This window comes from Aeromonas sp. 600527, from assembly GCF_049175415.1.
GTDB lineage: Bacteria > Pseudomonadota > Gammaproteobacteria > Enterobacterales > Aeromonadaceae > Aeromonas > Aeromonas veronii_A.
The window spans coordinates 1-56,483 of the sequence record NZ_JAAKVA010000020.1 but is presented as its reverse complement, the minus strand read 5'-3'; the positions used below and the strand labels follow the sequence as shown (position 1 = coordinate 56,483).

The window sequence follows — 56,483 nt, the reverse complement described above, 5'->3', positions numbered from 1 at the left end:
TCCGGCAGGTCCAGCGTCAGCGCAGGTTCATCGATCTGTACCCACTCCACTCCCTGGGCGGCCAACTTGGCCAGGATCTCCTGATAGACAATCAGCAGACGATCGAGCAGTTCAAGGCGGGAGAAGCCGCTCTCTTTCTCCTTGCCGAGCCACAGATAAGAGACCGGCCCCAGCAGCACCGCCTTGACCGGCAGCCCCAGCGCCTTGGCCTCTTCGACCTCGTCAAACAGCTGGCTCCAGCCCAGCTTGAAGCGCTGATCACGGCTGAATTCCGGCACCAGATAGTGATAGTTGGTGTTGAACCATTTGGTCATCTCGGCGGCGGCCGCCGCCGGGCCGGTCGGCGCACGGCCGCGGGCCACCCGGAACAGGGTGTCGAGATCGGTCTCGCCATGACGGTGACGGGCAGGCACTGCATCCACCAGCAGGCTGGTGCCGAGCACCTGATCGTACCAGGCGAAGTCGCCCACCGGCAGCAGATTGACCCCGGCGCCGTGCTGGGCCTGCCAATGGCGCTCACGCAGCGTTTTGCCCACGGCAACAAGTTCGGCCTGAGTGGTCTCGCCACGCCAGTAGGATTCGAGGGCAAATTTCAGCTCGCGCTTGGCGCCGATACGGGGGAAGCCCAGGGTGTGTGCTCGTGTCATAGGTTCATTTCCTTATGCTCATTCATCTGATGGGAAACTGGATGATTTAGCCATCCAGATGTTTACACATCCAAAATGACAAGATAAGGTGACGCTGGCTATTGAATCCTCTTCAAGTGGCTCTCAAATAATCCTCAACTGACCGCCGAACAGGTTCACCGCGCGGATACAGAGGCCGATTTTGCATGTGTTAAGAAGTGCAGGAGCAAGCAAGAAGGCAGGATAAAGAAGCGCAGGAGGCTAAAGGCCAAGCCACCGCCGACAGCATTATCAGCGCCATACGCAATCTCACAAGGAGCCATCTTATGGCAGTGCCAAGCAATGCAGGGATAGAGATCAAACACTTGAAAACATTAACCGCGCTGGCCGAGCAGGGCTCGCTGGCCGGTGCGGCGCTGACCCTCAACCTCACCCAGTCCGCCCTCTCCCACCAGCTCAAAGAGCTGGAGACCCGCCTCAATCTGGAGCTTTACCTGCGCAAAAGCCGCCCGCTGGTGCTGACCGCAGCCGGCAGCCAGCTGCTCGCCCTCGCCCGTCAGGTACTGCCCGCCCTGGCCCAGACCGAGAAGCAGTTGCAGGCCCTGCAGAGCGGCGATGCGGGCAGGCTGCATCTGGCGCTTGATTGCCACAGTTGCATCCAGTGGCTGCTGCCGCTGTTGCCCGATTTTCGCCGCCAGTGGCCTGGGGTGGATCTGGAGGTGGAGTCAGTGCCGGGCTTTGATGCCATCAATGCCCTGCTAGGCGGCCAGCTCGACCTGCTGCTCACCTCGGACGTGCAGGCCCGCGGCGATCTCCACTTCGAGCCGCTGTTTGCCTTCGATCTGACTCTGGTGATGGCGCCGGATCATCCTCTCTGCCACCAGAGCCGCATCGAGCCGGGCGATCTGGGGGCGGAGGTGCTGCTGGTCTATCCGGTGGAGCGCAGCCGCATGGATATCTTCAGCCGCTTTTTGCAACCCGCCGGGGTGGAGCCCGCCCGTTGCAAGCCGGTGGACAATACCTCGGTGATGCTGCAGATGGCCGCTGCTGGCCTCGGCGTCGCCGCTCTGCCGCGCTGGGCCAGCGACGAGTTTGTCAGACAGGGGATGCTCTGCGCTCGCCCCCTCGGGAGTGGTATTCGTCGCCATATGTACGGCGCGGTGCGGGCCGCCGATCGGGATCAAGCCTGCCTGCAGAGCCTCTTTGCTCGCATCCGGGCTACCATGGCTTGATGATGGCTCAGAGCGTTCCGAAGTAGCTGCGCAGCGCCTCCACCACCCGTCGCACCTTCTCTGGGATCTCCCGCTGCGGCGTGATGGCGTGGATCTCCATCGGTGCCACCCGAAAACCGGGCAGCAGTTCGAGCAGACGCCCCTGCGCCAGATCCTCGCCAATCTCTCCCTCCGGTTGCAGCGAGATCCCCTGCCCCGCCAGCGCAAACTGGCGCAAGGGCAACACGTTATTGCAGAGCACCTTGGCCTTGAACCTCACCCTGTGTTCGCCACCCTTTTCATCCTGCAGCAGCAAACCGTTGCCCAGCATGTCGCCGCAGAGCCAGTCGTGGGTGGCCAGATCGGCGGGCATGCGCGGCGTCCCCTTGCGCGCCAGATAGGCGGGAGCGGCGCAGAGCAGCATCCGGGTCTGGCCCAACTTGCGGGCCACCAGAGTCGAGTCGGGCAAGGTGCCGACCCGCAGCGCCACGTCGATCCGCTCGGCAATCAGATCTCGCTTCTCGTCGTCGGCGATGATCTGGATGGTGAGACCGGGGTGGGCCTGCAGCAGCGGCGAGAGGGCCAGTGCCAACGGTTGGCCCGCCATCCCAACCGGGGCGGTGATCCGCACTTCCCCGAGCAGGGCGTCTCGCACCTCGGAGAGGCGCAGCTCGGTCTCGCTCAGGGTCTGCTGCAACGCCCGGCACCCTTGCCATACCACCTCTCCCGCCTCGGTCAGACTGAGGCGACGGGTGGAGCGATGGAGCAGGGGCAGTCCGAGCAGGCTCTCCAGCTGGCTGATATGCTGACTGACGGCTGAGGGGGTCATGCCGAGGGATTTGGCCGCCCCTGTCATGCTGCCCGCTTCCACCACGGCGGCGAAGATGGCGTAACGTCTGAGCTGTTCCATTATTAAACCCAGCTTATAAGTGAATGCATTTTTGAGGTGATTATTAAATCATAAGTGGCGGCGTAGGATAGCCCCATTCCAACAGTGAAGGAGAGTTCCCCATGAAGATTGCCCTGATCGGTGCCAGCGGTTTTGTCGGTTCAGCCATCCTGAACGAGGCCATCAGCCGCGGCCATCACGTCACCGCCATCGTCCGCGATGTCAGCAAGGTGGCCGCCCATCCGCAGGTCACCGCAGTGGCGGTGGATGCCCAAAACCCGCAGGCATTGGCCGAGGTGATCAAGGGGCACGATCGGGTGATCAGCGCCTACAACCCGGGCTGGACCACACCGGATATCTACGACCAGTACCTCAAGGGTGCCAACGCGATTGTCGCAGCAGCCAAAGCGGCCAACAGCTGGCTGCTGGTAGTAGGTGGCGCCGGCAGTCTGGAGGTCGCCCCCGGCGTACAACTGGTGGATACCCCGGAGTTTCCGGCCGAGTGGAAACAGGGGGCGCTGGCGGCCCGCGACGGTCTCACCGCCCTGCGTCGTGAAACCGCCCTCGACTGGCGCTTTGTCTCTCCCCCGGTGTTCCTGGAGCCGGGTGAGAAGCGCGGCGGCTATCGGATTGGTGGCGATCAGGTGCTCTTTAGTGGCGAACAGCCTGCTGGGATCACCGCCGGTGATCTGGCCGACGGCGTGCTGAACGAGGCGGAAAAACCGGCTCACCTGCGCCAGCGCTTTACCCTGGGTTACTGAGAGCCTGCAACCGGTTAAGGCCAGAATGCGCGGTCACTTGCCTGAGCACCCGGTCAGGTGAACACCCGCTCAAACAGAAGGGAGGCATCCGCCTCCCTTCTGTTTTGGCCATTTTCTGTTTTGTTCATTTTTACCGCGGGCAGCTTGCCTCTGGTTATCACTCTCCTTCCCATCATTTCCCATTCCGCCCTTAATGGCTGCGCAAAAAGCAGCCACCCCATTACACACCGAATTCCATTTCGAATTTTGTATATAACTAAGAATAATTTGTTGTTTCCGTCTTATAACACCGAACAGTAGCATCCCCTTCATTCCAGATGGCGCCACACCGCTGCGCATACCGCCACACTGTCGCGCCATCCCGTTTGCCGCTCATCAGACCTGCCCGCACCAGAGGCAGCAGAAGAGATGGCGCTAGAGATAACGAAAGAGTGAGGAGGTGCACATGGAACATTCACCACTGCCGATCATCGATCTGGCTGCCCTCAACGGGGCACCCGACCTGCGTCGCCCTATGCTGGCCCGGCTAGCCGCGGCCGCCCGCGACGTCGGCTTTTTCTATCTGACAGGGCATGGCCTGAGTGACGCCGAGCAACGAGAGACTCTGGCGCTGGCAGAGCGCTTCTTTGCCCTGCCGGAGCAGGAGAAGCTGGCGGTGCAGATAGTCAACAGCCCCCACTTTCGCGGCTACAACCGGGTCGGTGCCGAGCTGACCCGAGCGCGGCCGGATCTGCGGGAGCAGTTCGATATCATGAATGAGGCGCAAGCCCTGCCTGCGGCCCTGATCCGTGAACCATGGCAGCGGCTGATCGGCCCCAACCAGTGGCCGACCGCCCTGCCAGAGATGAAAGCCCATCTGCTGGCGTGGCAGGATCGGCTGAGCGACATCACCCTCACCCTGCTGGCCGCTTTTGCCGAGGTGCTGGAGCAACCGGCCAACGTGTTTGACGACAGCATCCGCGGCGCCCCCTACCAGCACATGAAACTGATTCATTACCCGGGGCAAGAGGCGGGCGGCAGCAGTCAGGGGGTTGGCGCCCACAAGGATCCCGGCTACCTGACGCTGGTGATGCAGGACAATCACTCGGGGCTTGAGGTCGAGACGGCCAACGGCTGGATCTCCGCGCCCCCCCTGCCGGGTGCGCTGGTGGTCAATATCGGCGAGCTGCTTGAGCTGGCCTCCAACGGCTATCTCAAGGCGACCCTGCATCGGGTGGTGAGCCCGCCGCCCGGCGTATCGCGCCTCTCCTGCGCCTTCTTTATGGCGGCGCGGCTCGATGCCACCGTGCCACTGCTCAGCCTCTCCCCCGCGCTGGCAGCACAGGCGCAAGGGCCGGAGAGTGACCCGACCAACCCGCTCTTTAATCAGGTGGGGGAGAACGTGCTCAAGGGGCGGCTGCGCTCCCACCCGGATGTGGCGGCGCGGCACTATGGGCCGGTGGAACCAACTCGCCTCCCGCGCACTGAAAGCGAAGCGATAACGGCCTAAGCAGCGTAAAGATCCCTAGGCGGGTATATGCATAAGCCATAAGCCGCATGCACATACCCGCGCTGACAAAAACAACAAGCAACGAACAACAAAACAAGTCATGGCCAGAGCCTGGTCATCACGGAGCAACACGATGAAATTCAAGACCATGAGCGTACACAGCGGCCAGCGGATCGACCCACAGACCGGCGCCCTCACCACCCCGCTCTACCAAAGCAGCACCTTCAGCTACTTCAACGCCCAGGCGGGCAAGGAGCGCTTTGCAGGTCAAGCCCCCGGCTTTATCTACAGTCGCTTTGGCAACCCCACCACCGCCGAGCTGGAGCAGAAACTGGCGGCGCTGGAAGGTGCCGATGAAGCGCTGGTGGTGGCGAGCGGCATGGCGGCGGTAAGCGCCATCATGTATGCGCTTGCCGACAGCGGCGATGAGGTGGCCTATATCGGCCCGCTCTACGGCGGCACCGATGCGTTCCTCAAGCAGACCTTCAGCCGCGCCGGTATCAAGGTCACCGCTTACGAGAGCGACCGGGATCTGCTGGCCAACATCCGCCCTGCTACCAAGGTGGTACTGTTCGAAACCCTGACCAACCCCACCCTCAAGGTGGTGGATCCGCGGCTGGTGGTGGAAGCGGCCCGCAAGGTGGGCGCCATTACGGTATGTGACAACACCTTCCTCACCCCCTACCTGCTGCGTCCGCTGGAGCTCGGGGTCGATGTGGTGATGCACAGCGGTACCAAATATCTGGGCGGCCACGGCGACATCATCGCCGGGGTGGTGGCGGGCTCCCACGCCCTGATGAAGTCGATCCGCACCGTGGCCCTCAAGCATATCGGCTCCCCAATCGGCCCGCAGGAGGCCTACCTGCTGCAGCGTGGAGTCAAGACCCTGCCGCTGCGGATGGATGCCCACCTGCACAATGCCCAGAAAGTTGCCGAGTTTCTGGCCGCCCACCCGGCAGTGAAGAAGGTGATCTACCCGGGCCTTGCCAACCATCCGGGCCACGATGCCCTCGGAGCCTTCGCCAGCGGCTTTGGCGGCATGGTGAGCATCGAGCTGGAGGGCGGGTTTGAGCGCTGCGCCACCCTGCTCGATAACCTGCAACTGTTTGTGCAGGCGGTGAGTCTGGGGGATCTCGAGAGTCTCGCTTGCCATCCGGCCAGCACCACCCACGCCGCCATGGACGAGGCGAGCCGCCTCGCCGCCGGGGTCAACGACGATCTCATCCGCTTCAGCATCGGGGTGGAAGACGCCGACGATCTGATCGCCGATCTGGCCGCCGCGCTGGCGCAGATCTAACCGGGCGCGCTTTTACTCGCCGGCAAAACAGCGGCGAGTGATATGCCTCAAACACAACAACGGCCCATCAAGGGCCGTTGTTGTTTGTTGCGCTATGGAAAGACGGGATTTACTCCTCCCACACCACCACCTGGGATGAGGGCCAGCGATCCCCGACCTGGGCGTACTTTTGCTCCAGCAGGTGACGCTTGATCTTCATGGTGGGAGTCAGCACACCGTTTTCGATATTCCAAGGGGTTTTCACCACCAGAATGCCGCGAATTTTGGCATGAGATTCCAGCTGATCGTTGACCCGAACCCGCGCCGCTTCCAGTCTGGCGTTGACCTCCTCCCGATTGCCCTTCATGGCGCTCTCGGCCAGCTGCACCAGCGCAATGGGCTGGGGCATGCCGTAACCAATCACGCAGAGCTGTTCGATAATGGGCTCCTGCCCAAGCAGCCCCTCGATGGGTACCGGCGCCACATACTTGCCCTTGGCGGTCTTGAACACATCCTTCATCCGGCCGGTGATGGTGAGATAACCCTCCTTGTCCAGCTTGCCCATGTCGCCGGTGTGGAGCCACCCCTCGGCATCAATGGCCTCGGCGCTGTGCTCGGGATCCTTGTAGTAACCCAGCATCATCCCTTCGCAGCGGCAGAGGATCTCCCCTTCGTCAGAGATCTTGATGGTCACCCCGATCCCCGCCTTGCCGACGGTGCCGATCTTGTCGGCGCGGAACGGGTAGTTGATGGTGGAATAGGCATGGTTCTCGGTCATGCCCCAAGCTTCAGTCACCTTGAGGCCGATGCTCAGATACCACTCAAGCAGCGCAGGAGAGACAGGCGCGGAGCCGCAGCCGAGTACCCGGGCCTGATCCAGTCCCAACCCCTTTTGCAGCTTGCGTTTGATCAGGCCGGAGATAAGCGGGATCTTGAGCAGCAGTTCGAGTTTCTTCTGGGGCAGCTTCTCGTGGATCTTGATGCGGAACATGGCCCACAACCGCGGCACCGAGATAAAGACGGTGGGACGGCAGCGTTTGACATCTTCGATAAAGGTGTCGAGGGATTCGGGGAACGCGATGGTAGCGCCGCCATAGAGACTGCCGCCGTAGATGTAGACCCGCTCGGTAATGTGGGCCAGCGGCAGGTAGGAGAAGCCCCGATCGGCCTGACTCAGGCTCACCGTCTCCACCAGCTTCTCGCACGACCAGGCGTAACGCTCAACGCTCAGCATGGCCCCTTTCGGCTTGCCGGTACTGCCGGAGGTGTAGACCAGACTCAGCAGGGAGTCAGGGGCCTGCACCGGGCTGTCAGGGATCGGCTCATGCGCTTCCAGCAGATCATCCCACTGGTGGCTGGCTGGCATGGTGTCGTAGGGGAAGGCGATGCGCAGCAGATCGGCGGGTACTCCAGCCTCCTGACTCTTCCAGTCATCCAGCTTGCCGACGAAGATCGCCTTGGCTTCGCTATGGCGCAGCACATATTCGATGGTGTCGACGTTGGCTGTCGGATAGATGGGCACGCTCACATACTGCCCCATCTGCATCGCCAGATCGGCGATAAACCACTGGGCGCAGTTCTTGGAGAGCAGCGCCACCTTGTCACCGGCCACCAGACCGAGGTGACGCAAGGCCGTCACCATCCGCCGCGCTTCATCGGCTACTTCACCCCAGGTGAAATCGACATATTCGCGGTTGATGGTTTGACGCAGGTAGGTTCGATCAGGACACTGCCGCTCCCAGTGATAGAGCATCTCGAGCGGCAGTTTATTGGCAATGCGTGAGGAGGAGGCCATAGTTTAATCCCTGAAACAAAAGGCGAAACTTATTATTAACCTTTCACTAACTTCAGGGGAAGGATAAACTCAAACTTCAGTTTGAATTGTGTATCCGATCAAGCTTCTGCGTCTTGTTGCAGACGAATCCACATCGCCTGCACCAGTTTTTCATCCTCTTCAGATAGCTCACCTTGCAAGATCGCCTCGTTGAGGCTGCGCAGCACATAGCTCTTGACGTCCCGCACCAGGGTCTTGCCTTCCAGCTCGGCCCGGGCAACGGCCAATGAGATATGACCTCGCAGGTAACCCCCCGCAAACAGCTCATCGTCGGTCGCGGTAGCAACCATGCTGTCGATCAGTCCCAACAACTTGTGCTCAAAATCGTGAATCGTCATGTAACGCAGCCTCATTTGCGGCAAAAAATTCGGGGGTATGGAACCGCAATCCGGTTGATTGCAGCTCTCTGGCGCCAGGCCAGCAGCGTCCTTGGCGTCCTATTCCGGGTTGGCCACCGGGTAGATGACCTGATCCTTGTATCCCGTGGTTATTCGCAGATAACCACGCAACGCCCGGTTTAATTCGGGATCATCGGTGTCCACCAGCAGCGGCCTGCCCGCAAGGGCGGCAAGCTTGGCTTTGGTTGCCAGCACCTGGATATTCTCCAGCCCGACACACCGAATCACCTCAGGACTCAATTGCTGATTTCCGCGCCCGAACAGATGTCCCTGTCCGCCTATCAGGGTAATGATCAGTCGGCAGCGACGGCCGCGGATCCGGGTCAGGATCTCGGCGGCGCTGAGATCCTGCCCGATAAGTCGGCTATTTTCCACCAGATCCACACCGAGCAAAGTATTTTCCAGACCGAGCTCAGCCATACAGGCTGCCACCGTGCTGCCGGAGCCCATCAGATAGAGGGTATCGGGCTCCATCTGCTCCACCACACCGGCTGCGAGATCCGCCAACACCAGCTCTTCGGACTCCTTGCCCCCCTGTTTTACCGCCTGTACGTAACGCAGATCGCCGGGCACCTTCAGCTGGCCGTAGTGGCGGGCCCGCACCTTGCCCACGCGAAACGCCTCCTCGTCGATGTCGCGCACCTCGGCATCGATCAGGCTGAGCAGTTCCCCTGCGATCATCCGCGCCACCACCCGCCCGCTGGCAGTGGGCGTCACCCCGTAGACGCCGGAGTGGATCTTGCACCCCGCCGGAATGCCGAGCACATGGCAAGACTCCCCCACCGCGGCGCAGATATCCCGCGCCGTGCCATCGCCACCGGCAAACAGCAGCAGATCGACCCCGGCTTCGCGCATCAACTCGGCGGCGTGGCGGGTATCATCGGCCGAGGTGCTCTCCCCGACCGGTTGATAGATGACCCGACAGGGCAACCCCAGCTCGCGGGCCACCGCCTCCCCCATCTCTCCCGCCACCGTCAGCAGTTCGAACGGGATGCTCAGCTCGCACAGTGGCAACAGAGCTTGCCGCGCTCGATCTTGTGCTCTGGGCACGGCACCACGAGCAAGCGCCTCATCCACCACGCCGTCACTCCCCTTGAGCCCCACTGCGCCGCCAATCCCGGCGACCGGATTGATGATGAGTCCTAAACGAAACATATGTCCCTCCCGTTGGATGGCCGCCATTTTTATCTTTTCGCCCCTCTGGGACAAGCAGTGGCACCCCTGCTAGAATTCGCATCTTCAATTTTCCAACCAATGTTCAATCAAGGTTCAATCATGCTGGAATGGGTTCTTGATCCCTCCGCCTGGGTCGCTCTCGCTACCCTTACCCTGCTCGAAATCGTGCTGGGCATCGACAACATCATCTTTATCTCCATCCTGGTCGGCCGCCTGCCGGAGGCTCAGCGCCAAAAAGCGCGCATTCTGGGGCTGGGGCTCGCCATGGGCACCCGCATCCTGCTGCTGCTCTCGCTGGCCTGGGTGATGCGTCTCACCGAGCCGCTCTTCACCGTGCTGAACGAGGCTATCTCGGGCCGAGACCTGATCCTGCTGCTGGGGGGGCTGTTCCTTATCGCCAAAAGTACCCACGAGATCCACGCCACCCTGGAAGGAGCCGCCGAGCCGGAGAGCGTCAGCAAAGCGGCCTCGGGATTTGTCAGCACCCTGATCCAGATTGCCATTCTGGACATAGTGTTCAGCCTCGACTCGGTGATCACTGCAGTCGGCATGGCCGATCACGTGCCGGTGATGGTGCTGGCCATCATGATCGCCGTCTTCATCATGATGTTCGCCGCCAAATCCATTGGCGATTTTGTCGATGACCATCCCACCATCAAGATGCTGGCCCTCTCCTTCCTCACCCTGGTGGGGTTTGCCCTGATGGCGGAGGGGATGGATCTGCACATACCGAAGGGCTACATCTACTTCGCCATGGCCTTCTCGCTGGTGGTGGAGATGATCAATATCCGCTTGCGCAAGCACAGCGAGCCCGACACAGGAAAGTAGTGTCGCCGGATCAAAAAGAGCGCCTCTCGGGGCGCTCTTTTGCTATGCACACGGCGTACTGCCGGGTAGAAATCACTGGTTGGCAATCACAATGGCAACCCGGCGGTTTTCTGCTCGTCCGGCGGCGCTCTTGTTGTCCGCCACCGGGGCCGTCTCACCACGGCCACGGATCTCAAGATTGGCGGGCTTCATCCCCACCGAGCTCAGCACATCGGCCACCGATTGAGCCCGTTTCAGAGAGAGCTGCTGGTTATAGCTGCTCTCGCCGGTATTGTCGGTATGGCCGTCAACCCTCGCCTTGTCGAGCCCGACCCCAAGCAGGGCCTTGCCCAGTTTTTCCACTATCTGCCGGGTCTGCGGATTGAGTTCACCCACATTGTTGGCAAACAGAACCCGGTTGGCCAGATCCAGTGTCCAGCCCTCATCGGTCAGATAGAAACCTTGCTCCTTCAATACTGCCAGCTGTTCCGGGGTCAACCCCCTGGGGGTGCTCTGACAACCCGCCAGCAGAGAGAACAACAGGCCCAGCACGACAGCCTTGATGGAGAGGGATAGTTTCATTGTTATGACTCCTTTACACCTTGACTCACGCCGATTTGGCGGCCTCAACCTCCTCACGGCGTGTACGTTTTGCCAAATACATGGCTTTGTCTGCCAGCTCGCACAGCTCGCTGGCGCGGGTCCCGGGTTGATGGATGGCAAAACCGATGCTGATCCCTGCCACCAGTTGCTGTCCATCCCGCAATACCACAGGATCACTCATCGCCTGCTGAATGCGGTCGATCAGCTCTTCCACATCCTGCCCCAGATGCACAGGTGTCAGCAGTATGGCGAACTCATCCCCCCCCAGCCGGCAGACCAGATCTCCGGGGCGCAGCTGATGCTCTACCCGCCGGGAGAGGGTCACCAGCACATCGTCACCGGCGTTGTGCCCCAGGGTGTCGTTAATCTGTTTGAAACGATCGCAATCGAGATAAAGCAGGGCGAACGGGGCCCCCCCCTCGCTTACCTCGCTAATGGCATGCTCGAGGCGAGCTTCGAATAACGCCCGGTTGGGCAACCCGGTCAACGCATCATGGGTCGCCTGGTGGAGCAGACTGGCGTTCTCCCGCGCCTGATGAGCCTGCCAGGCTTGCAGCTCATCCAGCAGGGCGTTGAAATCCTCTCCCAGTTCATTGAGCTCGACGATATCGGCCGGTGGCGCCCGCATCCCCAGAGTGCGTTGTCGACGCACCGAGTGGGCGACCTGTGCCAGTTGTCGCAGTGGCGAGGTGATCGCGACCTGCATCCGCCCGGCGACATAGAAGGCGCCCATCACACTCAACACCAGGCAAATCACCATCACCAGCAGCACCGAGAGCAAGAACAGCAACAGATACTCGCCATGACCGCGCAGCTCTATGGTGGCAATCTGATCACCTCCCCGCAGCATGGGATAGGTGACCGGCCCCGGTAACAGCAGGCGGGCAAGATAATCTTCGACTGTGGCCAGTGGATTGCTGACGGGACGAACCCATTTAGCGAGCTGTTGACCATTGGCCAGCACGATACTGGCTTCGGCCACCTCCTCATGGGCGACAATACCGCCAAGCGCCTCGCTCGCTGCCTCTTCATCGTGGAACACCACCGCCGCCTCGGCGCTGTAGCTGATTGCGCGGGCCACCAGCTCCAGATTGTGATCGGCGTAGAAGCGTACTACCAGCAAGGCAATCAGAGTAAAAAAGAGTCCCGCTACGCTGACGGCCGTGATGGCGGCCACCAGATGGGTTCGCCCCAAGCTCTGACGCAGGGTCGGAAGACGGGGATCCGCGCTGACCTGTCGCCTCATGGGACCCCCTTATCGGCACGGGCCAGCTTGAGCACAGCGGGATGTACTCGTACGCCGCTCAGGGCCAGGGCATCGAGGTTCACTTTAAACCGCACTCGCACACTCTGTGGCTCGGTCTGCAGACAGAACACCGAGCTGGTGGAACAGTCGTGGTTGTATTCGCTGATGCTGAGCACTGAATGACCCTGCAAGCGCGCAAACAACGCAATCCGGGTCGGCTCGTCGACGACGCCGAGATAGAGCACATCGCAATTATCACTGATGGCCGGATCACTCGCGTCGTAGCGATTGACCTGCACGGCACGGCCATTGGCCTGACGATCGATGGTAAAGAGGGCTCCGGCATACTCCGTTGGCGCCGCCACACACAGGCGCAGCACCGCAGGCTCGGTGGGCCAGCGAGTGTAACTCAGGATATCGAGCACCAACTCTCTGACCGCCGTCGCCCGGCTCTCTGCGGCCGTTTCCGCCAGCGCGTGAGGCAACAGCAGACCAAACCCTAACAGCAAGGGCGCCAGGCGAGCGGCGAAACGGGGAGAAAAGAGTAACAGCATGATCGGGAAGTGGCCGCCTTGACAACACCGCTGCAGTGGCATAGCGGTTCGGGTACATGTATCCAGATAGTAAGTTGGTGGACACTGGCCTGACAAGTCTCCCGAAGCCCTCCCGCCCGGAAGCCGTGTAAAGAAAACAGAGAGCCCGTCTGGTGACGGGCTCTCTGTTGGCTAGCATCCGGAACAACTTACTTCTTGCTGATGCCATATTCCCGCAGCTTGTTGGCGATGGCGGTGTGCGACACGCCCAGGCGTTTGGCCAACTGACGGGTCGACGGGAAGGCGGGATAGAGCCGGGCCAGCAGCTGGCTCTCGAAGCGCTTCACCGCATCGTCGAGATTCCCCTCAAACCACTCGTCGATCAGCGGCATGGTATCGGCCGCCACCGGCAGGTCGATCTGCTCGGGCCCCAGCTCATCCCCTTCCAGCAGGGTCATGGCGCGATAGAGGCAATTGCGCAGTTGGCGCACGTTGCCCGGCCAGCGGTAAGCGGTCAGGTAGTCGGCCATATTGCGGGTAAAGCGCGGACGGGGTCGCTGCAACTCGCTGGCAAAGCGGGAGACAAACTGCTGGGCCAGCACCATGATGTCTGCCTTGCGCTCGCGCAGGGGGGGCAGCGCCAGACTGAGCACGTTGAGGCGATAGTAGAGATCCTCGCGGAAGGTTCCTTCGTGCACCAGATCCAGCAACTGCTTCTGGGTAGTGCAGATGAAACGCACGTTGACCTTCACCTCCTGCTCGTCACCGACCCGGCGGAACACCCCATCCTGCAACACCCGCAAAAACTTGGTCTGCAGATGGGGAGACATGTCGCCGATCTCGTCCAGCATCAGGGTGCCGCCGCTCGCCAGCTCCAGCACGCCGCGCTTGCCCTCGGTGTTGTTGCCAAAGGCGCCGGGGGCATAACCAAACAACTCGCTCTCGGCCACGTTATCGGGCATGGCGGCGCAGTTGAGGGCCATAAAGGGGTGGCTGGAGCGCAGGCTGGCCCCGTGACAGGCACGGGCCAGCAGCTCCTTGCCGGTACCGGTCTCACCGACAATCAGCAGCGGCGCGTCCTGCATCGCCAGTTTGCGCGCTTGCGACAGCACCTCTTTCATCTTGGGGCTCTCGGCCTGCAGATGCTCGAAGCCCCCCACTTCCACCGCATGAAGCGCGCTGAAGTGCAGGCCGACCCGACGGGCAGATTTGAGCACCACCACGGCACCGGCCAGCGCCTGCTTGCCGCGGGCTTCCGCCACGAACAGCGGCATCAGATCCGCCAGATACTCTTCGCCATTGAAACTGAGCTTGCAGGTCTGCGGCTTGATCTCGCTCGCCTCCAGCCAGCGGGTGAAAGAGAAACCCTTGACCAGCGAACCGAGCGCCACCCCGCGCACCTCCTCCACCGGCAAGCCGAGGGTGGTGAGGGCAGACTGGTTGGCCTGGGTCACCTTGCCCTTGCTGTCGAGGGAGAAGACCAGATCCGGCAGCGCCTTGAGCAGCGCCTCGATCTCGTGATGCTCTCGCTCGGAAGGCATGTAGGGGATGGTCTTGACGTCGTAGACGCCGGGAATACGGCGGATCTCCGGCATCAGGTGCTGAAAATCACTGAACTCCAGCTCGGGAAAGTTGAGATAGATGATGCCTGATGTATCGATTTCGATGCCGCGCAGATCGATATTGTGCTCCACCAGGCGGTCGAGCAGTTCCCGGGTCAGGCCCAGGCGGTCTTCACAGCTCACTTCAAGACGCATTCGGGACACACTTCCTAGCTAACTCTATGAATGAGCGGATAATACAGTCTCGATCCCCCCAGTGCGAGCGCCGGCCCATAAAAATGCGGGCCTACCCCGCTTTCGCAGGCAGGCCCGGGTCAGTGATTGCCACTTATTTGAGTCGCTGATCGGTACGTGCCGCCATGATGAAGTGGTTGCGATGCAAGCCTCCGATCTTGTGAGTCCACCAGCTGACGGTCACTCTAGCCCACTCGGTCAGACATGCAGGAAGGGGGACGCTCCGCCTCAACTTATCTGGGCAACTGATCGGTACGCGCCGCCATGATGAAATCATTGCGGTGCAAGCCGCCAATCTTGTGGGTCCACCAGCTGACGGTCACCTTGCCCCACTCGGTCAGAATGGCCGGATGGTGGAACTCCGCCTCCGCCAGCTCGCCCAGGCGGTTGGTAAAGGCCAGCGCCTCCTTGAAGTTGCGAAAAGTAAATTCTCGTCGCAGTTGCAGCGCCCCCTCCTCCACCAGCGGCTGCCAGTCGGGAATAAGCTGCATCAGCTCGCGCAGCTCCTCATCGCTCACTTTGGGGGCATCGGCGCGGCACGCTTCACACTGCTGGCTGGCCAGTTCGGACATGGGTTACTCCTGCTTGGATGAATGAATATGAAATTAGGGTTGTTTGCTTTTGGTCAGCTCGCCTGTTTGCCAGCGGCAACCTCAAAACGTGGCGGATAGAGGCCAAGCCGACTGGCCTCAGCCAGAGCAGCCATGATCTCCTCCCCGGTCAGTTGGTAGAGATGATCGAGACTCGGCAGCACAAAATAGGTGGGCTGCATGATGTCGATGCGATAGGGAGTGCGCAGCACGGTCAACAGATCGAAAGGTTGCAGCAGCGGCTGGCCGGAGAGGGCATAGGCGGTCTCGCCGATGGAGGAGAGAATGCCGCCACCGTAGATACGCAGCCCGTCGGGCGTTGCCAAGAGGCCAAACTCCACGGTGAACCAATAGAGCCGCGCCAGAAAAACCCGCTGATCCTTGCTCGCCTGCTGCCCCAACTGACCGTAGAGGTGGGTAAAGTGGGCAAAGGCCGGATTGGTCAGCATGGCGCAGTGGCCGAAGATCTCGTGAAAGATATCCGGCTCTTGCAGGTAGTCGAGCTCGTCGCGGCGCCGGATAAAGGTGGCCACCGGAAACTGGCGGTTGGCCAGCAGGGCAAAGAAGCGATCGAACGAAATCAGCGCTGGCACCGCCGCCACCGACCAGCCGGTAGCGGGCTGCAAGACAGCGTTGATCTCGGCCAGCTGGGGGATGCGATCACGGGGCAGCCCAAGCCTGTCGAGACCGGCCAGATACTCATCACACCCCTTGCCATCGAGAGCGGCGAACTGACGTTCGATCAGGATATGCCAGGTGCCGTGCTCTTCGTTGCTGTAGTGGATCACCCCGTCAGCATCCGGCTGGTGGGCGGTGTAAAAGGTTGCCATAGCGGTTCCATCCTCTGGCGCCACATCAGGCGCCTTGCCGTTTCATCACGGTTTCACTGTAACGAAATGGCAACAAAAAAAGCAGCCGACCCATGAGTCGGCTGCCCGAAACAGTTGTAAATAAATTGTGACAACCCGCTCACCAACCCCCACTACAACTTGACCATGATATGGCGCGGCACAGTGTAATCCTCCAGCGCATAGAGGGAGAGATCCTTGCCGTAGCCCGACATCTTCATGCCGCCGTGGGGCATCTCGGAGGTGAGCATGAAGTGGGTGTTGATCCAGGTGCAGCCATATTGCAGGTGGCTGGCCACCTTGCTGGCGAGGCTCAGATCCTTGGTCCAGACCGACGAGGCAAGACCATAGTCCGAGTCGTTGGCCCACTGCACCACCTGCTCGGCATCGCTGAAACGGGTCACCGACACCACGGGGCCAAACACCTCGCGCCGCACGATCTCATCCTCCTGCCGGGCCCCGACAATCAGGGTCGGCTCGAAGAAGAAGCCGTTGCCTGGGCGGATCTTGCCCCCCGCCGTCACCTCCACATGACCGCTGCTCTGGGCCCGCTCGACAAAGCTGGCGACCCGGTTGCGCTGTCTGTCCGAGATAAGCGGCCCCATCTCGACCCCCTCCTCGTACTGGCTGCCCACCTTGATGGAGGCCACTGCATCGGTCATGGCGGCGACGAACTTGTCGTAGATCTTGCCCTGGGCATAGATACGGCAGGCGGCGGTGCAATCTTGCCCTGCATTGTAGAAACCGAAGGTGCGAATACCCGCCACCACCGCCTCCAGATCCGCATCGTCGAAGATGATCACCGGAGCCTTGCCACCCAGTTCGAGGTGGGTGCGCTTCATGGTGCGGGCGGCGCTCTGCAGGATCTTCTGGCCGGTGGCGATATCGCCGGTGAGCGACACCATCCGCACCAGCGGGTGCTCCACCAGCGGCGCCCCCACACTCTCGCCCCGCCCGCAGATGACGTTGATAACGCCGCGTGGGAAGATCTCGCTGGCCAGCTCGGCAAGGCGCAGGGCGGTGAGCGGGGTCTGCTCGGAGGGTTTGAGCACCACTGTATTGCCCGCCGCCAGCACCGGCGCCATCTTCCAGGCCGCCATCATCAACGGGTAGTTCCAGGGGGCGATACTGCCTACCACCCCGACGGGATCGCGGCGGATCATGCTGGTGTGTCCCTCGATATACTCCCCCGCCAGCGGCCCTTGCAGGCAACGGGCCGCCCCGGCAAAGAAGCGGAAGCAGTCCACCACTGCGGGCAGCTCGTCATTGAGCACTGCCAGATAGGGTTTGCCGCAGTTGAGGGATTCCAGCGCCGCAAACTCCTCGGCGTGACGCTCGATGAGATCCGCAAGCCGCAGCAGCAGGTTGCTGCGCTGGGCAGGGGTAGTGCGGCTCCACTGGGCGAAGGCGCGCTGGGCACCGTTCACAGCCCGGTTCACCTGTTCGAACGAGGCTTCGGGCACGGCGGCGATCTGTTCGCCGTTAGCCGGGTTGAGAATGGGTTCGGCCTGCCCCTCGCCGGTCACAAACTGGCCATCAATCAAGAGTTGGGTAGAGAGTTTCATAGTTGCATCCTTGCGCACACGTTGAGTCATCATTTGCCACTGCCAGCGACATCATGGGTGTCGCGAGTGAGGTAGTAGGCAAGCAAAATAGGGATAGTGGTGAAGGCCACTATGATGAGGGCCACCACGTTGGTGACCGGCCTGTCACGGGGACGGATCAGCTCCTGATACATCCAGATGGGCAGGGTGGTCTGCTGGCCCGCCGTAAAGGTGGTGACGATCACTTCGTCAAAACTCAGGGCAAAGGCCAGCATGCCCCCCGCCAGCAGCGCCGTGGCCAGATTGGGCAGGATCACGTAGCGCAGGGTCTGGAAACCGTCGGCCCCGAGATCCATCGACGCCTCGATGAGGCTCTGGTTGGTGCGGCGAAAACGGGCCAGCGCATTGTTGTAGACCACCACCACACAAAAGGTGGCGTGGCCGATAACGATGGTCCAGAAGCTGAACGGGATCTCCATCAAGCCGTAGGCCGAGCGCAGCGCGATACCGGTGACGATACCGGGCAGCGCGATGGGCAGCACCAGCAGCAGTGACACCACCTCCTGACCGAAGAAGCGGCTGCGGGCAATGGCCCCTGCCGCCAGAGTGCCGAGCACCATGGCCGCCAGCGTCGCCAGCCCCGCTACCTCCAGCGACAGCTGGATGGCACGCCACACATCGGGGCGATTGAGGGTCACCTCGAACCACTTGAGGGTGAGCCCGGGGGGCGGAAACTGGTAACTCTTGCTCTCGCTGGTGAAGGCGTAGAGGAAGATAAACAGAATGGGAAAGTGCAGGAACAAGAGCCCACCGATGGCGGCGTACTTGAGCAGGCCCGAAGGGCGCTCTCCCTGACTGCTCACTGAGCTAGCTGACATGACGGCCTCCTTGCTGCCGGTTCAAAGCGATAGGGTCAAAGCGCATCAAAAGCCCCCAGTCTTTTCGCGATCGCCAGATAGATGGCGATGATAAGGATCGGCACCAACGAGAAGGCGGCGGCGAAGGGCAAGTTGCCCGCAGTCCCCTGCTGCATATAGACCACCTGACCGATATACATGGTCGAGTTGCCAATGATGCCGGGGATGATGTAATCACCGAGGGTCAGCGAGAAGGTGAAGATGGAGCCCGCCACCACACCGGGCAACGCCAGCGGCAGGATCAGGTTGCGAAAAGTCTGGGCGGGTGTTGCCCCCAGATCACTGCTCGCCTCCAGGAGGGATCGCGGAATACGCTCCACCGCCGCCTGAATGGGCAGGATCATGAAGGGCAGCCAGACATAGACGAACACGATAAAGGTGCCGAGCCGCGAGAAGGAGAGCGACGGGCCCCCAATCACCGGCAGGGAGAGGATGGCATCGAGCAGCCACTCCAGCCCCATGCTGTCGGCCAGCCAGCTCACCACCCCCTCCTTGGCCAAAATCAGCTTCCAGGCGTAGACCCGCACCAGATAGCTGGACCAGAGCGGCAGCATGATCCCTACATAGAACAGCGCCCGGGTCTTGCCACTGGTGTAGCGTGCCATGTAGTAGGCAACCGGAAAACCGAGCAGGGCGCAGGCCAGGGTCACCAGCAGCGACATGCCGACGGTGCGGCCGATCACATCCAGATTCTCCGGCCGTAGCAGGGCGACGAAGTTTTGCAGCCCCAGCTCGTGGCGCACCTGACTGCTGAACTCGTCCAGCCCGAACAGGGAGTTGGAGAGCAGCATCAGCAAGGAGCCGACATAGATGATGCCGAGCCACAGCAGCGGCGGCCCCAGCAGGCTCGCCAGCAGCAGGCCGGGCCGCCCATAGAGCAGGCTCGAGAGGCGCCGCAGCGGCCTGAAACGGGCAGGTTCGGGCTGATGGTTCATGGCAAGACTCGCACTGTGAGGGGCACTCATGGCTGCGCCCCCTGATGGGCGCCGCTCAGGCGGTGGATGGCCTGCTCCGGCCAGCTGAGGCTGACCCTGCTGCCACGGGCCAGACGGGCCTGCCCCTCATTGGGGTGGTTGACGATGATCTCGAGCTGATCCCCGAGATCAACCCGATAACGGACGAAGGGACCCAGATACTCCACCTCGCGGATCTCCCCCGACCAGCCCGGCGTGCCCGCCTCAGCGAGCCGGATCCGCTCCGGGCGCACCATCATCTGGCTACCGTCACCGCACAGCCGTCTGGCCTGATCCCCTTCGAACAGATTGACGGTACCGACGAAGCGGGCCACAAACGGCGTCGCCGGAGCGTCGTAGATGGTATCGGGGGCGGCAATCTGCTCGATCTTGCCCTGACTGAAGATGCAGATCCGGTCGCTCATGGAGAGCGCCTCCTGCTGATCGTGGGTGACAAAGATAAAGGTGATGCCCAGCTGGCGTTGCAACGCCTTGAGCTCAAGCTGCATCTGCTCGCGCAGTTTAAGATCGAGGGCCCCCAGCGGCTCATCCAGCAGCAGGATGCGTGGCTGGTTGATGAGGGCTCTGGCGATGGCGATGCGCTGGCGCTGGCCGCCGGAGAGCTGGCTCGGGCGGCGCTTGCCGACCCCGGGCAGTCGCACCAGCTCCAGCATCTCGTCCACCTTGCGGTAACGCTGTGCCTTGGCGACCCCCTTGAGCATCAGGCCATAGCCGATGTTGTCGCGCACATCCATGTTGGGAAACAGGGCATAGTCCTGAAACACGGTATTGAGGTTGCGATCGTAGGGGGGCACGGTGGAGCAGGGCTCGCCGAACAGGCGGATCTCCCCGTCGCTCGGGTACTCGAAGCCCGCGATCATCCGCAGGCAAGTGGTCTTGCCGGAACCGCTCGGCCCCAGCAGGGTAAAGAATTCCCCGGAGGGGATCTGGAAAGAGATGTCGTCGACCGCCTTCACCTCGCCATAGTGGCGACTGACCCGGTCAAATTGTACGGCGTTCATGGGGCGTCCTTGTCTGTGCTGGGATGGGCCGGACTCCTGTCCGGCCCGCTTGATTATCCGGTTTTGGCGGTTGTGCAGAGGAGGAGCTACTCCCCGCCTTAGCGACCCCCCAGAATGGCGATATAGTCGGAGACCCAGCGGTAATAGGGCACGCAAGTTCCCTGGCTCTTGCACTGGGAGACCGGAGTGCGCCAGAAACGAACCCGATCGAAGTTGTCTATCCCGTTGGTTTTGCACCCGGTCGGGCCCAGCAGGGCATTGCCCTCACAAGCGGCTGGCACCACTGGCACCGAGCCAAACCAGGAGGCGAGATCCCCCTGTAGCTTGTTGTTCAGGGAGTGCTCCAGCCACTTGTAAGCGCAGGTGAGGTTCTTGGCATCGCTGTGCACCATACTGGTATCGGCCCAACCGGTGACGCCCTCTTTGGGCACAGTGGTGGCGATAGGTTGCTTGTCGGCGATCAGGGCGTTGGCCTGGAACGGCCAGGAGCCGGAGGCAACCACCCCTTCGTTCTTGAAGTCATCGATCTGGACGAAGGCATCATGCCAGTAGCGTCCCACCAGCTGACGCTGCTTGCGCAGCAGATCGAGAGAGGCCTTGTACTGATCCTCGTTCAGCTCGTAAGGATCCTTGATGCCCAGCGCGGGCTGATGGGTCATCAGATAGAGGGCGGCATCGGCGATATGGATCGGGCCGTCAAAGGCCTGCACCCGCCCCTTGTTAGACTTGCCATCCGCCAGGGTCTGTTCCTCGAATACCACGTTCCAGGAGTCCGGTGCCTTGGGGAATACCTTGGTGTTGTACATCAGGATATTTCCGCCCCACTGGTAGGGCACGCCGTAGTGCTTGCCATCCACAGTGTGCCAGGGGGCATTTTGCAGCCGGGGATCAATCTTGCTGTAGCTCGGGATGAGTGCCAGATTGAGCGCCTGCACCTTGCCACCGGCAATCAGACGCAGACTGGCATCGCCGGAGGCGGTCACCAGATCGAAGCCCCCCTCGTTCATCAAGGCCACCATCTCGTCCGAGGTGGCCGCCGTCTTGACGCTCACCTTGCAGCCGGTCTCTTTCTCGAATCCGGTCACCCAGTCGTAGTTCTTGTCGGTCTCGCCACGCTCAACGTAGCCAGCCCAGGCCACGATATTGAGCTGGCCTTCACCCTTGCCGAGCTCGGTCGGGGCAGCCTGGGTCTGGCCTGCCAGCAGCGCCGGAACAAGAGCCAGCATCAGAGGGATCAATTTCATCATGCACTCCTTGCATTGTGTTGACTTGCATCAGGTGAGGGAACGCCGCCGTGGGCGTTAACATCCTGTTAACCAGCAATGAGCTTAGGGGAGTGGCAATACGATGAATATTTCAATTTTTGATGGCTCAGGTATCAGCTAAATCGATATCGAGTGCAGATGAATCTGATTTTTGGTGGCTACCCCGCAAGAGATGGCTAGCGAGGGAGCGCCTGACGGGCCCGCAACCGGCTCTGATCCCGCGCAATATCGATAAATTCCCGCGCCGTCCAATCCAGCCGAGAACCACGGCGCCACACCAGCCCGATATCGATGGCGGGAATGGGCTCCTTGATGGGGCGCGCCTCGACCCGCTCCTGCTCCAGCGACCAGGGGCGATAGGCAAAATCGGGCAACAGGGCGACCCCGAGCTGGCTGGCGACCAGACTGCGCACTGCCTCCACCGACGCAGTGCGCAGCACGATGCGAGGGGAGATGCCGTAACGGCGCAGGCCGCCCCCGATGATCTGATCGAGCTGATCGGCGGTCAGCGAGATCATCGGCTCCTCCCCCAGCGCGGTGAGCGAGAGAGTCGACTCGGCACAGAGCGGGTGGTTGGCAGCCAGCCAGAGCCGCAGCGGGGAACGGGTCAGCAACTCGGTATCAAACGCCTCTTGCCGGATGGTGCGGTTGGTCATCAGGATCCCCACATCCACCTCACCGTTGACGATCTGGTGCTCAAGGAAGGGCTGTTCATCCTCCTTCACCTCGATCTGTACCGCCGGAAAAGCGCGGCGAAAGCGGCCAAGCGCCTCAGAGAGGTAGTAACCCGCCACCAAGGTGGTCACGCCGATGGTGAGTCGCCCCTGATCCTGCTGGGCTACTGCTTTGAGGGAGTGGCTCGCCTCGGTCATGGCGCCGAGAATGCGGCGGGCGTGGAGCAAAAACTGGTGCCCCTGAGTGGTGAGGGTGACGCCGCGCGGATTGCGCTCAAATAGCGGGGCCCCTAGCTCGGTCTCCAGCTCGCGAATGGCGCTGGTGACCGCCGACTGGGAGATGTGCAGCTCGGCGGCGGCGCGACTCACTGAGAAGCTGTCGGCCACGGCCACAAAATAACGGATCTGGCGAAAGGTAAAGTTCATCGGGCATCCTTGCCGATTGGTACTATTGGTGTGATTGGTAAGATTGACTGCCAGCTTAACCGTAAACGGGCGCCCCGCCAAAGCAGGACTCTGCTGCCAACTCAATGATCTGCCGATTAAAACTATGCCCCTGTGGCTTGGCGAGCACGACAGGGGCATGGATCATCGCAGCAAGGTGCAGACAGGGCTATCAGGATTTGTTGAGATACCCCGCCAACTGGCCGATCAGCCGCTTGCGCAGCTCACCGAGTTTGGGCTTCTCGTCAGCACACCATGGCAGTGGGCGGCACGCCTCTATGGTGCGCAGGCCAAGGCGAGCGGTGAGCAGCCCGGCCCCCACCCCTTGCGCCGCGCGGGCAGAGAGCTTGGCGGCAAACTCGGCGCCCAGCAAGTCCATCCCCACCTCGGTCACCAGCTCGGTGGCACCGGCGTAGAGCATGTTGCGAAACACCTGACGAATGAGGCGTATGCGGCTCCAGTAGCCGAGCTCGATGGCGTAGACATCGGCGATATCCTCGATCATCCGCAGGTTACGCCACAGCATCAACATCATGTCGACGGTGGCGAGCGGGCTCAGGGCCACCAGCACCGCGGCCTCCCCCGACCATTTGGCCACCCGCGCCTGCGCCAGTTTGTCGCGCTCGCCGAGCACCAGCTGGCTATAGAGGGTCAGCACCTCCCGATCGCTGTGGCTCTCGTCGAGCTGGGCCAGCCAGGTTTGATACCCCTCGCGCCCCTTGTCACCACTTTTGACCGCCAACCCTTCGCAAAAGGCCTGCCCCTGCCCGACTCCCTGATGGGCCAGCAGATCTTCGGCACGCGAGCGCACATCCTGACGCCGCTTGAGGGTGCGCAGTCGCAGCCACTCGCGCCCCACCACGCTGGCGGTACCCGCCGCCACCAGCGCCGAGGCCGCCAGCCAGGCGCTGCCCCAGAGCGGGGTGGTGAGGAATTGATCGTAAAGAAAGGCGCAATACTGGCCCAACGAGAGCAGACCGACCGCCCCCAGCCCCCACGCCAGCAGCCGATGACGGCGACGCGGTTTGCTGACGAGGGCGCTCTCCACCTCGGTGAACTCGTCCAGCTCGTCGAGGCGCTCGAAGCTCGCATCCTCCAGCCGCTGGGCCGGTGCGGGCGGTCGCTCGTCACTGGCCACCGTCAAGGCAGGCTCAAGGATCACCTTGCCCTGCAGCGGTGGCCGCTCTTTTATCTGATCGTTCATCGCATTGTTCTCCTGAGTGCGGCGCCGGAAACAACCCCGGGCCGCGCACCGTTATTCGAGGTGATCCCCGAGCAGAAAGTCCAGCGCCGCATCAAGCCGGATATGGGGCAGCGCCTGATGGGGGCTCATGGGCATGGGGCGAAACGCCTGAAAATCAAAGCCCTGACTGTTCCACCACTGCGCGGGCGGAATATGGGGCGGCACCTCCCCCGGGAACAGCAGCAGCGATTCACCGCTCAGACTGGTGCCACGGATGGCGGGGAACTCGCGGCCATTGGCCACCCCCTTGCCCACTTCCGTCGCCTTGATGGCGGCGAGCGCCAGACACTCTGTGGTGATCCCCTCAAAACGGGCCTGCCCGCGGCCGCTGCGCACCAGATGCTGGAGCAGGGAGACCATGGGCCCATGTTGTTCAGGGGTGACGTGATCGGCCTTGCTCGCCACAAACAGCAGTTTGTCGATACGGGGCGAGAAGAGTCGCCGCCACCAGTTGCTCTTGCCGTAGGCAAAGCTCTCCATGATGCGGGCGATGGCCTGCTGCATATCGCCAAAGCTGGCAGCCCCTGCATTGAGGGGCTGCAGGCAATCCACCAGCACTATCTGGCGATCAAAACCGGCAAAGTGCTGCTCATAAAAACCCTGCACCAGATGCTGTTTGTACTGCTCGAAGCGCTGCTTGAGAGTGGCGTAAAGAGTGCCATCAGCGGGCTCGCCGACAGGCATCTCCCACACCCAGGGGACAAATTGCAGCATGGGGGCACCGGCATACTCCCCCGGCAACACGAAGCGACCGGGTTGAATAAGGTGCAATCCCAACTCCTGTTTGCAGGCATGCAGATAGGCGGTGTAGCGCTCGGCCAGCTCAGCTACCGGCCGCTCTTCGAAGCGCTGACCGGCATGCCACCCGGGGGTCAGCCAGCTGGCGGCGAGCGCTTGCAGCTCGGGGCGACGCAACTGCTCGCGTACCTGTTCGCTCCACTGCTCGTAGCTCATCTCAAGGAGCGGCAAGTCGAGCAGCCACTCCCCGGGGTAGTCCACCAGATCCACGTAGAGGGTGGAGATCTCCCCCAGATGCTTGCGCAGAGGGTGACGGGTGCGATAGCGGATTTCGAGACGCACTTCGGCCACGCCGCGGGTGGGCTCGGGCCAGGCAGGTGGATCGCCAAACAGGGAGTCGAGGCCACGCTCGTAGGCAAAGGTGGGGATGTGGGCATTGAGCTGCGGCACCCGGCGGGCGCCGAGGATGCGCCCTTGACGCAGGGCATCCCACAACGGCAAACGGCCATCGATGGCCGCGTGTTCCAGCTGGTTGACCAGCGCCGTGATAAAGGCGGTTTTGCCGCTGCGAGAGAGGCCGGTCACCGCCAGCCGAATATGGCGATCCCGCACCCGGTTCACCACGTCGTTCGCCTTGTGTTGCAGGCGAGTCAACTTCTGTTCCAGTTTATTGAGTATCAAGGCTTGACCCGTTCTCCCTTGGTGGTTGCATCTGGATAGCTGGTGTCGATGGTGGCGCATCACGGGAGGCGCTGCCATCGACATGGGGGCTTCAGCAAGCACTACAGCTTGCGAAATTCCCGCTGCAGGGTGAACTCCCTTGAGGTCACCAGCTTCTCGATCCGCTGAACTCTGGGCTCCAGCGCGTCAAGTTCCTGCGCGATGCGGCCCAGCGCCTGATGAGGGGTGATCCCCGCCTGCCAGCTGCGCGCCTTCATCCGCACCTCGGCAAAGTCGGCATCCTCTTGCGAATAGAGGGTAACCGGCTTTTTGTCGAGCAAGAACCAGGCAGCGATATAGGCGGTGAAGGTAATGAAACCGGCGAAGATGAGGCCACTGATGGCGAGCAGCCGCACGATCCAGATCTCCACCCCGAAATACTCAGCCAAACCGGCACAGATCCCGGCTATCTTGCCACGCTGGGGATCACGATAGAGGTTACGCCCTTCACGACTGACACTGCTCATACCTTGTTCCTCCAACCGGGTACTTCCGCATCCAGAATCGATTCCAGCGCGCCCACTCGCTCCTGCATCTTCTCGGTACGAGCCAGCAGCCCTTGCAGCTGTTCTCGCTCGCTATCGGCAAGACCGGCGCCAATCCGCCCCTTGGCACGATAGTGCAGCACCAGCCAGATGGGGGCTACCACCACCATGAAGACCACCATGGGAACCATCAATACGCCCAGCAGATCTTCCATCTGTTACTCCCCCTGTTTGCCTTCGCTTTTGCTGTCGCCCTGGCCCAGCTTCTGGCGCATCGCCTCCAGCTCGCGGCTTATCTGATCGTCCACTTCCAGCTCGGCAAACTGCTGCGCCAGCGCCTTGTCGGACTGTCCCAGATCGGCGCGCGCTTCCATTTCGTCGATGCGACGCTCCATCCGCTCAAACTTGCTCACCACCGCCAGGCTCTCGCCACGGGCTACCTGGCTCTGCACATTGAGACGGCTGCTGGCAGCTTCGGTGCGAATGGCCATCGCCTTTTGACGGGCGCGGGCATCTTCCAGCTTGGCTTCGAGCTGACGGATCTCTTCACCCAGCTTCTCGATGCCGCTATCGACCGCCTGCTGCTCACGCTGCAACGCCTCACCCAGCTCGCTCTGCTTCTTCTTCTCGATCAGGGCAGCGCGTGCCAGATCTTCACGCCCTTTGGTCAGGGCCAGCTCGGCCTTGGCTTGCCACTCGTCGACCCGCTCCTGATGACGGGCGACCTGACGACCAATCTCTTTCTGGCTGGCGAGGAAGCGGGCCAGATTGGAGCGCTCCTTGACCAGCTCGTCCTCCATCTCCTGGATGATCAGGCGCACCATCTTCTGGGGATCTTCTGCCTTGTCGAGCAGGGCCGTCAGGTTGGAATTGATGATGTCGGCCAGACGGGAAAAAATACTCATGATTGCACTCCTGTTATTGGCATGGCGTTGTTTCTCCATTGACAATGGCAACTTGTGTGCCAATCTGGAACAAAATTTAACTTGTTGATTTATATGGGGCAGAATAGCCGGATTGCAAGATGCCTCGCGCAAGAGATGATTAAAATCACCAACTTTTGGTAAGATTGACCAGCTTTTACAACTGACAGGGATCACTATGACCACGGCCACGGAAAGCCTGCTGGGGGAATCCAACGCATTTCTCGAGATCATTGAGCAGGCCTCACGGCTCGCCCCACTGCGCAAACCCGTGCTGATCATCGGTGAGCGGGGGACGGGCAAGGAGCTGATCGCCCACCGCCTACATTATCTCTCGGCGCGCTGGGATCAAAGCTTTGTCACCATCAACTGCGCCACCCTGAGTGAGAGCCTGCTGGAGACCGAGCTGTTCGGTCACGAAGCGGGGTCGTTTACTGGCGCCGCCAAGCGCCATCAGGGCCGCTTCGAGCGGGCCGATGGCGGCACCCTCTTCCTCGACGAGCTGGCCACCACCAGCGCCCGGGTGCAGGAGAAGTTGCTGCGGGTCATCGAGTATGGCGAGTTCGAGCGGGTGGGCGGGGCCAAGCCCCTCAAGGTGGATGTGCGGCTGGTCTGCGCCACCAACGAGGATCTCCCTGCGCTGGCCGACAAGGGGCAGTTTCGCCACGATCTGCTCGACCGGCTCGCGTTTGATGTGATCACCCTCCCCCCCTTGCGGGAGCGGCGGGAAGATATCCTGATGCTGGCGGAACACTTCGCCCACAGCATGACGCGGGAGCTGGGCTATCCGCTGTTTGCCGGTTTCTCGCGCAAGGCAACCCAGCTACTGCTGGATTACCACTGGCCGGGCAACGTGCGGGAGCTGAAGAACGTGGTGGAGCGAAGTATCTATCGTCAGGGCAATCCCCAGTTGCCGCTCTCGACCCTGGTGCTCAACCCGTTTGATTCCCCCTGGCGACCACAGGTCACGCAACCAGCTCAAGAGGCCCGAAGCGAGGTACAATCTGCATCCCCCCTCGCCTTGCCGCTCGATCTCAAGCAGGCGGTGGCGGAGTACGAGATTAATTTACTCAAGCAAGCGATGCAGCAATCCCAGTATAATCAGCGCAAAGCCGCTCAACTGCTGGCCTTAAGCTATCACCAGTTCCGTGGCATGCTACGCAAATATCAGCTGCTGGATGGCGATAACGATGCAGAACAAGAGTGAAGGAGCGCGGTTGATGCCGACTCCAGCAACACGCCAGCCTTCGCGCTGGCACATTTGTATCAAAACGTGCGTACAAACCCCCTATAAGAACATGGTTCAACAATGAGAATGCTCACACCCTTGCTGCTGGGTCTGCTGGTGCTGGTCACCGGCTGCCAGAAGCAACCCGAGGCCTCCAAAACCGGGCTTATCTATTGCGCTGAGGGCTCCCCCCTCTCCTTCAATCCCCATGTTTCCAACTCAGGGGTGACGCTGGATGCCAGTGCCCGTCCGCTCTACGACCGCTTGCTGGAAGTTAACCCCAACACCCTGGCGCTGGAGCCGGCGCTTGCCACCAACTGGCAGATCAGTGAGGATGGCCTCACCTACACCCTGACCCTGCGCGAAGGGGTAAGCTTTCACCATACCGCCTGGTTCACACCTAGCCGTCCCTTCAATGCCGACGACGTGGTCTTCACCTATGCCCGCCAGCTTGACGAGCAGCACCCCTATCATCTGGTTTCCGGCGGCGACTACCCCTACTTCTTCAGTCTGGGGCAGGATCAGCTGATCAAGAAGGTCTACAAAAAAGGGCCACACACCGTCGTCTTTGAGTTGAATCAGCCCAACGCCTCTTTCCTTGCTACCCTGGCGAGCGACTATGCAGTGATCCTCTCGGCCGAATATGCCGACCAGTTGCTCAACGCAGGCACACCGACCCTGCTGGATAGCCGCCCCATCGGTACCGGCCCGTTCAGCTTCAAGGAGTATCGTCACAACGAGTTCATTCGCTATCAGCGCCATCCCGCTTACTGGAACGGGCCAGCAAAAATTGAACAACTGGTTTACGACATCACCCCCAAATCCGCCAAACGGCTGGCCAAGCTGCTGACCGGCGAGTGCGACGTGATGAGCACGCCGGCTGCCAGCCAGCTCTCGGTGATCAAAGAGCACCCCGACTTGAGCCTCTCGGTCCAGTCAGGAATGAATGTCGCGTTTTTAGCCCTCAATACCCGTAAACCACCGTTCAACAACGTCAAGGTTCGCCAGGCCATTGCCAGCGCCATCAATGTCGACAACCTGCTACAGGCGGTCTATTTCGATACCGGCCTGCCAGCCAACAGTCTGCTGCCCCCCCTCTCCTGGGGCTACAACCCCAGCCTGCCCGAGCGCAAGCCCGACCTGAAACGGGCACGCCAACTGCTCAAGGAGGCCGGGCTCGAACAGGGACTGGAAATGCAGGTACTGGTGCAACCGGACGCCCGCCCCTACAACCCGGATGCGGTCAAGACAGCCCAACTGATCCGCAGTGACCTGGCCAAGGTGGGGATCAAACTCAAGATTGTGCAGCAAGAGTGGCCCGTCATTGAGAGACGCCTGCTCAATGGGCAATACGACAGTCTGCTCTCCGGGTGGATCGCCGACAATGCCGACCCGGACAACTTCTTTCGCCAGCTGCTGAGCTGCTCTGCGGTGGAGCGGGGCAACAACTACAGCCGCTGGTGCAGTCCGGCCTTCGACCAGTTGCTGGATGATGCGGTCACCACACCCCAGCTCTCGTTCCGGCTGCGCAACTACTATTACGCGCAAACCCTGCTCAATGAACAGTTGCCGCTCATTCCGCTGGCCCATGCCCTGCGTACCCAGGTCACTCGCAGCGATATCGAGGGGCTGACACTGATGCCCTTTGGCGGCACCTCCTTCAATCAGGCCTACAGGGAGTAAGCATGCTTCTATACATCTTGCGCCGCATCAACCTGCTGCTCATCACCCTGCTGGCGCTGACGCTGGTCGCCTATCTGCTGGAGTATCGGTTGCTCGGTCACGAACTGAGTTTCTGGCGCGGTTATCCCGACTTTCTGCGCCGTATTTTTGCTGGCGACCTGGGGATCTCCAGCGTCTCCGGGCTGCCGGTGCTGGACGAGATCCGCCACTATTTTCCCGCCACCCTGATCCTCTGCCTGGCGGCATTTGCCATCTCGCTGCTGGTGGGTATTCCCCTCGGCACTCTGGCGGCCCTGTCACAAGGCAAGACGCTGGATCTCTCCATCATGACCGCAGGTCTTATCGGCTATGCGGTACCGGTATTCTGGTTGGCACTGCTGGTGGTAATGCTCTTTTCGCTGGATCTTGGGTGGCTACCGTCATCAGGACAGATCAGCCTGCTCTACGATGTACCACACATTACCGGTATTGCCCTGATCGATGTATTGTTGAGCCACGAGCCCTGGCGACAAGCAGCACTACATGATGCCCTGCGCCACCTTATTCTCCCGTCACTGGTGCTGGCGGTGGTGCCCACCACCGAGGTGATCCGTCATGTGCGCAGCTCCCTCATCGACGTGATGAAGCAGAACTACATCAAGGCGGCGGCGAGCCGGGGCCTGTCCAAGGCGCAGATCGTCTGGCGCCATGGTCTGAAGAACGCCCTGCCGCCGGTACTCCCGCTGCTGGGCTTGCAACTGGGCAGCGTGCTCACCTCCGCCATGATCACCGAGGTGGTGTTCGAGTGGCACGGGATCGGTCGCTGGCTCATCAGCAGCATCGCCCTGCAGGATTACGCCGCCATTCGTGGTGCGACTCTGGTGGTGGCCAGTTTCGTTATTCTGATCAGCGTCAGCACAGAGTTGCTGACCACCCTTATCTATCCGGCACGGCGCAAAGAGCTCTATGCCAAACAGGATTGAACGCGCTCATGGCGTGACCAGGAGCCAGGTACCCTATGCAAGATAAATCGAACATTTACCCCGAACTCAAGATCCTTTCGCCCCTTGAGCAGACGTGGGCATCCTATCGCCGTAACCCGCTGGCGATGGCGGGTCTCTGGTGTTTTTTACTGTTGCTGCTTGTCACTCTGGTGGGGCCACTGGTCGTTCCCTACGGCATTGATGAACAACACACCGACAAGCTGCTGCTGGCCCCCTCCTGGGCGGCAACCGGCAATATCGACTACTTCCTGGGCACCGATGATTTGGGGCGCGACATGCTCTCCCGGCTGGTGGTAGGAGCACGTCTCACCTTCGGCTGTGCCCTGGTCGTGGTGGCGATCGCCATGGTGGTCGGCTCTGCCATTGGTATCCTCGGTGGCATGAGCAAGGGGCTCAAATCGAGTGTGCTGCACCATCTGCTCGATACTCTGCTCTCCATCCCCTCCCTGTTAATGGCCATCATCATGGTTGCCATTCTGGGCCCGGGCCTTGGCAACACCCTGATCGCCATTACCCTGGCATTGATCCCCCCCTTTATACGGGCCACTTACAACGCGGTGCATGCCGAGATGCAGAAGGAGTACATCATTGCCAGTCGGCTCGATGGCTCACCCCCCTTCAGGATCATGCGTCTGGCTATTTTGCCCAATATCGTCGAAACCCTGGTGGCCCAGACTACTCGCACCTTGTCGGCAGCCATCCTCGATATCTCGGCAGTCGGTTTTCTCGGCCTCGGCGCCCAGTCTCCCCAACCGGAGTGGGGCACCATGCTGGCTGATTCGAGCGATCTCATCTATCTCGCCCCCTGGACCGTCACTTTGCCGGGCATGGCTATCCTGTTCAGCGTGCTGGTCACCAACCTGGTTGGCGAAGGCATCCGCGAAGCGCTCAAAGAGGGGAATGACTGATGCAATGCTCTGTGCCCAAGATAGACATGCTCACCCTTGTCCCCCACTCATTCCTGTACGGCGTGCAGGTCAACCCATCGCTGGTTGGTGAAGGCATTCGTGAAGCACTCAAAGAGGGGAATGACTGATGCCTCTGCTCGACATACGCAACCTCACCATCGAGATCGACACCCCGCAGGGCAAGGTCAAGGCGGTGGACAAGGTGAGCCTGACCCTGACCGAGGGGGAGATCCGCGGTCTGGTGGGTGAATCCGGCTCCGGCAAGAGTCTGATCGCCAAGGTGATCGTCGGCATCGAGAAGGACAACTGGACGGTACGTGCCGACCGGATGCGCTTCAACGACATGGATCTGCTGACCATGGCCCCCAAGGAGCGCCGTCGCATCATGGGTCGCGAGATCGCCATGATCTTCCAGGACCCCATCAGCTGTCTCGACCCCTCCGAGGAGATCGGCACCCAGCTGGAAGAGGCGATCCCGACCGATTCGTTCGAGGGACAATTCTGGCAGCGCTTCCAGTGGCGCAAGAAGAAGGCCATCGCCCTGCTGCACCGGGTAGGCGTCAAGGATCACCGCAAGGTGATGCGCGCCTATCCCCATGAGCTGTCGGATGGCATGTGCCAGAAAGTGATGATCGCCATGGCCATTGCCAACCAGCCGCGTCTGCTGGTAGCCGACGAGCCCACCAGCGCCATGGAGTCCACCACCCACTCCCAGATCCTGCGACTGCTGGACAAGATGAACAAGCTGGGCAATACCACCATCCTGATCATCAGTAACGATATCGCCGCCATCGCCAACCTGACCGATACCATCAACGTGATGTATTGCGGCCAGATGGTGGAGGTGGGCACCCGGGAGCAGATCCTCGAAACCCCGCATCACCCCTATACCGATGCCCTGCTCAAATCGATCCCCGACTTTGACAAGCTGGTGCGCCACAAGTCGCGCCTCGAGACCCTGCCCGGCGTCATACCGCCGCTGCAACACCTGCCCATCGGCTGCCGTCTGGGGCCGCGCTGCCCCTACGCCCAGAAGCAGTGCGTGCAGACTCCGTTGATGAACAAGATCAAGGGCCATCAGTTCAGCTGTCACTTCCCGCTGAACATGGAGGAGCCGAAAAAGTGATGATCGTTAACGCCCCCATGAAGGAGCCCCGCTTGTGATCGAGCCATCCCTGTTGCAGGTCAGAGGCCTTAGCAAAACCTATCAAAACCGCACCGGTCTGTTCCGTCGTCAGGCGGTGGAGGCGATCAAGCCCCTCTCGTTTGATCTGGAGGTAGGCCAGACCTTGGCCATTCTGGGAGAAGCAGGCTCCGGCAAGAGCACCCTGGCCCGTATACTGGCTGGCATGATCGAGCCCACCAGCGGTGACATCGCCATCGACGGTCAACTGATGGTGCACGGCGATTATCAAACCCGCTGCAAGCTGCTGCGGATGATCTTTCAGGACCCCAACACCTCGCTAAACCGCAAGATCCGGGTCGGCCAGATCCTGGAAACCCCGCTGCGACTCAACACCGAGATGAGTGAGGAGGAGCGTCACGAGAAGGTGATCCAGACCCTACGCATGGTGGGGATGCTGCCGGACCACGCCCTCTTCTACCCGCAGATGCTCTCTGCCGGTCAGCAGCAGCGTGTGGCGCTGGCGCGGGCATTGATCCTCAACCCCAAAATCGTGGTGGCCGATGAAGCGCTCTCCACCCTGGATATCTCGGTACGCTCCCAGATCATCAACCTGCTGCTGGAGATGCAGGAGACCATGGGGCTGAGCTATGTGCTGGTAGCCAACGATCTGGGCATCGTCAGCCATATCAGCGACGAGGTGCTGGTGATGCACGAAGGTCGGGTGGTGGAGCGCGGCAAGACCCTCAAGGTGTTTGCCGATCCCCAGCACGAGGTGACCCGCCGTCTCATCCAGAACTACAACAACGAATACCGCAAGTAGAGAGGCGCTGGCCGCCTCCATTGCCGCTGTGTTTCGCCGAGCTCACTCGGCGGGATCAAAAAAGCCCACTGCATGCAGTGGGCTTTCTGTTACCGGCGTTGCTGCTTAGGCTTGCAGCAGCAGACGGTTGATGCGGGAGACGAAGCTCGCCGGATCATTCAGCCCGCCCTGCTCGGCCAGCTGGGCCTGTTCGTGCAGCAGGGTGACCCACTCACCGAACAGTGCCTCGTCTTCAATGGTGTCGAGTTTCTTCACCAGCGCGTGATCAGGGTTGAGCTCCAGAATGTACTTCTGCTCCGGTACCGGCTGGCCGGCCGCGCGCATCAGCTTGATCATCTGGGTGCTCATACCGTAGGCGTCGGTGACGATGCAAGAGGGGGAGTCGGTCAGACGGTGGGTGACACGCACCTCTTTCACTGCATCGCCCAGGCTCTTCTTGACCCGCTCAACCAGACCGGCGTTGGCCTTCTCGGCCTCTTCCTGTGCCTGCTTGGAGGCTTCGTCTTCCAGATCGCCGAGATCCAGCTCGCCACGGGTGACGGAGATAAGTTGCTTGCCATCGAACTCGGTCAGGTGGCTCATCAGCCACTCGTCCACGCGCTCCCACATAAGCAGCACTTCGACACCCTTCTTGCGGAAGATCTCGAGGTGCGGGCTGTTCTTGGCGGCGGCATAGGAGTCAGCAGTGATGTAGTAGATCTTCTGCTGGCCTTCCTTCATGCGGCCAACGTAATCTTCCAGCGACACGGTCTGGGCTTCACCCTCGCCAGCGGTACTGGCAAAGCGCAGGAGCTTGGCGATCTCTTCGCGGTTGGCGTAATCCTCGGCCGGGCCCTCTTTGAGCACGTTACCGAACTCTTTCCAGAATTTGGCGTACTTCTCGGCATCGTCTTTCGCCAGCTTGGAGAGCATGGTCAGCACGCGCTTGGAGCAAGCCTTGCGCAGGGAGGCAGTCACCTTGTTATCCTGCAGGATCTCGCGGCTGACGTTGAGCGGCAGATCGTTGGAGTCCAGCACCCCTTTGACGAAGCGCAGGTAGGTCGGCATAAACTGCTCGGCGTCATCCATGATGAAGACGCGCTGCACATAGAGCTTCAGACCGTGCTTCTGATCGCGGTTGTAGAGGTCGAACGGTGCGCGGGCCGGTACGTAGAGCAGGCTGGTGTACTCTTGCGCCCCTTCCACCCGGTTGTGACCCCAGAGCAGCGGATCTTCAAAGTCGTGGGCGACGTGCTTGTAGAACTCCTGATACTCCTCGTCCTTGATATCTTTCGGGTTACGAGTCCACAGTGCAGTCGCGCGGTTGACCTGCTCCCACTCGCCCGGGGTGCCGACGATGGTCTCACCATCCTCTTCGCGATCCGGGGTACCCTCTTTGAACATCTCGACCGGTACACTGATGTGATCGGAATATTTGCCCACCACGGAGCGCAGACGCCAGTCATCGAGGAACTCGTCCTCTTCGGCGCGCAGGTGCAGGATGACGTCGGTACCGCGACCCTCTTTGGTCACATCAGCGACGGTGAAGGAGCCTTCCCCTTCCGACTCCCACTGCACACCCTGCTCCGGAGCAGTACCGGCGGCGCGGGACACCACGGTCACCTTGTCGGCCACGATAAAGGCAGAGTAGAAACCGACCCCGAACTGACCGATCAGCTGGGAATCCTTGCCCTGATCGCCGGAGAGGTTCTTGAAGAATTCGGCGGTGCCGGACTTGGCGATGGTACCCAGATGCTCAATCACCTGATCACGGGTCATACCGATCCCGTTATCGGAGATGGTCAGGGTACGCTTCTCTTTGTCCACCACCAGGCGCACACGCAACTGGCCATCGTTTTCGAACAAAGAGGCATCGGAAAGCGCCTTGAAGCGCAGCTTGTCCGCCGCATCGGATGCGTTGGAGATCAGCTCGCGCAGGAATACTTCTTTGTTGGAGTAGAGGCTGTGAGCCATCAGGCTCAGCAGTTGTTTGACTTCAGTTTGAAAGCCGTGGGTTTCGGCATGAACACTTTGGGTCATGGACCAATCCTCAGAAACATCGGGTTGAACATACGCCCAACCTAGATGGGGACAGCGATCCAAATATCAAGGGGGCGAATGTGCAATCCTGCTCATTCGCCCCCTGTTGGCGTGTAACCGCCGATTTTATGTTCAGTTTTTCGCGACTTGTCACCACCCGCCCCTTACTTGAGGCGCTGGCGTCCCATCAGGGAGTGGGAGAGCGTGGTGCCATCCACCAGCTCCAGCTCACCCCCTACCGGCACGCCATGGGCGATGCGACTCACCTCCACCCCGGCCGCACGGGCCATATCGGCGATATACCAGGCGGTGGCATCCCCCTCGATGGTGGGATTGGTGGCGAGGATCAGTTCGCTGATCGCCTCATCCTTCAGGCGGCGCTCCAGAATATCGAGCCCCAGCTCCTCCGGGCCTATACCGTCCAGCGGCGACAGATGGCCCATCAGCACGAAGTAGCGACCGGAAAACTGGCCGGTCTGCTCGATGGCGGCCACGTCCGCCGGACTCTCCACCACGCAGAGCAGACCGTTCTCTTCCCGCTTGGGATTGGCGCAAATATCGCAGCGATCGTTCTCGGTAAAGGTGCGGCAGTGGCTGCAGTGGCCAATCTCGGTCAGGGCGCGAGAGAGCAGCTGGGCCAACCGCAAGCCGCCGCTGCGCTCACGCTCGAGCAGGGTAAAGGCCATCCGCTGGGCAGACTTGGGCCCCACCCCCGGCAATACCTGCAGGGCTTTCATCATCTCATCGAGCAGGGGACTGAACTTCATAACACTCCTTACACAGGCCTGGCCCTCGCCACCACCTGGGCCACGACGGGTCAGCAAAACAGGATAACGCCATTGGCGCAGGACTATACCCGAGCCGGCCCATGACTGCCATTTGCTTTGCTGGCCAGCGCAAAAACGCGGCTCTTATACTTGCTCAAAGACAATCAGGTGGTGTCATAAAAGATCGCCCCTCTCATCAGGACAAGGAGGTTAAATGGAGACACAACATATAAAGCCTCTGGTCCGCCGAAACGGGCTGACCCTGATCTGGGCCGGGGGGCTCATCACCAGCCTGATGCTATTACTGCTCTGGTTGCTTGTGGAAGGCCCGGTGCTCCCGGCCTATATATTGCTACTGAGTGGCATGATGATGACCTTGATAGGCTGGCTCAAGCTCAATGAACCCCCGATCAGCCTCTCCCTATGCCAGCAATCCCTCCACTATCACCACAAATATGGCGGCTGGGCACTGAAGTGGCACAACATCCAGCGTATCGATCAACCCAGAATCCATGTTGGTTGGGATCTCCAGCCCCTGCCCTATATCGGTTTCAAGATAAAACAGTATGACGAGTTTCTGACCCTGATCACTCCCAGACTGGCCGTGCATCTGTTGACAGAGCAGCGCCCTGTGTTGCTGCATGCCTTGCATAATGAGCAGCCCCATGAGCAGCCTGTGCATACCAATGATCCCTTACAGGGCATCGACTGGCTGGAGGAGAGTCACTTTTGCTCCCCGCAAGGGCTGCACTACGATGGCGCATTGGCCATGCTGGCCCACCGGATGATTCGCATGCGCCACTTGCTCGGTTATGACCTGTTGATCCCGGTAGGCAGCCTGGATCGGGAACCGGACGATTTCCTCAAACTGCTGCGCCAATACCGGCAGGAGGCGAACGTATCTCCACTACCTTCATCAGAGCCACATGCTCAATAACCCCCATGCCAAGTGGTTGTCGCTACGTCCCAGGCACTGAACGGTGAGCTATCCAACGCGGTTGTAACACCCATTAGACGATTGCAGAGAGTGCCGATGAGAACTACCTATTCCCATAACACTAAACACTCATACTCATACCCTGAAGTAACACCCCTTCACCATGGGGTGTGGTGTTTATTTGAACAGTGAACTGCCATGGGTAATGGCGGTTAAACAGGCTCATTTTTCGACGTTGGATGCCAAAACGGTCAAGCGCTCTTGGCAACACGTTTTTATTTGTAATGGCTAACCAAAATCTAATTACCATACAAGTAACCCGAATTGCCGACGCACCTCCTACAGCGAATCATCACTTTTACTTAAGCCTTATTTTTTATACACTTAAATACATGTCGGGAGATTATTGGATGGCTTTTCCCTCAGATCACGAAGGATATCGAGCCGAGTAAAACCAATCAGGAAGCAGAACACGTGTCCTCGAGAAGCAAACAAACCGTCAAGCTTGATGATGTCGCGGCCCTGGCCAAAGTGTCCCCCTCGACAGTCTCACTTTATGTACGTCATCCAGACAAGGTAAAAGCCAATACCGGCCATAAAATTCAGCGTGCCATTGATGAATTGGGTTATGTGCACAACAAAATTGCCAGTCAGTTTACTGCCGGGCGAAGCTCGGCAATGGCAATTATCGTTCCTTCCATTTCCAATATTACCTTTAGTACCTTTGTCCAACAGATTGAACATATCGTGAGTGATGCAGGTTTTCAGCTCTATATCGCATCTCATGATCACTCCATGGAAAAAGAGGAGCAGCAGATCCGCTCCATTTTACAATGGTCTCCTGCTGCCATAACCCTCACTGGCGCTAAGCACAGTGATACTACGATTCGTATGCTGGAGCACAGTGCGGTGCCTGTGGTTCAAGCATGGCAAATCGGTGAAGCCAGTCCGTTTGTCGCGCAGGTCGGTATCGATCATTTTCAGGTGGGTTACGATGCCGCATCTTACCTGATACGCTCCGGCTGCCATAAAATTGCCTATTTCACGACCCGTTTTAACGATGACGTGCGTGCGCAGAGCCGCTACAGCGGCTTTTGCCAGGCACTTGAGACGGCGGGTATGGATCCCTTGTTGGTCGAAATCCCTTACAGCGACAATATTTATCCCGCCGCGCGCGAGCTACTCATCAAGACACTGCTCAAAGAGCGAAAACTCGACGGCATTTTTGCATCAAACGATACCATTGGTACGGCATTGCTGATGGAGGCGATTGCACGCAATATCCCGGTACCAGAGCAACTCTCTATCATCGGGTTTGGCGATTTTCCAGGTAGCGGTTATCTGGCACCCGTGACCTTGTCCAGTATCAATATCAATATCCACTCTGTTGCCAGCCAGGCTGCATCCATGATGTTGCGGATGGCTCGCGAGCCCGATTATAAGGGCGAGATCATTGATGCCGGATTTGACTTGATCCCCAGACAGAGTACCCGGTTTGTTTTGTGACCAAGCCAATATAGTCACACCATGAACCATCACAAAACCATGGCCTTGATAAATAGCCCATGAAGATAAATGCCCCCCATGTATCTACCAGAACACTATCCGTTGCGTCAGATATTTTTAAGCAGGACACCAGTCACTGCCTGCGCTACAAGGTTTTGGTTAAGTAATATCGTTGATGAAACACCGGGCACTTTTCCAACGTCATGACGACTGAATACCCCCGCGCTTGGTAAAAAGGCTTTGCTTGAAAGCTAAAAGTATCGAGCTGTGAAAAACAGCAGCCGCGCTCGCGGGCAGCCTGCTCCATCGCCGCCAATAACCGGCCTCCTACACCGCGCCCCCGCAGGCTACTGGCCACCCACAGATACTCGATATAGAGCCAGTTACCGTAGGTATGGCCGCTGCATCCTCCGGCACGACGCATCTGCTCATCCTGATAGAAGATGGCAAGTGGGCGACGTATCTGTTCACCGACAAACTCACGATTGGTTTTGATCAGGTTGTCTCGTAAAAAATCTATGTCGTCCTGGCTGGGGTTTTGCACAACGTCAAGAGTGTCAATCATGCTGCTCTGCTCCTCTGTTGAAACATAATGGCCGTGAACATTGTCACGGCCATGGGTTATCCGGGTCGCATCCTCTATAGCGAACGCCGGTGCGATTTACTCCAGATCCTTTAGCTCGGCAAACAGCGAAGCCCAGGGACTTTTGGCACGATAGAACACCGGGGGCTGGCCAATCGGTGCAGGCAGAGTGACCCGCTGGCCCCCTGTAAAGCGCTGGCCGCTCCAGACATGCGTCCACTGCTCACCTGCAGGCAGGTAAGTTGTCCACTCACGCACATCCCCTTGGTGAACCGGTGCCACCAGCAACTCTGACCCATAGAGGTATTGATCCTGTATGACGTAGGTCTCGGGATCATGTTCAAAATGCAGCATCATGGCACGTTGAACCGGATACCCTTTCTCGGCCGCTTCATCCACCAGGCTACGCAAGTAAGGAGTCAGGTGGCAATAAACTCGGGTCATCCGGGCAAAATGCGCCAACGTGCTGCCATCCTGGTCAAACTGGAAATTCTCATCAGGGCGGTTACCTTCGTGGGTACGCATGACTGGGGTAAAGGCAGCCATTTCAACCCAGCGGTCAAACAGCTCCTTGGTTCGACGGTTGCCAAACAGTGAGGTGTAGCCACCGATATCCGAGTGGTGATACGCGTTCCCCAACATACCGGAGGAGAGCGCCCCCGAGATCACCGTGACCAGACCGTCGTGACGGCTGAAATCGACACATTGATCGCCTGCCCACAGTAGCGGGCAGTATTGCTGCACCCCGGTGTAACCGGCTCGCATAAAGAAAAGGGCATCACCGGTTTGGCCGTTCATCGCGATCGCTTCAGCGTTGCACTGGGCCCACAGAGTCGGCCAGGCATTGTGCATCAGCTTGGCATCGACACCGTTGTGCAGGTAGATGTTATCGGTCGGCAGGTACTCGCCAAAGTCAGCCATCCACCCTTTGATCCCCATATCCAGCATGTTTTTACGCAGCACGGTATCACGGAACCAGGCCATGGCGTCTGGATTGGTAAAGTCGACACAGCCGCAATAGAATTCGCCAAAGTCGACCAGCGCAACCTGACCATCCTTGTCCAGCGCCATATAGCCGAACTCTTTGGCGATTGGAAACAGCTTGCCATCTTCACACAGGTAGGGGTTGACGTAGGCCATGAACTCGATGCCCTGGTCATTGAGCGCCTTGATCCTGGCGGGCAGATTGGGGTAGCGATCCTGATGGTACTGCCAATCCCAGTCCCAGAACAGGCGCTTGCCAAACGAGGTGACCCGCAAGCCGCACCAGTCTTCACTCCACAGACCCGAAACCTTGATACCATGGTCAAGGGCGTTTTCCAGACGACTGAAGGTATTGACCTCCCCCCCCTTCAGACCAAGGATCGCCCCCTTGTAAACCCACTCCGGCAACCTGGGCTGGCGGCCAAACCGGGCGGACAGTTTTTCGATAATGCCCAGATAGCTCTCTGCGGTGCGCAACTCGATGGCCTGCGGGATCGCCCACACTTGCAGCTCATGAAACCCTTCGTGACGAAAATCGAAATCGGCATAAGCGGTGGTGTCGATATGGCAGCTGTATTTGCGAGAGGAGACAAACGTGGGTTGCGGATAGTTGGTGTGGTAGTAATCCCCACCGGCTTTGCCCATCACATCGGCTTTCCATTTGATCTCGCTGTGGGGATGGCGACCAACACCGGGCTCTGACGTCCACAACGGAAAGTGACGACCACGCAAATCGAAATAGGACATCTGCTCGCCACAACCCCAGACATGCTCTTTACGTTCGGCCGGCAATCTGACCCAAAAGCGGTTATATGCCTCGTCCAGTATGGTCGGATAAAGCATCACATCATCGCCATCACACACCACTGCCACCTGTAGCAAAGCAGGAGTAAAGGCATTCGGGGCAAAAACAAACAGGTTGTTGTCAACCTGTTCGATATGAGCCAATGCAACGCGAGACTCGATGTAGTCTTCGATGTCAAAGTTGCCGCGATAAATTTCCATTTTTTCCCGGCCCTTGCCTATATAAAACGCCGGGGCATCCGCTTGATGAGAAAATAACAACTGCTGCTGGTGCTGAATCGTTAACGCCTGTGACGAAAATTCGAGTTGCATTGCATAAGCTCCTGTTTAGTCGGGCCATCCCCGTTTGCTCGCCAACACAATAATAGCGCTACGATTTCATTTCAATCGCGTAAAACCCAAACAGCGATCTCGATCACCAATCAACACCCGCCACACGAAAACGCTTGGCCCGCTTGCAAACACCATTTGTAAGAGAATCCTTAACCACCAGCGCAATCTCTCGATCTGGATCCCACTTTTCAACAATCACCCTTGCGCCAGCAATCGCATCGCTACGATTATTGAGCTGCCGGATGGATTCCACACTATGGAGAATAAAATGGTTGTTCAGGCGCATATCGAAAGCAGACTGCCTTTTAGGGAAAAACTTGCCTATGGCGTCGGCGATTTTGGTTACAACTTTGTATTGAATATCACTACCCTCTACCTGCTTAAATTTCTGACCGATGTAGCAGGTATCAATGCGGCGTGGGCAGGCGTCATCTTTTTGGTGGCGAAAGTGTTCACCGGCTTCACCGACCTGGGCACCGGCATTTTCCTCGACACCCGCAAGAGCTTCGGACCTCGCGGCAAGTTTCGTCCGATGCTGCTCTGGACCATAGTGCCGCTGTTTGTCTGCAACATGTTGCTGTTTTGCAATTTTGAGCTCGACAGCGAGACCAAGACCACCCTGTTCATCGTCTGCTTTATGGCCTTTGGCCTGTTCTTTAGCCTGGGCAATGCCAGCTATGGCGCCATGGTGCCCTCTATGACCAAAAATGTTCAGGATCGCGCAGAGCTGGCAGCCTGGCGTCAGGGCGGAGCCAACACTGGCTTGTTGCTGGCCACCGTCGGTTTCATGCCCATCGCCATGTTGTTTGAATCCCAGGAGACCGGCTACATGGTGGCAGCCCTGGCCTACACCTCGGTCGGCTTGGCGGCGGTACTCTTTTGCTACCTCAACGTCAAAGAACACCACACCATCATAGGTAATGACCCTGACCAGATCGTCGAGAAGCCCACTATCAAGGAGGGGCTCAAGGCGGTACTCAAGAACAACCAGTTGCTGGTGCTGGCAGTAGCCAACCTGCTGACCCTCTCCGCATTCAACGTCAAACTCACCGTGCAGGTCTTCTACGCCCAGTACATTCTGGGTGATGTCTCCATGGTCTCTTACATGAGCTTTGTCAGCATGGGGTGCATCTACCTCGGGGTGTTGTCTGTGCCTGCGCTGGTACGCCGCTTCGGCAAAAAACCTGTCTATCTGGCCGGATTGTGCCTGTGGATCTCCGGCGACATTGCCAACTACCTGTTCGGTGGCACCGTCATGAGTTACGTGCTGTTCACCTCGCTGGCGTTCTTTGGCACCTCTTTCGTCAACAGCCTTAACTGGGCATTTGTCTCAGATACCGTTGAGTACGGTGAGTGGAAAACCGGTACCCGTACCGAAGGCTTGGTCTACTGCGGCATGACCTTCTTTAGAAAGTGTTCGCAAGCTATCGCAGGGTTCGTCCCCGGGTTCGCTCTGGCACTGGTTGGCTATATGCCCAATGTGGAGCAAACCGATGCCGCCAAAGCCGGGATCACCGGACTGATTTTCATCTACCCGGCAAGCCTGGCCATCGTAACGGCACTGGTGATGGCCCTCTTCTACACCCTCAACGAGCAGCGCTATCAAGAGATCATCGCCAGCCTTGGTGCCCGCCGTGTGGCGACCACCCAAAGCTGACTCTCATGCAACTGGCAGCGGCGTGCTGGCCACGCTGTTGCTCTCTTCAAGGATGTGATCCCATGACATATCGCAATGTGGCAAGTGACCGTCTGGCATGGCAGGAAAAGATGGCCTACGGAGTGGGTGATCTCGGCTATAACTTCCTGCTCAACTGCACAACTCTCTATTTGCTGATCTTCCTGACCGATGTGGCAGCCATTCCGGCAGCATGGGCCGGAGCAATCTTTCTGGTTTCGAAGTTCTTTACCGCCTGCACCGATCTGGTGACCGGCAGCGTGCTGGATAATCGTTCCGAGCTCGGCCCCAGAGGTAAATTTCGCCCCTTCCTGCTCTGGACCATAGTGCCACTGGCTCTTATCAACACCGCCCTGTTTACCAGCGTTGAGCTCCCGGTCATCGCTAAAACAGTGCTGTTTACCCTGCTGTTCATGATGTTTGGTGCCTTTTACAGTTTTGGCAATGCCTCCTATGGCGCCATGGTCCCGGCCCTCACCAAGCGACTCCAGGACCGAGCCGAGCTCGCCGCCTGGCGCCAGGGGGGAGCCAATACCGGATTACTGCTCTGCTCGGTAGGGTTCATGCCGCTGGTATTGCTGTTTGACAAGCCACAGGTCGGCTATAGCGTTGCGGTACTGATTTATTCGGTCATGGGGGCTGCAGCAGTACTCTTTTGCTACAGCAGAGTTCGTGAACGCCATGTGCTGCCATCGGTTGTCAACGAATCGGGGTTTTCGGCAGTACAAACCAACGCACGGGCCGTGCTGGCAAACCGTCCGCTGGGCATCCTGGCGCTGGCCAATCTGCTGACGCTGGCAGCGTTCAACACCAAGCTGATTGTTCAGGTTTTTTACGCCCAATATGTGATTGGCGACGTATCGATGATCGCCTACATGAGCTTCATCAGCATAGGGTGTATCTACCTGGGGGTATTGCTGGTTCCCTTTGCCGTGCACCGTTTTGGCAAACTACCTGTCTATCTGGCCGGTATTGGCGTGTGGATATGCGGTGACCTGCTCAACTACCTCTACAGCGAGAGCGCTCTCGATTACATCCTCTTTACCTCCCTGGCCCTGTGGGGATCCGCTTTCGTCAACAGTCTCAACTGGGCGTTCATCTCTGACACCGTCGAGTATGGGGAATGGAAAACCGGCATCCGCACCGAGGGGCTGGTCTACTGCAGTCTGACCTTCTGCCGCAAATGCTCGGCCGCGCTTGCGGGCCTCATTCCCGGGCTGGTGCTGGCATGGTCAGGCTATGTTCCCAACGCGACGCAAAGCACCGAGACCCAAAGCAGCATCGCTAATCTGATGTTTCTCTACCCGATCTGCGCCCTGATTTGCGCTGCAGCCTTGATGTTGCTGTTCTACCCGCTCACTGATGCCCGCTATCAACAGATCGTCCGGGAGCTGGCACAACGCCATGCCCTTGCTTCTCCCCGGAGACCCCATCACCGGATACATGAGCAATCTACTCCATCGCCTGACAGCCATCCTCTTCGCGCAGGTCAGAATGGGGGAATTTAACATGCTGTTTTTATTGAATTAATCCTTAATCAAATCAGACAAAGAGAGCGGTATTCCTATGTCATTCAACAGTGAAAACCTGGCCAAGCTCGATATCTCGGCGCTGCGTAGCCAACGCTGGTATGCCCCCGACACCATCCGTGCCTTCGCCCACCGTCAACGCAGTCAGCAAAGTGGCTTGAACCGCGACGAATTCATGGGCAAGCCCGTGATCGGGATCATCAATACCTGGAGTGAAATGAGCCCCTGCCATAGCCACCTGCGTGAGCGCGCCGAGGCCGTCAAACGAGCTGTCTGGGCCGCGGGGGGCTACCCCGTTGAATTGCCCGCGCTGTCGGTCGGGGAAGTATTGGTCAAGCCGACCACCATGCTCTATCGCAACTTTCTGGCGATGGAGGCAGAAGAGCTGCTGCGCCAGCATCCGATCGATGGGGCCGTGCTGCTCGGCGGTTGCGACAAATCCACGCCAGCCCTGCTGATGGGTGCCATTTCGATGGACTTGCCGGTGATCTTCTGCCCCGCCGGCCCCATGTCGAGCGGCAAATGGCGCGGCCATGTCACCGGTGCCGGTACCCATACCAAGAAGTTCTGGGACCAATTGCGCTTGGGGGCCATTACCCAGCATGACTGGATCGAGCTGGAGGGGGCGATGACTCGCTCCATCGGCACCTGCAATACCATGGGCACGGCATCCACCATGACCTCCATCGCCGATGCCATGGGCTTTATGTTGCCGGGGGCCAGCTCCATCCCCGCCGCTGACTCGCGACACGTCCAGATGGCAGCCCAATGCGGCCAAATCATCGTCGACATGGTGTGGCATGATCACAAACCTTCCCGCTGGCTGACCCGAGCCAACTTCCTCAATGGCGTAGTGGCCTACATGGCGCTCGGCGGCTCCACCAATGCCGCGATCCACATGATTGCGATGGCCAACCGGGCAGGCATCAACCTCACTCTGGAAGACATGGAGTCGGTAGCACGGGAAGTCCCTGTGCTGGCCAATCTGTTTCCCTCTGGTGATCAGTTGATGGAGGAGTTCTTCTTCGCCGGCGGTCTGATGGCCCAGCTGAAAAAGGTGGAGTCATTCCTCCACCTCGATGCGATCGGGGTCACCAATCGTCCCGTTGCACAGTGGATTGCCAACGCGACATGTTATGACGACAACGTGATCCGCTCGCTCGATAACCCTGTGGTACCGCTCTCCCGTGGATGTGCATTGACAGTATTGCGCGGCAATCTGTGTCCCAACGGAGCTGTGATGAAATCATCTGCCGCCAAACCCGAACTGCGTCACCACAAGGGCCCCGCCATCGTCTTTGACAGCCATCAAGAGCTCTCGGATCACATCGATGACCCAGCCCTTGAGGTAACCAAGGAGTCAGTGATTATCCTGCGCAATGCCGGCCCGGTCGGCGCGCCGGGCATGCCGGAGTGGGGCAACCTGCCAATCCCGAAAAAGCTGCTGCAACAAGGCGTCACCGACATGGTGCGGATCAGCGATGCCCGCATGTCCGGTACTCACTATGGCACCTGCATCCTGCACGTTGCCCCTGAAGCGGCAATTGGTGGCCCACTGGCACTGGTACGTACCGGTGACCTCATCGAGCTCGATATCGCCAATGGCCGTCTCAACATGCTGGTCAGTGATGAAGAGCTGGCCGAGCGCCGCCGCACGCTCAAACCGGTACACAAAGTTTATGAACGCTCTTATGCCGCACTCTATCAACAACATGTGACCCAGGCCGATCAGGGCTGTGACTTCGATTTCCTCCAGGCTGGCAGCAAAGTGCCCGAGCCCCCGATTTTTTAAAGGAGCAAACAATGAATCCGTTCAAACTTGCGATTACTCAAGGTCCACGCCCACTGGGCACCTGGATGATGACTGGCAGCGATACGGTGGCGGAAGCCATGGCGACTGTCGGTTTCGATTTTTTGGTGCTGGACCAGGAACATGTACCGGTCGATAGCCTGGATGCGATCCGCATCGATCGCGCCATTCGTGCCAGCAACCCGGCCACCACCCCACTCTACCGCCTGGCCTGGAACGACACAGTGTTGATCAAACGGGCGCTGGATGGCGGTGCAACATCGCTGATGGTGCCGTTTGTCAACAGTGCAGCAGAAGCCCGCAAAGCGGTAGAGGCGGCCTACTACCCTCCCCTAGGCAAACGCGGCTTTGCCGCGGTGCATCGTGCGTCCGGTTACGGTGCCGACCCCGAATTCGTGCGTAAAGCCCGGGAAGAGCTCTGCCTGATCCTGCAAATTGAGACCCCTGACGCCATTGATGCCATGGAAGAGATGGCCATTGAAGGAGTGACCGGCTTCTTTATCGGCCCCGGCGATATGAGCGCAGCCATGGGCCATATTGGCAATCCCTCTCACCCCGAGGTGCAAGCCAAGATCCGCGAAGGGCTGGAGAAGTGCCAGCGATTGGGATTGCCTTGCGGGATCGTCGGTGGCAACCCCGAGCTGGTGAACAAATATCAAGAGATGGGTTTTAGCTTCGTGGCGCTCGGCTCCGACATGAGTTACCTGCTGGCTCGCGCCCGTGAACAGCTCGCCGCGATCCGGGGGGAACGTCTGAGCATATCCGGTGGCGAGGTTTACTGATGAAGAGGCTTCACCGCCAAAGCGGCCCGCTTGATCTGGAGCTCATCCCCGAGCTCGGTGGCGCTATCGGCAAACTGACCTGGCATGGCAGGGAGATCTTGCGCTCTCTGCCCGATGGTCAGAACGTCACGGTCAACCAGGGGGGCTGTTTTCCCCTGGTACCTTACTCCAACCGTATCGCTCATGGACGGTTTCACTTCGCCGGATGTGATTACGCCCTGCTGCGTAACTTTGGCGATCATCCCCACTCAATTCATGGCAACGGCTGGCAGCAGCCATGGCAAGAAGGGGATGCAGATGATGACTCTGTCGTGCTGACCCTGCACCATGACGCACAGGGAGCATCCGCGGCGCAATGGCCCTGGCCTTATCGGGCAACTCAGCGCTTTACCCTGCAAGATAATGCGCTGCATATCGTACTCACTTACCACAATCTGGCCGATCACGCTGTCCCGGCTGGGCTGGGCTTTCACCCCTATTTTCCCCGTGCGGCGCACGCCGAGATCCAGTTCGACGCAGGCGGTGTGGTACTCAACGACCACAAGTCCCTGCCCACTGGTCTCGCGCCACTACCGGCCCAATGGAACTATCGCACCTGGCGCAAACCTGAACCCGCCAGTGTCGATAACTGCTTCCATCACTGGAGTGGCTGTGCACGGGTGCGCTGGCCAGATGAGAAGCTGATGGTGACCCTGAGCTCACCCGATGCGCCTCACGCCATCCTGTTTCTGCCGCCCGCCGATCGTGACTTCATCGCCATCGAGCCGGTTTCTCATATCAACGATGCCATCAACAACGGTGGCTTTGGTGATCCTGCGCTGGCCATGGCCACTGTGCCAGCCAATGGGCAGTTGCAGATCGCCATGCTGCTTGAGGTTTCTCACTATGCCTAATCCTGCTCTGCTACTGGCCGACTACCGCGGCCATCTGCCCGAGTGCCCGACCTGGAGCACTGCTGAACAGGCGCTCTACTGGACCGATATTCTCGAGCGTTGCCTGCACCGCTATCACCCCGAAAGCGGCGTCATGACGACGATCCCCTTCCCCGAAGAAGTGGGTTGTTTTGCCCTGCGCGAACAGGGTGGCTTTATCGCAGCGATGCGCACCGGGATCTATCTGTGCGATCAGCACGGCCAGATCGAGCGAAAAGTCGCCGATAACCCCAATAACCCAGCGCTGGCCCGTTTTAATGATGGCGGTACCGATCAGGCGGGTCGTTTCTATGCAGGCACTTACTGGAGCCCACGAGATTACAACGGCGCCCTGCTATGCCGGGTTGATGCCGAGCTGCAGATGTCGGTGATCCAGTGCGACATTCTGGGAGCCAATGGCTTGGCATTCAGCCCGGACATGCGCTGGATGTACACCACTGATACCCCCAACCGCCGCCTTTATCGCACTCCGCTGGCCCGCGACGGTTCACTCGGTCAACGGCAACTGCTGCGCGAGTTTGCAGCCCGCGCCGGCGAAGGGCGCCCGGATGGGGCTGCAATCGATGTCGAAGGATGCTACTGGAGCGCCCTGTTTGATGGCCATCGTATCGCCCGCTTCTCTGCAGAGGGGGTATTGCTGGCCGAATATCCCTTGCCGGTACGTTGCCCCACCATGGTCTGTTTTGGTGGTGAGGACATGAAGACCCTCTTCATCACCACCACTCGCGAAAATATGGACGCCGCCGAACTGGCAGCACGTCCGCTCTCAGGTGCGCTGTTCAGCATGCGTGTTGACATCGCCGGTCTTGCTAAACCCACATTTAAGGAAAACAACGGATGAAAACTATCGGCTTTATCGGTCTTGGTCTGATGGGTGAAGCGATGTCAAAGAACATCGTCAAAAAATTTGATGGCAATGTGTTGGTATTCGATATCAATCAGGAGGCTGTCGCCCGGGTGGTCGATGCAGGCGCCATCGCCTCCCCTTCCATTGCCAGGTTGACAGCCGATGCGGATGTGATCATCTCCATGGTACCGCGCTCCGAACACGTCAAAGCGGTCTATACCGAACTGCTGCCACACCTTGGCCCCGGCAAGATCACCATCGACATGTCCACCATTGACCCGGCCGTGTCAATCGCCTTATCCCGCCAGGTAGCAGAAACCGGTGCCGTGATGCTCGATGCGCCCGTGGTCAAATCGGTCCCTGCCGCCGTGGCTGCCGAGCTCGGGATCTACATAGGTGGCGACCTGTCCGCCTACAAAAAGGTCAAGCCGTTGCTGGCCATGATGGGCAGCAACCAGATCCACATGGGGGGTAATGGCCGTGGTTTGATCATGAAGGTGCTGCACAACACCTTGGTCGCCCAAATTCAGAACAGTGTCAACGAAATGCTGGCCACCGCCGATCATTTCGGCATCGATAAAGAGAGCTTCAACACCGCAGTCTCTTACGGTGGCGGCAGCAACTTCTATCTGACCAGCAAGATAGGTGCCCTGATCGCCGAGAACTACGACACAGTCTTCTCGCTGGAGAACATGGCCAAAGATATCGGCATCATGAAGAACCTCATGGGCGAAGAGGCGCTGACCCTGCCCGGAGTCGAATTGGTGAATAACATTTACCAGCAAGGCCTGAATAACGGTTTGGGCCGTGAGGATTTCTGTGCCACTTACAAGTTGGTAAAGCAAAACATTCAATAGCTGGCTGATAAAAACCATCGCATGAGGTAATTAATTTACCTCATGCCAATCGCTGCACGATTTAATATCAACTTACCATTGGCGAGTCAATCACTATGCGTATCCACCCCAAAATATGCTTAATCACTCTTATATGCTGCAACGCAGCTTTCGCGGGCGGTTATTTTGAAAGCCGTGAGGCATTTAACTTTGCTACCGACCAACATGAGTTATTGTTGCGACTCGGCTATAACTGGGACTCTGGTGCCGGGATTATGGCCAGCAATGCGTATAACACCGAGAAACTAGACAAACTAAAGCACAGTTATAACGAAATTGAGGGATGGTATCCGCTATTAAATTTAACCACCAAACTCTCGGTCAATGCCGGTGGTTTGGTTAACGCCTCTAGCTCTGGCTCTGGTGGCTCTGCGTATCTGGATGGAAAGTACAACTTTACCGATAACTTTTCCGTTATTGCACGATACCGTTACAATCATCAAAATTATCTAACTACGGATCTTGATGGTTATGGCGATAATAACGACACCAATGAATATGCACTGTATATTGTCAATAAAATAACGTCAGCCTTGACCCATACTTTTGAATCGCACTATTTTTCTCGTGTTAACAATTTCAATAGTGCTAATGGGAAAGATCATCACTGGGAGCTAACCAGTCAAACCCGTTATCGAATCAATCCACAATGGATGCCTTATCTGGAATTACAGTGGTACGATAGAAATATTGCCTATGATGCAGAAGCATACCGGATCCGCATTGGTGTTAAATACTTTTTCTAATGTTGCCAGATGAATTCAATCTATGACTCACGGAGAGCAGTTATGAACTATTCCCAGCAAGTACAATATCACTCTATTGCCGGCAAGGTCGCCGTTATCACAGGTGGCGCCAGTGGCATTGGCGAAGAGTTGGTGCGCGCCTTTGTCAGCCAGGGTGCCAAAGTCGCCTTCCTCGATTTTGATAAATCAGCAGGCGAAGCACTCGCGCATGAGCTTGACTGCCTGTTTCTGTTTTGCGATGTCACCGACCTGACTCTGCTCAAAGCGTGTTTTACGACTATTGAACAACAGCTGGGCTGTGTCGATATCCTGATCAACAACGCGGGCAGCGATGATCACCACAAAATTGAGGATCTGACCGAGGAGTATTTCGAAAACCGCATCAATATCAATCTGCGTCACCAGTTGTTTGCGATCCAAGCCGTGCTGCCAGGCATGGAGCAAAAAGGGAGCGGCAGCATCATCAATATGGGATCCATCAACTGGATGAGGGGTCGCCCCGGGAGAGTCTGCTACTCCCTGTCAAAAGCCGCCATCCATGGTTTCACCCGTACCCTGGCGCAGGAGTTGGGCGCAAGAGGCATTCGGGTTAACAGCCTTGTACCAGGCGCCATACGCACCCCAAAACAGGATGCGATGTGGGCGCAACTCGACCCTGCCGCGGTGAACCAGTTTGTCGAACTGCAAGCACTCAAATTCCGTCTCGATGGCTCACATTGTGCTCGCATGGCCCTCTTCCTCGGTTCTGACGAGTCTAATGGCTGTACTGGCCAGGATTTCATTGTTGATGCCGGTCTTACTTTGAACTAAGGCTTTTCCCAAGGTAATAATGTTTGTCGATGATATCGCAGGGCGTCCAATGATGACGTTGAGACAATATCGGCTGGCGCTGCACGTGTAGAGATACTATTCATCTGACTATGGTTCAACAAGGGGGTGGTCATACGGCTTCTAACCGGATAATAAAATGGTACGCCTATCGTATTATCCGGAGCCAACGTATGACCACCAACGAGAATGTAGTACGTCGGAAACGCCGTCTGCTAGAGCTCGCCAAAGAGCTCAATAATGTCAGCAAAGTCTGCAAGCTCGTCGGCTACAACCGCCAGCAGTTCAACGAAATCCGCCGACTTATGTGCTGTGTAGTGGTCGACTAAATCCGGACACTATTTTAGGTAGGCGCCCGGAGTGAGTGGCTTGGCAGGCTGCGACTATCGGCAACAGCAGCAATAAGAGAATCCAGCGCGTACAAGTCATCATTGCACAGGGTCAGTATCCGTCTTGGGTTGCGCGGCACGATAGGCATCCATGATGGGAGCCCAAGCCATACCACTGGGAATAGGATATTGCTTGTAAGCATTACCGTATGCTTTGTCAAAATCGTCGAACCACTCTTTGTATACTTTGGTGACAGGATTTTCCCTGTCTTGCGAGGTTTGAATTTCCTTAGCAATCCCCCGAGCCAGCAAGATATCAGGCTTCACTTTAGCGTTGGTTAAAAATGCTTCCACATAACCGCCGGTGGCCATACCTAAGCCAATGTTATCTCGACGTTCTTCACGCCACTCATCTCTCACCTTGATGCGATAAGGTTGTGCAATCATGCTTTCCAGCTCTGCTGGCAATGCCAGGCTAATGCGATAGCGTTTTTTGTCGTGAAATGAAATCCACTCCAGTTCCACCCGATCTGGAATTGGTCGTGTGGTGTGGCTCCCTTTTGAAATACTCCAGCGATAGTCTTTTTCTTTTAACCCTTCAGCCCCAAAAAATCCGGCAGAACCATTCGTCGAAGCATCAACCAATTTACCCTGGCGATAAAAGAGTACCTCGGTCACCCATAGTTCATCTGAGTTGGAACCAACCATATGCCACCACTCCAAATTTTTGGGTGGGGTAGACGCGGCCTGACAAGCAGTGACTAGCGGCAACAACACCAGTAAGAGTATCCAGCGCATGGAGGTCATCATTGGACCGGGTCAGTATCTGTTTTGGGCTGTGCGGCGCGGTAGGCGTCCATGATCGGGGCCCAAGCCATGCCATTGGGAACTGGGTATTGCTTGAATAGCTCACCATATTTCTTATCAAAATCATCCATTCCATATTGGCGCGCAATCGGTACTCTCTGGTCATACCAATCATCGGTCACAACTTCGGCAATACCACGAGTAAGCAGAATATCTGGCTTAACATTTAGCCTATCTCCCTTGAGCAACACCTCAAAATAGCCGCCGGGCGCTAGGCCAAAATAGAGCCAGCTACGGCGGTCATAACGATCCTCAACAGAGTAGACCTGGCGCATCTGTTGCTCCAGATTGGCAGGCAAGTCCACCTTTATGCGGTAGCGCTTGCGATCATGGAAGGAAACCATCTCAATCACAGCTTTATCGGGGATGGGAATACCGTCGGTAGGCAGGCCACCACCGCCCGCCCAATAATAACGTTGCGTCTTGATTCTATCGGTAAGTAGACCTCCAGCTCCGCCACCGGCCAGACGGTCGGAATAAACTTGTTTCCCTCCAAGATAGAACTCTGTCTTGGTGTTCTTAGTAAGATCTATATTACTGCCTGTACCATAATCCCAATCAAATTTAGGCAAAGGTTGTGGCGCCGCGCAGGCAACTAATGACAGGCTGAACCACAACAATGCGACGATATATTTCATCTCTGTGTTGGTACATCCTGCTCTAGATGGGAGAGATCCATGGTTTCAAGCGCCTTCATATTATCAATGTGTCGGCGGCGCAGAGCTTCAATCTCCTCTGGCGTGAGCTGCCGCGGGAGGACATCTGGTGATGTTGGTTTGGTACCCTTAGCCGGCACTTTCAACCTCCATGGTATTACCTTACTGGGTCAGTATCTGTCTTGGGTTGAGTTGCGCGGTAGGCATCCATGATGGGAGCCCAAGCCATTCCGCTAGGAACTGGATATTGCTTGTAGGCATTACCGTATGCTTTGTCAAAATCGTCAAACCACTCTTTGTATACTTTGGTGACAGGATTTTCCTTGTCTTGCGAGGTTTGAATTTCCTTAGCAATCCCCCGAGCCAGCAAGATATCAGGCTTCACTTTGGCGTTGGTTAAAAATGCTTCCACATAACCGCCGGTGGCCATACCTAAGCCAATGTTATCTCGGCGTACTTCACGCCACTCATCCCTCACCTTGATTCGATAAGGTTGCGCAATCATGCTTTCCAACTCTGCTGGCAAGGCTAGGCTAATGCGATAGCGCTTTTTATCGTGGAATGAAATCCACTCCACTTCTACCCGATCGGGGGCGGGGTGAATATCTCTGCGACCCTTGCCTATGCTCCAGCGGTATTCTTTCTCTTTTAACGAGTTAGTGCTAACTGAGCGTAGAGCCCCATTGGTTGAGGCATCAACCAACTTGCCTTGACGATAAAAGAGTACCTCCGTCACCCATAACTCATCAGCGTTCGAACCCACCATATGGCGCCAGTCCAGTTGTTTGGGGCCTGTAGGGGCAGCTTGGCAGGCTGCGACTAGCGGCAACAGCAGCAATAAGAGTATCCAGCGCATTAATAACCTCCCTTTTCATTCCCCGTCAGCTTACGGATTTCTTTGTCACCAACTCTGTTGGGTTTGTTGACCAGTCCAGTGTCAGCGCTGTAGTGCAAATAACTTAGCCGCAACTTTTGGTACACATCGTCAGGTAAGCTGCGAGCCAAGTTGATCACCTCTCCGCGCCGTTTGGCCACATCAACCCATAGCTCATCGAGTTTGGCCAAGTTCACTGTGGGATACGAAAGTGCGCTATCCAAACGGTAAGCATTATCACCTTGTGATACCCACTTGTTCAAAGGCACTCCAGCATCACGCGCCGCTTCTAACATCATGTGCAGCGGTATGCGTGAATATTCCCCCTCCACCACCCGGTGCAGTACCACATCAACGCTGATGTTCCTATGCCCCCCAGACTGACTACCTGTGATCGGCCCCAGTGGTCTGGGACGCACATTCAAATAGCCAAGCTGAGTTGTATCTCGAGGGCTAGCTAGAGACACAACGCCCTTGCCCCAGCCTTGCCCAACCCGCATTTTGGCATAGGCAAGGGCATCCCGATATGCCTGGGAATCGGTTGGATTGAGGTATGGCATCGCATCAGAATTGAAGGTTGCGATCACGCAGTTTTCAGTGATGAGCGGTGAGGCCCTGTTGGGATCACGCAAACTCCAGCGGCTGTAATAGCCCCCACCGATATCGGAGTGAGCGCCGGGAATAATCACCTCGGTAAAATTCTTCGCGATTGCGGTGCCAGCGGCATCGTCGGTGATACGAGTCAAGTCAAAGTGATAACGCCACTCATCAGCTGCCACAATATGCACCACCCGCTCGGCGCAGTCAGCGGCCAACGTCACATTACGTTTGCCCCACAGATAGGAACTGACCACGGTATCAAACAGCCCGACAAACTGGATCCGCACATTATCCCGACTGGCCCAATCAAAGCCTGCTTTCAAGGGAATATCTGGGCCAGCAGCCATGGCCTCCACTAGGGGGTGATCCCCCTTCTTATCGATACGGTTTACAAACTGGCGGGCGGCAGAGGCTCCCCGGCTAAAGCCAAACACATCGAACTCGACCTTATGAATGCACTCAATGGTGGGCAGTATGTTCTCCAGTTGTTCTTTTATTTCTGCAACAATCTGGGTACGACAAGCCTCTTCGACTCGGGAGGCGCTGGAGGTCTGGCCCTTATCTGCCCCTAAGCCTGCGGTGGCGTCATCCTCACCTTTGGTCGTGCCGATGCCTTCGATGTACACCGCGACACTTAACTCAGGAGCTTTGTCATTACGTAGATATAGGTCACTGGCCTTGCCAATATTGGTGATGTCGTTTTTCTCGCTGTTATTGAGGCCATCAGGTAACGCCCCTTCAAAACACTGCTCCAGCAATACCTGCTGCTCTTCTGGGCTGCATTGAGCCAATGCTGTCTCCAATGCACTTTTCCCTTCCCTGTGCTTGAAGGTGTTGTTGGCGGTGCCATCAAAGAACACGCCGATACGCAGGGTGGTGAGCTGATAGCCTTTCACCTCAATCACGTAGGAGTGCTTGGTGATAAAGCGTGGCGGCTGGGCTTGCCCGACTTTGTGTCCTTCCGGTAGCGGCTGTTCTGGGTCAGTGAGGCAGAGGTCGCCGGTGGTTACTTTGACATGCTCGCGCTTCACGTCACAGTGCCCCCAAAATTTCTCGGTGTAGGCGGGAACCTGGCTGGTTTCGCCCTCTTTCAGGGCTTCACGAGATTGAGCGGCTTTGAGCCAAGGCTGGGTCTCGAACTTGACCGTCACCGGCCCCACCGCAAAGCCTTCAACCAGGGTTGGGCCATCTTTCAGAGTCACGGTTTTGCTGGTGCCAGTGGCATCGGTCAAGGTGACCTTTTGCCCCTTGAACGAGCGGTTCTGTTCGTCGCGAACGTCTATCTCAATCCAGCAGTTGTACTTTTCACAGGGTATGCAGTGGGCACTGATAGCCATTACACAGCTCCTATCAAGTCAGGGTGTTTGTTCAGCCAGTTATTCACCTGAGCCATTTCGTCATCGGTCAGCATCAACGGCGC

55 protein-coding genes and 1 pseudogene (1 of these 56 running past the window's edge) are annotated in these 56,483 nt (G+C 58.5%); 24 read left to right on the top strand and 32 right to left on the bottom strand.

The window, feature by feature from the left end:
* Nucleotides 1-647 carry the beginning of a 5-methyltetrahydropteroyltriglutamate--homocysteine S-methyltransferase gene (gene metE / locus G5154_RS19055; protein ID WP_421251263.1) on the bottom strand. The gene continues 1,618 nt to the left of window position 1, outside the view, so the window shows 647 of its 2,265 coding nt (coding positions 1-647); it begins with the start codon at nt 645-647; the stop codon falls past the left edge of the window.
* 305 nt (nt 648-952) lie between these two features.
* Between metE and G5154_RS19050 the strand changes: the two genes are divergently transcribed.
* Nucleotides 953-1,858, top strand: a complete 906-nt coding sequence (locus tag G5154_RS19050) for a LysR substrate-binding domain-containing protein (protein WP_206901733.1) — start codon at nt 953-955, stop codon at nt 1,856-1,858.
* A gap of 7 nt (nt 1,859-1,865) precedes the next feature.
* Here G5154_RS19050 and G5154_RS19045 read toward each other — a convergent pair whose 3' ends face one another.
* Nucleotides 1,866-2,747 carry a LysR family transcriptional regulator gene (locus G5154_RS19045; RefSeq protein WP_421251262.1) on the bottom strand — a complete coding sequence of 294 codons (882 nt, stop codon included), beginning with the start codon at nt 2,745-2,747 and terminating at the stop codon, nt 1,866-1,868.
* Nucleotides 2,748-2,848: 101 nt separating this feature from the next.
* Between G5154_RS19045 and G5154_RS19040 the strand changes: the two genes are divergently transcribed.
* The 3 genes from G5154_RS19040 to G5154_RS19030 all read left to right on the top strand — a co-directional run bounded on the left by G5154_RS19040 (nt 2,849) and on the right by G5154_RS19030 (nt 6,273).
* Nucleotides 2,849-3,487 carry an NAD(P)-dependent oxidoreductase gene (locus G5154_RS19040; RefSeq protein WP_075115109.1) on the top strand — a complete coding sequence of 213 codons (639 nt, stop codon included), beginning with the start codon at nt 2,849-2,851 and terminating at the stop codon, nt 3,485-3,487.
* A 445-nt stretch (nt 3,488-3,932) separates the two neighbouring features.
* Nucleotides 3,933-4,976: an isopenicillin N synthase family dioxygenase gene (locus G5154_RS19035; protein ID WP_421263980.1), complete on the top strand. Its 1,044-nt coding sequence runs from the start codon at nt 3,933-3,935 to the stop codon at nt 4,974-4,976.
* A 133-nt stretch (nt 4,977-5,109) separates the two neighbouring features.
* Nucleotides 5,110-6,273, top strand: coding sequence for a trans-sulfuration enzyme family protein (locus tag G5154_RS19030; RefSeq protein ID WP_042052882.1), 1,164 nt, complete (start codon nt 5,110-5,112; stop codon nt 6,271-6,273).
* Nucleotides 6,274-6,382: 109 nt separating this feature from the next.
* Here G5154_RS19030 and G5154_RS19025 read toward each other — a convergent pair whose 3' ends face one another.
* From G5154_RS19025 to G5154_RS19015, 3 genes are all read right to left on the bottom strand, one after another.
* Nucleotides 6,383-8,047, bottom strand: coding sequence for an AMP-binding protein (locus tag G5154_RS19025; protein ID WP_042052884.1), 1,665 nt, complete (start codon nt 8,045-8,047; stop codon nt 6,383-6,385).
* 98 nt (nt 8,048-8,145) lie between these two features.
* The gene (locus G5154_RS19020; RefSeq protein WP_139740389.1) at nt 8,146-8,424 is read right to left on the bottom strand and encodes a YfcL family protein; all 279 of its coding nucleotides are present in this window, start codon (nt 8,422-8,424) and stop codon (nt 8,146-8,148) included.
* A gap of 99 nt (nt 8,425-8,523) precedes the next feature.
* Nucleotides 8,524-9,639 carry an ATP-NAD kinase family protein gene (locus tag G5154_RS19015; protein WP_421251260.1) on the bottom strand — a complete coding sequence of 372 codons (1,116 nt, stop codon included), beginning with the start codon at nt 9,637-9,639 and terminating at the stop codon, nt 8,524-8,526.
* 120 nt (nt 9,640-9,759) lie between these two features.
* Between G5154_RS19015 and G5154_RS19010 the strand changes: the two genes are divergently transcribed.
* Complete coding sequence (locus G5154_RS19010; protein WP_216978927.1) at nt 9,760-10,488, top strand: TerC family protein; 729 nt, start codon at nt 9,760-9,762, stop codon at nt 10,486-10,488.
* Between the two features lie 72 nt (nt 10,489-10,560).
* Here G5154_RS19010 and G5154_RS19005 read toward each other — a convergent pair whose 3' ends face one another.
* The 18 genes from G5154_RS19005 to pspA all read right to left on the bottom strand — a co-directional run bounded on the left by G5154_RS19005 (nt 10,561) and on the right by pspA (nt 26,993).
* Complete coding sequence (locus tag G5154_RS19005) at nt 10,561-11,049, bottom strand: OmpA family protein (RefSeq protein WP_421251259.1); 489 nt, start codon at nt 11,047-11,049, stop codon at nt 10,561-10,563.
* A gap of 25 nt (nt 11,050-11,074) precedes the next feature.
* A complete protein-coding gene (locus G5154_RS19000) occupies nt 11,075-12,316 on the bottom strand; it encodes a diguanylate cyclase domain-containing protein (RefSeq protein ID WP_421251258.1) in 1,242 nt (413 codons plus the stop codon).
* Nucleotides 12,313-12,870 (bottom strand): YfiR family protein, encoded by a 558-nt coding sequence (locus G5154_RS18995; RefSeq protein WP_227342662.1) that lies wholly within the window; start codon nt 12,868-12,870, stop codon nt 12,313-12,315. The genes G5154_RS19000 and G5154_RS18995 overlap by 4 nt, the downstream gene beginning before the upstream one ends.
* Before the next feature lie 188 nt (nt 12,871-13,058).
* Nucleotides 13,059-14,606, bottom strand: a complete 1,548-nt coding sequence (gene tyrR, locus G5154_RS18990; protein ID WP_005333656.1) for a transcriptional regulator TyrR — start codon at nt 14,604-14,606, stop codon at nt 13,059-13,061.
* A 133-nt stretch (nt 14,607-14,739) separates the two neighbouring features.
* Nucleotides 14,740-14,922 (bottom strand): 4a-hydroxytetrahydrobiopterin dehydratase, encoded by a 183-nt coding sequence (locus G5154_RS18985; RefSeq protein WP_421251257.1) that lies wholly within the window; start codon nt 14,920-14,922, stop codon nt 14,740-14,742.
* A complete protein-coding gene (locus tag G5154_RS18980) occupies nt 14,879-15,217 on the bottom strand; it encodes a 4a-hydroxytetrahydrobiopterin dehydratase (RefSeq protein ID WP_005352635.1) in 339 nt (112 codons plus the stop codon). Before G5154_RS18980 ends, G5154_RS18985 begins: the two co-directional genes overlap by 44 nt.
* 53 nt (nt 15,218-15,270) lie before the next feature.
* The gene (phhA, locus tag G5154_RS18975; RefSeq protein ID WP_337072903.1) at nt 15,271-16,065 is read right to left on the bottom strand and encodes a phenylalanine 4-monooxygenase; all 795 of its coding nucleotides are present in this window, start codon (nt 16,063-16,065) and stop codon (nt 15,271-15,273) included.
* Nucleotides 16,066-16,217: 152 nt separating this feature from the next.
* Complete coding sequence (locus G5154_RS18970) at nt 16,218-17,648, bottom strand: gamma-aminobutyraldehyde dehydrogenase (protein ID WP_337072904.1); 1,431 nt, start codon at nt 17,646-17,648, stop codon at nt 16,218-16,220.
* Between the two features lie 29 nt (nt 17,649-17,677).
* Complete coding sequence (locus G5154_RS18965) at nt 17,678-18,505, bottom strand: ABC transporter permease (protein ID WP_216978933.1); 828 nt, start codon at nt 18,503-18,505, stop codon at nt 17,678-17,680.
* A gap of 35 nt (nt 18,506-18,540) precedes the next feature.
* Complete coding sequence (locus G5154_RS18960; RefSeq protein WP_421263979.1) at nt 18,541-19,509, bottom strand: ABC transporter permease; 969 nt, start codon at nt 19,507-19,509, stop codon at nt 18,541-18,543.
* Nucleotides 19,506-20,519 carry an ABC transporter ATP-binding protein gene (locus G5154_RS18955; protein ID WP_421251255.1) on the bottom strand — a complete coding sequence of 338 codons (1,014 nt, stop codon included), beginning with the start codon at nt 20,517-20,519 and terminating at the stop codon, nt 19,506-19,508. The genes G5154_RS18960 and G5154_RS18955 overlap by 4 nt, the downstream gene beginning before the upstream one ends.
* Before the next feature lie 98 nt (nt 20,520-20,617).
* Complete coding sequence (locus G5154_RS18950) at nt 20,618-21,763, bottom strand: ABC transporter substrate-binding protein (RefSeq protein ID WP_421251292.1); 1,146 nt, start codon at nt 21,761-21,763, stop codon at nt 20,618-20,620.
* 197 nt (nt 21,764-21,960) lie between these two features.
* Nucleotides 21,961-22,884 (bottom strand): LysR family transcriptional regulator, encoded by a 924-nt coding sequence (locus G5154_RS18945; RefSeq protein WP_005346246.1) that lies wholly within the window; start codon nt 22,882-22,884, stop codon nt 21,961-21,963.
* A 190-nt stretch (nt 22,885-23,074) separates the two neighbouring features.
* Nucleotides 23,075-24,106, bottom strand: a complete 1,032-nt coding sequence (locus tag G5154_RS18940; RefSeq protein WP_421244300.1) for a YcjF family protein — start codon at nt 24,104-24,106, stop codon at nt 23,075-23,077.
* Between the two features lie 51 nt (nt 24,107-24,157).
* Nucleotides 24,158-25,564: a YcjX family protein gene (locus tag G5154_RS18935; RefSeq protein WP_421244299.1), complete on the bottom strand. Its 1,407-nt coding sequence runs from the start codon at nt 25,562-25,564 to the stop codon at nt 24,158-24,160.
* A gap of 101 nt (nt 25,565-25,665) precedes the next feature.
* Nucleotides 25,666-26,070: an envelope stress response membrane protein PspC gene (gene pspC, locus G5154_RS18930; RefSeq protein ID WP_058058713.1), complete on the bottom strand. Its 405-nt coding sequence runs from the start codon at nt 26,068-26,070 to the stop codon at nt 25,666-25,668.
* A complete protein-coding gene (gene pspB, locus G5154_RS18925) occupies nt 26,067-26,303 on the bottom strand; it encodes an envelope stress response membrane protein PspB (protein WP_005333672.1) in 237 nt (78 codons plus the stop codon). Before pspB ends, pspC begins: the two co-directional genes overlap by 4 nt.
* Nucleotides 26,304-26,306: 3 nt before the next feature.
* Nucleotides 26,307-26,993 carry a phage shock protein PspA gene (gene pspA / locus G5154_RS18920; RefSeq protein WP_421244298.1) on the bottom strand — a complete coding sequence of 229 codons (687 nt, stop codon included), beginning with the start codon at nt 26,991-26,993 and terminating at the stop codon, nt 26,307-26,309.
* Nucleotides 26,994-27,189: 196 nt separating this feature from the next.
* Here pspA and pspF point away from each other — a divergent pair, with 196 nt between their 5' ends.
* From pspF to G5154_RS18885, 7 genes are all read left to right on the top strand, one after another.
* A complete protein-coding gene (pspF, locus tag G5154_RS18915; protein ID WP_005333674.1) occupies nt 27,190-28,218 on the top strand; it encodes a phage shock protein operon transcriptional activator in 1,029 nt (342 codons plus the stop codon).
* Between the two features lie 108 nt (nt 28,219-28,326).
* Nucleotides 28,327-29,922 (top strand): ABC transporter substrate-binding protein SapA, encoded by a 1,596-nt coding sequence (sapA, locus tag G5154_RS18910; RefSeq protein ID WP_216980316.1) that lies wholly within the window; start codon nt 28,327-28,329, stop codon nt 29,920-29,922.
* A gap of 2 nt (nt 29,923-29,924) precedes the next feature.
* A complete protein-coding gene (locus tag G5154_RS18905; RefSeq protein WP_288728356.1) occupies nt 29,925-30,884 on the top strand; it encodes an ABC transporter permease in 960 nt (319 codons plus the stop codon).
* Nucleotides 30,885-30,919: 35 nt separating this feature from the next.
* Nucleotides 30,920-31,813 carry an ABC transporter permease subunit gene (locus tag G5154_RS18900; protein ID WP_005346264.1) on the top strand — a complete coding sequence of 298 codons (894 nt, stop codon included), beginning with the start codon at nt 30,920-30,922 and terminating at the stop codon, nt 31,811-31,813.
* Nucleotides 31,813-31,941 carry a hypothetical protein gene (locus tag G5154_RS18895; RefSeq protein ID WP_421212122.1) on the top strand — a complete coding sequence of 43 codons (129 nt, stop codon included), beginning with the start codon at nt 31,813-31,815 and terminating at the stop codon, nt 31,939-31,941. The genes G5154_RS18900 and G5154_RS18895 overlap by 1 nt, the downstream gene beginning before the upstream one ends.
* Nucleotides 31,941-32,939, top strand: a complete 999-nt coding sequence (locus G5154_RS18890) for an oligopeptide/dipeptide ABC transporter ATP-binding protein (RefSeq protein WP_005333679.1) — start codon at nt 31,941-31,943, stop codon at nt 32,937-32,939. Before G5154_RS18895 ends, G5154_RS18890 begins: the two co-directional genes overlap by 1 nt.
* 34 nt (nt 32,940-32,973) lie before the next feature.
* On the top strand, nt 32,974-33,759 hold the full coding sequence (locus tag G5154_RS18885) for an ATP-binding cassette domain-containing protein (protein WP_005346275.1): 786 nt from the start codon (nt 32,974-32,976) through the stop codon (nt 33,757-33,759).
* 105 nt (nt 33,760-33,864) lie between these two features.
* Here G5154_RS18885 and htpG read toward each other — a convergent pair whose 3' ends face one another.
* Together htpG and recR are read right to left on the bottom strand one after the other, a co-directional pair.
* Nucleotides 33,865-35,778 carry a molecular chaperone HtpG gene (htpG, locus tag G5154_RS18880; protein WP_216978938.1) on the bottom strand — a complete coding sequence of 638 codons (1,914 nt, stop codon included), beginning with the start codon at nt 35,776-35,778 and terminating at the stop codon, nt 33,865-33,867.
* 164 nt (nt 35,779-35,942) lie between these two features.
* Complete coding sequence (gene recR, locus G5154_RS18875; protein WP_005346280.1) at nt 35,943-36,545, bottom strand: recombination mediator RecR; 603 nt, start codon at nt 36,543-36,545, stop codon at nt 35,943-35,945.
* Between the two features lie 214 nt (nt 36,546-36,759).
* On the opposite strand from recR, the gene G5154_RS18870 reads away from it, so the two are divergent.
* A complete protein-coding gene (locus G5154_RS18870) occupies nt 36,760-37,482 on the top strand; it encodes a DUF2982 domain-containing protein (RefSeq protein WP_216978939.1) in 723 nt (240 codons plus the stop codon).
* Nucleotides 37,483-37,956: 474 nt separating this feature from the next.
* The gene (locus tag G5154_RS18865; RefSeq protein WP_005346285.1) at nt 37,957-38,988 is read left to right on the top strand and encodes a LacI family DNA-binding transcriptional regulator; all 1,032 of its coding nucleotides are present in this window, start codon (nt 37,957-37,959) and stop codon (nt 38,986-38,988) included.
* 145 nt (nt 38,989-39,133) lie between these two features.
* Here the strand turns inward: G5154_RS18865 and G5154_RS18860 are convergent, their stop codons facing one another.
* The 3 genes from G5154_RS18860 to G5154_RS18850 all read right to left on the bottom strand — a co-directional run bounded on the left by G5154_RS18860 (nt 39,134) and on the right by G5154_RS18850 (nt 41,978).
* A complete protein-coding gene (locus G5154_RS18860; protein WP_236348616.1) occupies nt 39,134-39,553 on the bottom strand; it encodes a GNAT family N-acetyltransferase in 420 nt (139 codons plus the stop codon).
* A gap of 96 nt (nt 39,554-39,649) precedes the next feature.
* Nucleotides 39,650-41,671 (bottom strand): alpha-glucosidase, encoded by a 2,022-nt coding sequence (locus G5154_RS18855; protein WP_421251254.1) that lies wholly within the window; start codon nt 41,669-41,671, stop codon nt 39,650-39,652.
* 103 nt (nt 41,672-41,774) lie between these two features.
* Entirely contained in the window at nt 41,775-41,978 is a 204-nt protein-coding gene (locus G5154_RS18850) for a hypothetical protein (RefSeq protein WP_421251253.1), read from the bottom strand.
* Here G5154_RS18850 and G5154_RS18845 point away from each other — a divergent pair.
* The 10 genes and pseudogenes from G5154_RS18845 to G5154_RS18800 all read left to right on the top strand — a co-directional run.
* Complete coding sequence (locus G5154_RS18845) at nt 41,961-43,349, top strand: glycoside-pentoside-hexuronide (GPH):cation symporter (protein ID WP_041234289.1); 1,389 nt, start codon at nt 41,961-41,963, stop codon at nt 43,347-43,349. The genes G5154_RS18850 and G5154_RS18845 overlap by 18 nt on opposite strands.
* Nucleotides 43,350-43,411: 62 nt before the next feature.
* Nucleotides 43,412-44,875, top strand: a complete 1,464-nt coding sequence (locus G5154_RS18840) for a glycoside-pentoside-hexuronide (GPH):cation symporter (RefSeq protein WP_421244292.1) — start codon at nt 43,412-43,414, stop codon at nt 44,873-44,875.
* 58 nt (nt 44,876-44,933) lie between these two features.
* A complete protein-coding gene (araD, locus tag G5154_RS18835) occupies nt 44,934-46,688 on the top strand; it encodes an L-arabinonate dehydratase (RefSeq protein ID WP_337072917.1) in 1,755 nt (584 codons plus the stop codon).
* A gap of 11 nt (nt 46,689-46,699) precedes the next feature.
* The gene (locus G5154_RS18830) at nt 46,700-47,488 is read left to right on the top strand and encodes an HpcH/HpaI aldolase family protein (protein ID WP_069556388.1); all 789 of its coding nucleotides are present in this window, start codon (nt 46,700-46,702) and stop codon (nt 47,486-47,488) included.
* The gene (locus G5154_RS18825; RefSeq protein ID WP_005346308.1) at nt 47,488-48,381 is read left to right on the top strand and encodes an aldose 1-epimerase; all 894 of its coding nucleotides are present in this window, start codon (nt 47,488-47,490) and stop codon (nt 48,379-48,381) included. The genes G5154_RS18830 and G5154_RS18825 overlap by 1 nt, the downstream gene beginning before the upstream one ends.
* Nucleotides 48,374-49,261 (top strand): SMP-30/gluconolactonase/LRE family protein, encoded by an 888-nt coding sequence (locus G5154_RS18820; RefSeq protein WP_337072918.1) that lies wholly within the window; start codon nt 48,374-48,376, stop codon nt 49,259-49,261. Before G5154_RS18825 ends, G5154_RS18820 begins: the two co-directional genes overlap by 8 nt.
* The gene (locus G5154_RS18815) at nt 49,258-50,124 is read left to right on the top strand and encodes an NAD(P)-dependent oxidoreductase (RefSeq protein ID WP_337072919.1); all 867 of its coding nucleotides are present in this window, start codon (nt 49,258-49,260) and stop codon (nt 50,122-50,124) included. The genes G5154_RS18820 and G5154_RS18815 overlap by 4 nt, the downstream gene beginning before the upstream one ends.
* A 95-nt stretch (nt 50,125-50,219) precedes the next feature.
* Nucleotides 50,220-50,909, top strand: coding sequence for a porin OmpL (ompL, locus tag G5154_RS18810; protein WP_421251252.1), 690 nt, complete (start codon nt 50,220-50,222; stop codon nt 50,907-50,909).
* 42 nt (nt 50,910-50,951) lie between these two features.
* Complete coding sequence (locus G5154_RS18805) at nt 50,952-51,719, top strand: SDR family NAD(P)-dependent oxidoreductase (RefSeq protein WP_421251251.1); 768 nt, start codon at nt 50,952-50,954, stop codon at nt 51,717-51,719.
* Nucleotides 51,720-51,910: 191 nt separating this feature from the next.
* Nucleotides 51,911-52,039 (top strand): annotated as a pseudogene (locus tag G5154_RS18800) (IS481 family transposase); the annotation flags it as partial.
* Nucleotides 52,040-52,165: 126 nt separating this feature from the next.
* Here the strand turns inward: G5154_RS18800 and G5154_RS18795 are convergent.
* The 4 genes from G5154_RS18795 to G5154_RS18780 all read right to left on the bottom strand — a co-directional run bounded on the left by G5154_RS18795 (nt 52,166) and on the right by G5154_RS18780 (nt 56,400).
* Nucleotides 52,166-52,864 carry a DUF2931 family protein gene (locus tag G5154_RS18795; RefSeq protein ID WP_421251250.1) on the bottom strand — a complete coding sequence of 233 codons (699 nt, stop codon included), beginning with the start codon at nt 52,862-52,864 and terminating at the stop codon, nt 52,166-52,168.
* An 8-nt stretch (nt 52,865-52,872) separates the two neighbouring features.
* On the bottom strand, nt 52,873-53,571 hold the full coding sequence (locus G5154_RS18790; protein WP_421251249.1) for a DUF2931 family protein: 699 nt from the start codon (nt 53,569-53,571) through the stop codon (nt 52,873-52,875).
* A 175-nt stretch (nt 53,572-53,746) separates the two neighbouring features.
* The gene (locus G5154_RS18785; protein WP_421251248.1) at nt 53,747-54,445 is read right to left on the bottom strand and encodes a DUF2931 family protein; all 699 of its coding nucleotides are present in this window, start codon (nt 54,443-54,445) and stop codon (nt 53,747-53,749) included.
* Nucleotides 54,445-56,400: a phospholipase effector Tle1 domain-containing protein gene (locus tag G5154_RS18780; RefSeq protein WP_421251247.1), complete on the bottom strand. Its 1,956-nt coding sequence runs from the start codon at nt 56,398-56,400 to the stop codon at nt 54,445-54,447. The genes G5154_RS18785 and G5154_RS18780 overlap by 1 nt, the downstream gene beginning before the upstream one ends.
* Between the last annotated feature and the right edge of the window lie 83 nt (nt 56,401-56,483).

Excerpts from the sequence above, each read along its gene's own strand:
- sapA (WP_216980316.1), top strand. The coding sequence starts at position 28,327 with ATGCTCACACCCTTGCTGCTGGGTCTGCTGGTGCTGGTCACCGGCTGC.
- G5154_RS18945 (WP_005346246.1), bottom strand. The coding sequence starts at position 22,884 with ATGAACTTTACCTTTCGCCAGATCCGTTATTTTGTGGCCGTGGCCGAC.
- G5154_RS18780 (WP_421251247.1), bottom strand. The coding sequence starts at position 56,400 with ATGGCTATCAGTGCCCACTGCATACCCTGTGAAAAGTACAACTGCTGG.
- tyrR (WP_005333656.1), bottom strand. The coding sequence starts at position 14,606 with ATGCGTCTTGAAGTGAGCTGTGAAGACCGCCTGGGCCTGACCCGGGAA.
- pspC (WP_058058713.1), bottom strand. The coding sequence starts at position 26,070 with ATGAGCAGTGTCAGTCGTGAAGGGCGTAACCTCTATCGTGATCCCCAG.
- G5154_RS18890 (WP_005333679.1), top strand. The coding sequence starts at position 31,941 with ATGCCTCTGCTCGACATACGCAACCTCACCATCGAGATCGACACCCCG.
- G5154_RS19025 (WP_042052884.1), bottom strand. The coding sequence starts at position 8,047 with ATGGCCTCCTCCTCACGCATTGCCAATAAACTGCCGCTCGAGATGCTC.
- G5154_RS19015 (WP_421251260.1), bottom strand. The coding sequence starts at position 9,639 with ATGTTTCGTTTAGGACTCATCATCAATCCGGTCGCCGGGATTGGCGGC.
- G5154_RS18900 (WP_005346264.1), top strand. The coding sequence starts at position 30,920 with ATGCAAGATAAATCGAACATTTACCCCGAACTCAAGATCCTTTCGCCC.
- G5154_RS18965 (WP_216978933.1), bottom strand. The coding sequence starts at position 18,505 with ATGTCAGCTAGCTCAGTGAGCAGTCAGGGAGAGCGCCCTTCGGGCCTG.
- ompL (WP_421251252.1), top strand. The coding sequence starts at position 50,220 with ATGCGTATCCACCCCAAAATATGCTTAATCACTCTTATATGCTGCAAC.
- G5154_RS19035 (WP_421263980.1), top strand. The coding sequence starts at position 3,933 with ATGGAACATTCACCACTGCCGATCATCGATCTGGCTGCCCTCAACGGG.
- G5154_RS19000 (WP_421251258.1), bottom strand. The coding sequence starts at position 12,316 with ATGAGGCGACAGGTCAGCGCGGATCCCCGTCTTCCGACCCTGCGTCAG.
- G5154_RS18970 (WP_337072904.1), bottom strand. The coding sequence starts at position 17,648 with ATGAAACTCTCTACCCAACTCTTGATTGATGGCCAGTTTGTGACCGGC.
- G5154_RS19010 (WP_216978927.1), top strand. The coding sequence starts at position 9,760 with ATGCTGGAATGGGTTCTTGATCCCTCCGCCTGGGTCGCTCTCGCTACC.
- G5154_RS18785 (WP_421251248.1), bottom strand. The coding sequence starts at position 54,445 with ATGCGCTGGATACTCTTATTGCTGCTGTTGCCGCTAGTCGCAGCCTGC.
- G5154_RS18955 (WP_421251255.1), bottom strand. The coding sequence starts at position 20,519 with ATGAACGCCGTACAATTTGACCGGGTCAGTCGCCACTATGGCGAGGTG.
- G5154_RS19040 (WP_075115109.1), top strand. The coding sequence starts at position 2,849 with ATGAAGATTGCCCTGATCGGTGCCAGCGGTTTTGTCGGTTCAGCCATC.
- pspF (WP_005333674.1), top strand. The coding sequence starts at position 27,190 with ATGACCACGGCCACGGAAAGCCTGCTGGGGGAATCCAACGCATTTCTC.
- G5154_RS18855 (WP_421251254.1), bottom strand. The coding sequence starts at position 41,671 with ATGCAACTCGAATTTTCGTCACAGGCGTTAACGATTCAGCACCAGCAG.
- G5154_RS18995 (WP_227342662.1), bottom strand. The coding sequence starts at position 12,870 with ATGCTGTTACTCTTTTCTCCCCGTTTCGCCGCTCGCCTGGCGCCCTTG.
- pspB (WP_005333672.1), bottom strand. The coding sequence starts at position 26,303 with ATGGAAGATCTGCTGGGCGTATTGATGGTTCCCATGGTGGTCTTCATG.
- G5154_RS18850 (WP_421251253.1), bottom strand. The coding sequence starts at position 41,978 with ATGCGCCTGAACAACCATTTTATTCTCCATAGTGTGGAATCCATCCGG.
- G5154_RS19005 (WP_421251259.1), bottom strand. The coding sequence starts at position 11,049 with ATGAAACTATCCCTCTCCATCAAGGCTGTCGTGCTGGGCCTGTTGTTC.
- G5154_RS18860 (WP_236348616.1), bottom strand. The coding sequence starts at position 39,553 with ATGATTGACACTCTTGACGTTGTGCAAAACCCCAGCCAGGACGACATA.
- G5154_RS18790 (WP_421251249.1), bottom strand. The coding sequence starts at position 53,571 with ATGAAATATATCGTCGCATTGTTGTGGTTCAGCCTGTCATTAGTTGCC.
- G5154_RS18905 (WP_288728356.1), top strand. The coding sequence starts at position 29,925 with ATGCTTCTATACATCTTGCGCCGCATCAACCTGCTGCTCATCACCCTG.
- G5154_RS18825 (WP_005346308.1), top strand. The coding sequence starts at position 47,488 with ATGAAGAGGCTTCACCGCCAAAGCGGCCCGCTTGATCTGGAGCTCATC.
- G5154_RS18840 (WP_421244292.1), top strand. The coding sequence starts at position 43,412 with ATGACATATCGCAATGTGGCAAGTGACCGTCTGGCATGGCAGGAAAAG.
- G5154_RS19045 (WP_421251262.1), bottom strand. The coding sequence starts at position 2,747 with ATGGAACAGCTCAGACGTTACGCCATCTTCGCCGCCGTGGTGGAAGCG.
- G5154_RS18845 (WP_041234289.1), top strand. The coding sequence starts at position 41,961 with ATGGTTGTTCAGGCGCATATCGAAAGCAGACTGCCTTTTAGGGAAAAA.
- G5154_RS18960 (WP_421263979.1), bottom strand. The coding sequence starts at position 19,509 with ATGAGTGCCCCTCACAGTGCGAGTCTTGCCATGAACCATCAGCCCGAA.
- G5154_RS18815 (WP_337072919.1), top strand. The coding sequence starts at position 49,258 with ATGAAAACTATCGGCTTTATCGGTCTTGGTCTGATGGGTGAAGCGATG.
- G5154_RS18950 (WP_421251292.1), bottom strand. The coding sequence starts at position 21,763 with ATGAAATTGATCCCTCTGATGCTGGCTCTTGTTCCGGCGCTGCTGGCA.
- G5154_RS19020 (WP_139740389.1), bottom strand. The coding sequence starts at position 8,424 with ATGACGATTCACGATTTTGAGCACAAGTTGTTGGGACTGATCGACAGC.
- phhA (WP_337072903.1), bottom strand. The coding sequence starts at position 16,065 with ATGGCAACCTTTTACACCGCCCACCAGCCGGATGCTGACGGGGTGATC.
- araD (WP_337072917.1), top strand. The coding sequence starts at position 44,934 with ATGTCATTCAACAGTGAAAACCTGGCCAAGCTCGATATCTCGGCGCTG.
- G5154_RS18940 (WP_421244300.1), bottom strand. The coding sequence starts at position 24,106 with ATGAACGATCAGATAAAAGAGCGGCCACCGCTGCAGGGCAAGGTGATC.
- htpG (WP_216978938.1), bottom strand. The coding sequence starts at position 35,778 with ATGACCCAAAGTGTTCATGCCGAAACCCACGGCTTTCAAACTGAAGTC.
- G5154_RS18985 (WP_421251257.1), bottom strand. The coding sequence starts at position 14,922 with ATGATTTCATCATGGCGGCGCGTACCGATCAGTTGCCCAGATAAGTTG.
- G5154_RS18895 (WP_421212122.1), top strand. The coding sequence starts at position 31,813 with ATGCAATGCTCTGTGCCCAAGATAGACATGCTCACCCTTGTCCCCCAC.
- G5154_RS18795 (WP_421251250.1), bottom strand. The coding sequence starts at position 52,864 with ATGCGCTGGATACTCTTACTGGTGTTGTTGCCGCTAGTCACTGCTTGT.
- recR (WP_005346280.1), bottom strand. The coding sequence starts at position 36,545 with ATGAAGTTCAGTCCCCTGCTCGATGAGATGATGAAAGCCCTGCAGGTA.
- G5154_RS19030 (WP_042052882.1), top strand. The coding sequence starts at position 5,110 with ATGAAATTCAAGACCATGAGCGTACACAGCGGCCAGCGGATCGACCCA.
- G5154_RS18830 (WP_069556388.1), top strand. The coding sequence starts at position 46,700 with ATGAATCCGTTCAAACTTGCGATTACTCAAGGTCCACGCCCACTGGGC.
- G5154_RS18870 (WP_216978939.1), top strand. The coding sequence starts at position 36,760 with ATGGAGACACAACATATAAAGCCTCTGGTCCGCCGAAACGGGCTGACC.
- G5154_RS18820 (WP_337072918.1), top strand. The coding sequence starts at position 48,374 with ATGCCTAATCCTGCTCTGCTACTGGCCGACTACCGCGGCCATCTGCCC.
- pspA (WP_421244298.1), bottom strand. The coding sequence starts at position 26,993 with ATGAGTATTTTTTCCCGTCTGGCCGACATCATCAATTCCAACCTGACG.
- G5154_RS18980 (WP_005352635.1), bottom strand. The coding sequence starts at position 15,217 with ATGTCCGAACTGGCCAGCCAGCAGTGTGAAGCGTGCCGCGCCGATGCC.
- G5154_RS18805 (WP_421251251.1), top strand. The coding sequence starts at position 50,952 with ATGAACTATTCCCAGCAAGTACAATATCACTCTATTGCCGGCAAGGTC.
- G5154_RS19050 (WP_206901733.1), top strand. The coding sequence starts at position 953 with ATGGCAGTGCCAAGCAATGCAGGGATAGAGATCAAACACTTGAAAACA.